The following is a 42,669-nucleotide window of genomic DNA, read 5'->3' as shown; positions in this document are numbered from 1 at the left end:
ACGCCCAAAGCGAATCGATCCCCGCCTGAAGCGCGCCGGGGCACATCTCCAACGGCTGCCGGCCAGCGGCCGGCACTACCATGCCCGTCCGGTGGGGGGCTGAAGCTCCTCCAGCAACACAGTTGCTGCTGGCGATGGCCCAGCTGATCATCGCGCTGGATTCCACGATCATCTTCGTCGCCCTGCACGAGATGGGCACGCAGCTGCAGATCAATGCCCAGCAGCTGCAGTGGATCGTCAGTGGCTATACGGTGGCCTTCGGCGGCTGCCTGCTGCTTGGCGGCCGTGCGGCCGATCTGCTGGGCCGACGCCGTATCTATCGGCTCGGCATGGCGCTGTTCGCGCTGGCCTCGCTGGTGGGTGGGTTCAGCAACAGTGCGTGGCTGCTGATCGCCGCCCGCGCGGTGCAGGGCATCGGCGCGGCGCTGCTGTTCCCGGCCACGCTGGCGCTGATCAACACGATCTACGCCGAAGGCGCGCCGCGCAACCGCGCGCTGGCGATCTGGTCGATGGCCAGTGCGGGCGGCCTGGCCTTGGGCACCCTGCTCGGTGGCGTGCTCACCCAGAGCTTCGGGTGGGCCTCGGTACTGCTGGTGATCGTCCCCTTCGCCGGTGGCTGCGCGCTGCTGGGCGGCTGGTGGCTGCCGCGCGATCCCGCGCCGCTGGCGGGCCGCTCGTTCGATCTGGCCGGCTGTGTCACGGTGACCCTCGGCGGCAGCCTGCTGGTCACCACGCTGGTGCAGGGCCCGGAGTGGGGCTGGCTGGCGCCGCGCACGCTGATCTGTCTGGTGGTATCGGCGGTGATGCTGGCCGCCTTCGTGCAGATCGAACGCCGCAGCCGCGACCCGCTGATGCAGTTCTCGCTGCTGCGCCTGCGCAGCCTGCGTGCGGCGATGCTGCTGACCATGCTGTTCATGAGCAGCTACGGCGTGCAGTACTACTTCCTGGCGCTGTATTACCAGGATGGCTACGGCTGGAGTGCGCTGCAGGCTGGCCTGGCGTTTCTGCCACCCACCCTGGTGTGCACCTTCGGCATCCGCATCGCCGAGCGCATGCTTGCGCAGCGTTCGCCGCGCCAGGTGCTGGCGGTGGGCATGCTGGCCGGTGCGATCGGCATCGCCGCGGTCGCCGTTGCGTTGCCGTATGGCGCGACCTACTGGGCGCTGCTGCCGGGCATCGTGGTGCTCAGCCTCGGCCAGGGCATCACCTGGACCTCGATGTGGATCGTGGCCGGGCAGGGCGTGCCGGCCGCGCAGCAGGGCGTGGCCTCGGGCATGGCCGCCACCGCGCAGCAGATCGGCGGTGCGCTGGGCCTGGCGCTGCTGGTGATGGTGGCCAACGCCGGTCGTGGCAGCGCCGGTGCCAGCAGCGACGCGGCCCTGCAGGGCATGATCCACGCGCAGTACGGTGCGGCACTGTTCGCGTTGCTGGGCGTGGGCGTGGCGCTGTGGCTGCGGCCGCAGCAGGACCGTGCAGCGCCCACGCCGGTGTGCGCGGGCGAAGGGTGAATCGATCACCAAGCCTTACCCAGGCGGCAGTGCGTCCAGTTGCGGCTGCAGGGCGGTGAAGATCCGCGCCAGGCGCTGTGCCCACGCCTGCTGGCCAGCGGCATCGGCAATCAGGTCCTGGCGGATCTCCAGCTCCACGTGCACCAGCCCGCGGCCTTCGCCATGCACCGGCACGGCGTAGTCGCTGGTGCTGCTGACGGCGTAGGGCTGGTTGTCGCCCACCACCAGGTCGCCTTCATCGCGCAGCGCCTGCAGCAGGGGAAGCGCGAATCGCGTGTCGCGGTGGTACAGCACGCCGGCATGCCAAGGCCGCGCAGCGTCATTCATCACCGGGGTGAAGCTGTGCATCATCACCAGCACCGTCGGCCGGGCCTGCGCGTGGCGGGTATCGAGCTCGGCATCGATGCGCGCATGGTAGGGCGCGTGGATCGCGTCGATGCGCTGCTGTCGCTGCGCCACTGTCAGGCGCTGATTGCCGGGAACGACGGTAAGGTCACTGACCGCCGGCATCAGCGTGGGCGAAGCCAACGGCCGGTTGCAGTCGATCACCAGCCGCGAATATGTCTGCGTGATCGCCCAGGCATCCAGCAGCCGTGCCAGTTCCACGGTGACCCCGGCGATGCCGATGTCCCAGCCGATGTGGCGGTCCAGCTCGGCCTGCGGCAGGCCGAGATCGTCCAATGCGGCCGGAACCTGCCGGCCGGCGTGGTCGGCGATCAGCATGAAGGACGAACGGCCCTGCGCCTGATGCACGGTAAACGCGGCCGGGTCGGCCGGCCCGAGCAGTGATGCGCCGGTATGTGGATGGAACAGCGAATCAGCCACGCGGGGTCCCGTCCAGGTGGTGTTCGATCATCCACAGCCCGGCCCACAGCTTGGCATCCAGCTCGTAGCCCTGGCCCATCTTTTCGACCAGCCACGCCGCGGCGCGGGCGCGGGGAATCTCGTGCACGGTGATGTCTTCGCTGGCATCGCCGCCGCCTTCACCGACCTTGCGCAGGCCGGTGGCACGCACGAAGGCGATCTTCTCGCTGCTGGCACCGGAGGAGGTCGGGCCGATCATCAGCACTTCAGCGTGGTCGGCGGTCCAGCCGGTTTCTTCCTCCAGCTCGCGCACCGCCGAGACCTCGATGGATTCACCGGCATCGATGTCGCCGACCAGGCCGGCGGGCATTTCGATGGTCCTGGCCTGCAGCGGTATGCGGAACTGCTCGACGAACAGCACGGTGTCTTCGGGGGTGACCGCAATGATGATCGCGGCCAGGCCACCGGCGTGGGTACGCTCGCTGTATTCCCACGTGCCGCGCACGACCATGCGCTGGTACTTGCCTTCAAAAACGACCTTGGGGGCTTGCGTATCGGGGCTCATGCGAACTCGCTGGCAACGGAAGAGGAATCGGACAGGCCGGCGGCGGCGAACAGGCGGCGCCGGGTCAACGGGCCGAAACGCAGCGCATCGCACAGGCCCTGCAGCATCTGTGCATCGGCCACGCCCCGGCTGAAATCGGCAGCGGCGCCCTCCAGCGGCGCATCCAGCGCGATGGTGGTCAGCTGACGCCACAGCAGCGCATGCTCGCGTTGTTCGCGCAGGCGCACGGCCATCTGCGCGGCACCGCGCAGGCGCAGGAACGGCACTTCATCCAGGCGCTCATACAGCACGTCCAGGCTGCCGAAGTGGGCCAGCAGCACGGCGGCAGACTTGGCACCCACGCCGGTCACGCCGGGGATGTTGTCGACCGCATCGCCGCACAGCGCCAGGTAGTCGGCGATCTGGTGCGCATGCACGCCGTGGCGCGCCTTGACCCCGGCCATGCCCCAGCGCTGGTTGCGTGCGTAGTCCCACTGTTCGTCATGCTCGAACAGCAGCTGCGAAAGATCCTTGTCGGCGGAGATGATCACCCCGCGCATGCCGGCGTCGCGGCGTGCGTGCAGGGCGCTGCCGATCAGGTCATCGGCCTCGTATTCGTGGTGGGCCAGCACCGCCAGGCCCAGCGCGGTGCACAGCGCCTTGCAGTGCGCGAACTGGCGGCGCAGCGCATCGGGCGCGGGATCGCGGTTGGCTTTGTAGGCAGCGTAGATCCGGTGGCGGAAACAGCTGTCCAACGCTTCATCAAAGGCGATGGCGATGTTGGCCGGGCGCTCGCGTTCGAGCAGGTCGAGCAGGAAGCGCGCGAAGCCGTGCACGGCATTGGTCGGCCAGCCCTGCTGGTCCTGGAATTCGTCGGGCATCGAATGCCACGCGCGGAACACATACAGGCTGGCATCGACCAGATACAGCGGCGCACGCAGCGGCGGCGGGGGCATGCCCGGGCCGGCGGGAAGGGCGGACATCTCAGCCCTCCCAGTCCTGCAGCAGCGCGGCCGGGTCCGGTCGCTCACGCTCGGGTACCTCGGTTTTCGGGGTGCCGATATGGATGAAGCCGGCGATCTGCTCGCCCTCGGCCAAGCCCAGGCGGGCATGCACGGCCGGGTCGAACGCCATCCACGCGGTCAGCCACTGCGCCCCGAAGCCCAGCGCCTGGGCGGCCTGCAGCAAGGCAAAGCAGACGCAGCCGGCGGTCATCAGCTGCTCTGCCTCGGGCACCTTGGGGCTCGGGCGCGGGCTGGCGATGACGGTGATGATCAGCGGGGCGTGGGAGAAACGCTGGCGATCCTTGTCCAACTGGGCCGGCGAGACCTGGGGGTCGCGCTGGACGGCGCGCTCGGCCAGGAACGCACCCAGACTGTGACGCGCATCGCCGGCGATCCGCAGGAAGCGGTAAGGCACCAGCTTGCCGTGGTCGGGCACCCGCACGGCCGAGGTCAGCATCCGCAGCAGGGTGGCCGGGTCGGGGCCGGGTTCACCCAGTTGCTTGGCGGGGACCGAACGGCGTGCATCCAGGGCGTGCAAGGCGGAGGGGACGGACATGGGTTCTCAATCAGACTTAACGATGCCCCGATTATAGTCGCGACCGTTTGTGACACGGCCTCGGACGATCTCGGTGCAATTTGCGACAAAACGTGATGAACATCACCTAATCAGCGGACTTCCTTCACGTGGCTGTACTCGCTTCCACGGCCTGCTGCGCTTACGATACAAAGCCTGCCGGGCCACCGGTGATGAGGTTTAAAGTGTCGACTGCTTCACTGTCTTTGATCGGTCGGCCGGCCTACCATCCGAGCGTGGGCGCATGGGGTGCGCCGGCGTTCGTTGTATCCATGTTGTACTCAGTGCCTGCGAGGGTGGGGAGCCTTTTCGCATGATCGCCACGCCCAATGTAGGGGGGCACCCGGGCCGTGACCCGGCGTTGTTGAAGATGGCCCGCGAGGCCGTGCTGCCAGGGCTGGTCGAGTCGTTCTCGACGGTGCTGGCGCGCTTTGACGATGTGTTGTTCGACCGTGCCGGTGACGCCGGCGCGTCGCAGTTGCTGTTCCTGGATGGCATGCGCGAGCTGCGCCGCCGCCGGGACGACATCGTGGCCGGCTTCAGCACCCACCTGGCCCAGGCCTGGGAAGCGCTGGAGCGGGGTGAACCGCTGTCGGCCGAGGCCACCCTGGCCGGGCAGGTCGAGGACGGGCTGAGCCTGGTGCCCGAGCATGTCCTGGAATCCCGCTTGGCGGTGCGCAACTTCGCCACCGTGCTGCTGCGTGACTTCAAACCGGTGCTGTCGCGGCTGGACCGCCGCCTCGGCCTGATCGCCGGCGCGCTGGAGCTGCAGGCCGATACCAATCCGATCAGTCCCGAGCATCTGGGTGTTGCCATCCACGAGGCCTTTGCCGACTGTGAACTGGCCCCGGAAGTGCGCCTGGTGTTGATCAAGCTGTGCGAGCGCGATCTGCAGCAGCCGATCGGCAAGCGTTACGAGTACCTGGATGAACAACTGGCCGCTGCGGGCGTGATGCCGCAGATGGCCGCGCGCCGGCCGGCGCCGCGTGCACCCTCGCCGCCGCCGCGCGACGAGCGCGATGGATTTGATGGCTTCCAGGCCGAGGCCGGCATGGGATCGGCGGGCGAAGAAAGCCAGGCACCGGCCTGGGCGCGTCGCTTCGCCGACCGCTGGGCCGAGAGCCGGGGCCGCCTCCAGGGCGGCGGACAGGCCGGGTACGAAGGGCCGGGCGAGGGCGGTGACAGCCTCGGCGGCAACCAGGGCATGCTGCTTGATGCCCTGCACGAACTGCTGCAGCAGACCCGCCATGTGCGCGAGGACGCCACCTCGGCGGCCAGCGTCGCGGTGGGCCAGCAGCGCCCGTTGAGCCAGCGCGAGATGATGTCGGTGCTGTCGCTGCTGCAGGCCACGCCTAGCGCGACCCTGCGTGCGGCGATCGGCGAAGACGGCGAATCGCTGGCGCAGCGCCTGAAAAGTGAAGTGCTGTCCGGTGCGACCCGGCTGGGGGTCGACCCCGCGCAGGCCCGGCTGGACCCGCAGGACGAGGACGCGATCGATCTGGTCGGCATGCTGTTCGATGTGATGCTCGACGAGCGCGACCTGGAAGGCCGCTCGCGCGAGCTGATCGGCCGGCTGGTGGTGCCCTTCGTCAAGGTCGCCATGCTCGATCGCCGCATGTTCGTGCAGAAGACCCACCCGGCGCGCAAGCTGCTCAACTCGCTGGCCGAAGCCTGCGAAGGCAATACCGGCGAGAGCCAGGCCGAGCGCGTGCTGATGGGCAAGGTCGAAGAAATCATCGAGCGGCTGGTGGCCGAGTTCAATGAGAACCTGGCGATCTTCCTGACCCTGGAAGAAGAATTCCGCGAGTTCCTGACGCAGCATCGTCGCCGGATCGAGATCGCCGAGCGCCGGGCCGCCGAGACCCAGCGCGGCCAGGAAAAGCTGGAGATGGCGCGCCAGCGCGCCACTACCGAACTGGACCGCCGTATTGGCGATACCACGTTGCCGCAGGCCATCGGCGAGTTCCTGCGCCAGCCCTGGCAGCACCACCTGACCCTGACCGTGCTGCGCGAAGGCGAAGACGGGGCGTCGGTCGGTGAGGCGCTGAGCCTGGCCGATGGCATGCTGGAGGAAGTGGCCGAGGCCCGCCGCCATATCGTCGGCAAGCCGTGGCTGCAGGCCTGGCATCCCGCGCTGCGCAAGGTGTTCGCCAGCGTGGGGGTACACGCCGATGCAGCCACCAGTGCCATCGACGCGCTGCACGACACCCTGCAGGGCATCGCCGAATCGCGCCCGGAGCTTGAGCGCGCGCTGCCCGAACTGCCGCAGGTGGCGCTGCCCTCGCCACCGGCCCAGGAATCGCCATCGGTGGAGCTGGGCAGCAAGGTGGATGTCAGCGATTTCGACAATGCCGATGCCGACCGCTTCCGCGGCCTGGAGATCGGCAGCTGGCTGGATTTCGTCGACAAGGACGGCAAGGTCCAGGCGGGCAAGCTGTCCTGGGTGAGCCCGATTTCCCAGCGCCTGCTGTTCGTCAACCGGCGCGGCGTGCGGTTCTGCGTGGCCTCGCCGGAAGAACTGGCGGTGATGGTGCGCCTGGGTCGCCTGCGCGCGCATATCGACGATGGGGCCTTCGACAGTGCCATGCAGGGCGTGATCGATCGCCTGGATACCAGGAACGCCACCGTGCATTGACCCCGGGGCCACTCTGGCCTGACGATCAGGTTACGATCAGCCCACAATCCGCTGATCGTCGGGGACAGGCATGGCTGTCGAGGTGTTGGTGGTAAAGGAACATGCGCCGGGAGAACGGCGCGTGGCGATGACGCCGGAAACGGCGCGCAAATTGATCGCGCTGGGGGCGAGCGTCGCATTCGAGTCCGGTGCCGGGGTAGCGTCGGGCTTCCCCGATGCGGTGTATCAGGACGTGGGCGCGCAGCCCGCCGATGACACCCGCCTGGCCCAGGCCGACCTGGTGCTGTGCGTGCAGCCTCCATCCAATGACCGTCTGGCCCGGCTGAAAGCCGTTTCCAGCCTGATCGGCATGCTGCATCCGCAGGCCGACGCCGAGCGTGCCGGTCTTATCCAGTCGCGCGGCCTGCAGGCCTTCCCGCTGGAGCGCTTGCCGCGCACCACGCGGGCGCAATCGATGGACGTGCTCAGTTCGCAGGCCGGCATGGCCGGTTACAAAGCCACGTTGATCGCCGCCCAGCGTGCGCCGCGCTTCTTCCCGATGCTCACCACCGCCGCCGGCACGATCCGTCCGTCCAAGGTGCTGGTGGTCGGTGCGGGTGTGGCCGGCCTGCAGGCGATTGCTACCGCCCGCCGTCTCGGCGCGCAGGTGGAAGGCTTCGATGTGCGTCCGGAAACCCGCGAGCAGATCGAGTCGCTGGGCGGCAAATTCCTTGACCTGGGCGTGAGCGCGGTCGGCGAAGGTGGTTACGCGCGGCCGCTGACCGATGAGGAACGGGCCGAGCAGCAGCGCCGCCTGGGCGAGCACCTGCGCACGGTGGACGTGGTTATCTGTACCGCCGCCGTGCCCGGCCGGCCCGCGCCGAAAATCGTCAGCACCGCGATGGCGCGTGGCATGAAACCGGGCAGCGTGATCGTCGATCTCGCCGCGGAAACCGGCGGCAACTGCGAAGCCACCCAACCGGGCGAGGTGGTGGATCTGGACGGCGTGCTCATCGACGGCCCGCTCAACCTGGCCAGCCAGGGCGCGGTGCATGCCAGCGAGATGTACGCCCGCAACGTCTACAACTTCGTCGCGCTGTTCCTGAAAGACGGCGCCGTCACCTTCGACTGGGACGACGAACTGCTCGCGAAAACCCGCTGGGTCGCCGCCTGAAAAACGGGGACGGGGGTAGTGAATAACTACCCCCGTCCCCGTTGTTGGTCGTTGCTTCAGTGCTTCAGTGCTTCGGCGCTTCAGCGCTTGGACGGCGGCGCAGCAGGGGCGGGGTTGGCCTTCAGCCACGCCTTGCGTTCGTCCGGCGTCATCCGCGCCCAGCGGTCGCGCAGCGCCTGCCGTTGCTCAGGGCTCATGCTGCGCATCTGACCGAACAGTGCGCGCGCCTGTTCGCGTTGCTCCGGCGTCATGTTCTCGAAACGGTGGCGGCCCCGCTGCGCCTGCGCGCGTTGCTCCGGGGTCATGGCCAGCCAGCGCTGGCCGTGCTGCAGCATGCGTTCGCGCTGGGGCGCCGGGGCGTCGTTCCAGCGGTCACGCACCGGCGCGATCAACGCCTCACGCTGCTGCGGGCTCAATGTGTCCCAGTCCGGCAGCGGGGCGGTCTGTGCCCAGCCGGCCGCACTCAGCGTCAGCAATACCAGCCCGAGGGACAGTCGCAGTTTCATCATCACTCCATTGCCAGGTCGGTACTGCCCAGCCACACATACAGATCGGGATTCTCGTCGAGGACATCGCTGCTGTCATCGGTGGCGCTCGCCATCACCGGTGCCGGCGGGGCACTCGATTCGCCCAGGAGGAAACTGTAGCCCAAGGCGAGGGCGACCACCGCCGAACAGGCCGTCGCCATCCACCACGACGGTGCATGCCGCTTGGGCGGTGAGGCCGCATGGCGCGCGTTGCGCAGCCGCGCCAGCGTGGTCGGCGAGAGCGTATCCAGCGCCTGCGCATGCAGCTGCCGCAGGGCGGCATCGTCAGGCATCGAAGGGGGCAGGGGGCGGTTCACAGGGCGATCTCCAGAGACTGCTGCAGCGCTTGGCGGGCGCGCGAAAGATGGGTTTTGACCGCGCCTTCGCTGCAGCCCATGGCCTTGGCCGTGGTGGCGCCATCCAGGTCCTGCAGCACGCGCAGGGTGAAGGCCTCGCGCTGGCGCGCAGGCAACTCCCGCAGCGCCTGCACCAGTTGTGCGTAATGATCGCGCTGCTCATGGGCCTGAGCCGGACCGGGGGCGCTGTCGGCCCAGTCGATATCGTGGTCGCTGCCGGCCTCGTCGCTGCTGCGCCAGAACTTCAGGCGGAAGCCACGGCGGCGCTGCAGGTCGACCACGCGGCGGCGCAGGATGCTCCAGAACAACGGCGCCCATTCGGCGGCGGGTTTGTCGCGATAGCCGAGCATCTTCAACATGCTGTCCTGCACCGCATCCAGCGCGTCCTCGCGCTGGCGCAGGCCCGCTTCGGCGAAGCGGAACGCGCGCGGGCCGATGCCGGCCAGGAAGGCGTCCAGCGACACCGGCAGCGCCACCTCGGGCGTGGCGGGCAGGTCGGCATCCGTCGACGGTAGGGGAGAGCTCACCAGCACAGGGTAGCGTTCCGGCAGGGGGATACCGTGAGAACGCCCCAGGGCGGGCGCGGTTGACCGGCCTGCCCGATTGGTTCAGCGCATGGTTATGATGCAGGGGACGGGATGACCGCCTGGGAGAGTGACTGCAATGAGCGACGGGTTCGTGGCGTTGTATATCTTCATGCTGGCCGCCATTGCCGGCCACGTGATCATTTCGCGGGTGCCGGTGATCCTGCATACCCCCCTGATGTCCGGGTCCAACTTCATCCACGGCATCGTGCTGATCGGCGCGATGGTGGTGCTGGGGCACGCGCAGACGCCGCTGGAGAAGATCATCGGGTTCATCGCGGTGGTCCTGGGCGCCGGCAACGCAGCCGGCGGCTACGTGGTGACCGAACGCATGCTGGACATGTTCAAGCCCAGCGCCAAGCGCGACGCCGGGGAGAAGGCGCCTTGAACGTGACCACCGCGCAGCTGCTGCAATGGCTGGTCCAGGTGAGCTACCTGGTCGCCGCGACCCTGTTCCTGCTTGGCCTGCAGCGCATGGCCTCGCCGATGACCGCGCGCAGCGGTATCCGCTGGGCCGGCCTGGGCATGCTGATCGCCACGGTGGCGACGTTCTTCCTGCCGGAGCTGCACAACATTCCGCTGATCCTGGCGGCGGTGGCGATCGGCACCGGCGTGGCCTGGTGGTCGGCCAAGCGCGTGGCGATCACCGACATGCCGCAGATGGTGGCGCTCTACAACGGCATGGGCGGTGGCTCGGCGGCGGCGATCGGTGCGGTCGAACTGCTGCGCTTCTCGTTCCTGACCAACCGCGATACCACCCATTGGAGCGAGCAGGCGCTGGCCGACCTCGCCGCGCGCCAGCCGTCGGCAACGGTGCTGGCGCTGGCCGTGATCGGTTCGGCGATCGGTGCGGTGTCGCTGTCCGGCTCGATCATCGCCTGGGCCAAGCTGGACGGTCGACTCGACCGGCGCGTCACCTTCCCCGGGCAGCAGGTGTTCAACCTGCTGGTCGCGCTGGCGATGGTGGTGCTGGGCATCTGGGCGGCGGTCACGCTGAGCCCGGTGGCGATCATCAGCTTCTTCGTGGTCGCACTCGCACTGGGCGTGCTGATGACGCTGCCGATCGGCGGCGCCGACATGCCGGTGGTGATCTCGCTGTACAACGCGTTTACCGGCCTGGCGGTGGCGTTCGAAGGCTATGTGCTCGGCAACGAGGCGCTGATCATCGCCGGCATGATGGTCGGCGCGGCCGGCATTCTGCTGACGCGGTTGATGGCCAAGGCGATGAACCGGCCGATCAGCGGCGTGCTGTTCTCCAATTTCGGGGGCGGCGGCGTGGCGCAGGAAATCAGCGGCGCGCAGAAGCCGATCGAGGCCAGCGATGTCGCCGCGATGCTGGCCTTCGCCGAGCGCGTGGTGATCGTGCCTGGCTACGGCATGGCCGTGGCCCAGGCCCAGCACAAGGTGTGGGAACTGGCGCAGCGCCTGATCGATCGCGGCATCAAGGTGAAGTTCGCGATCCACCCGGTCGCCGGGCGCATGCCGGGGCACATGAACGTGCTGCTGGCCGAAGCGGGCGTGCCCTACGACCTGATCGCCGACATGGACGACATCAACCCCGAGTTCCCGAACACCGACGTGGTGCTGGTGATCGGCGCCAACGACGTGGTCAACCCGGTCGCGCGCACGGATCCGGCCAGCCCGATCTACGGCATGCCGATCCTGGACGTGGTCAACGCCCGCAACGTGGTGGTGATCAAGCGCGGCAAGGGCACCGGCTTTGCCGGCATCGAGAATGCGCTGTTCTATGCCGACAACGCCCGGATGCTGTACGGCGATGGCGCCGGTGCGGCGAGCGCGTTGGTCAGCGAACTGAAGGCCCTCGACGGCGGCCATTGAACACAGCGGTAGTGCCGGCCGCTGGCCGGCTCCCGCGATGCATCAGTAACCCGGTAGTGCCGGCCGCTGGCCGGCTCCCGCGATGCATCAGCAACCCGGTAGTGCCGGCCGCTGGCCGGCTCCACGCAACGCGTGAATACCAATGCGTCTTCGCCCAAGCGTCATGAAGAGCCGGCCAGCGGCCGGCACTACCAATACCCGGGATTCAGCGACCCGAAGCATCCGTCGATACCCGGGATGCGGCGACCCGAAGCCTCCGTGGGGCGGTTACTTCGCCACCCACCAGCCGATCACCAGCGCCACGCCCAGCCACAGCCATTCCACCGCGCCGTTGGCCAGGCCGCTCAGCGTCCAGGCCAGATAGGGCCCCATGCGCAACGCTGATTCCCACGGGGTGAGCCCCATCGAGCCGCCCAGGTAGGCCGAGGCGATCCCCCAGTTGGCCGCCAGCGCAACCAGCACGGTGGCCAGCACGGTCAGCACCACCCGGGGGGCACCGGCGCGCAGGGTGCCCAGGCGCAGCATGAACGCGATCTCCAGCGCGGCCACAACCGCCATCCAGCTGGCCTGGCGGCCAGTGAGCAGGGCGATGAACAACCAGGCCAGCGTGGCCGTGACAACACCAAGCAGAAACAGCGGGGGCCAGAGCCAGTGGCGGCTCCGGACAGGCACGGACGTGGGCGACATGCAATCTTCCTGTAAGTCCCCACAGGATACCGGCTTGCGGGGTGACCGGCGCGTGGGCGGCCACTGGGCTAAAATGGTCGCCTTGCGGGAATTGGCCGCGACCCCCATATCGATCCACATGTATTCCCGTAGCAGTGAACCTGTCCACTTCGAACGCGACTGCGAGGCCGTCATGGTCCCGCAGGGCGAAACGGTCACGCTGCCCGCTGGCAGCTATGGCTATATCACCCAGGCCCTGGGTGGCAGCTATACCGTCTTTGTCGAAGGCAATCTTTTCCGCATCGCCGGCAAGGATGGCGACGCCATCGGCAAGGAAGCGCCCCCGGCGCTGGAACTGCCCGCCGATGCCTCCGACGAGGAGGTCGAAAAACTGGTGTGGCAGCAGCTGCGCACCTGCTTCGATCCGGAGATCCCCTTCAACATCGTCGATCTGGGGCTGGTCTATGAAGTGGACCTCAAGCACCTGGACGACGGCCAGCGCGAGGTCGACATCAAGATGACCCTCACTGCGCCCGGCTGCGGCATGGGCGAGATCCTCGTCGATGACGTGCGCAGCAAGCTGGAAATGATCCCGACGGTGGCCGAGGCCGACGTCGAGCTGGTGTTCGACCCGCCGTGGGGCCGTCACATGATGTCCGAGGCCGCCCGGCTCGAAACCGGCATGCTGTAACCGCCCATCGCCAGCCGGCGTCACGGCGTTCCCCGTAACCAGAACAGGAAATATCCGGTGTCCCAGTCTTCCGTGAGCTTCAACACCACCCGTTCCGCCCAGCCGCGCAGCAGCGAGGAGCGTGAGCGCATCCTGGCCGCCCCCGGTTTTGGTCTGCACTTCACCGATCACATGGTGGAAGTGCGTTGGGACAAGGACACCGGCTGGCACGATGCCGTGGTGCGCCCGTACGGTCCGCTGCAGCTGGACCCGGCCGCCGCGGTGCTGCATTACGGCCAGGAAATCTTCGAGGGCATCAAGGCCTACCGCCACGCCGACGGCTCGATCTGGACCTTCCGCCCGGAGGCCAACGGCCGCCGCCTGCAGCGTTCGGCCCAGCGCCTGGCGCTGCCGGAACTGCCGGTGGAGATCTTCGTCGAATCGCTCAAGCAGCTGATCGCCGTGGATGCGTCGTGGGTGCCCTCGGCCGACGAATCCAGCCTGTACTTCCGTCCCTTCATGATCGGCGATGAAGCCTTCCTCGGCGTGCGCGGCGCGCACAAGGCCGGCTACTACGTCATCGCCAGCCCGGCCGGCCCGTACTTCGCCAAGGGCGTGGCGCCGGTCGCGATCTGGCTGTCCACCGAGTACGCGCGCGCAGGCAAGGGCGGCACCGGCGCGGCCAAGTGCGGTGGCAACTACGCCGCCTCGCTGCTGCCGCAGCAGAAGGCGCAGGCACAGGGCTGCTCGCAGGTGCTGTTCCTGGACCCGGTCGAGGGCAAGTACCTGGAAGAACTGGGCGGCATGAACGTGTTCCTGGTCTACAAGGACGGCACCCTGGTGACCCCGGCGCTGTCGGGCAGCATCCTGGAAGGCATCACCCGTGAAAGCATCCTGCAGCTGGCCCGCGACCGCGGCATGAAGGTCGAAGAGCGCAAGGTCACCCTTGAGGAGTGGAAGGATGGCGTGACCTCCGGCGAGATCGTGGAAGCGTTCGCCTGCGGTACCGCTGCGGTGGTCACCCCGATCGGCCAGCTCAAGGGCGAAGGCTTCTCGGTGGGTGACATCAACGCCCCGGCCGGCGAAGTGACGATGTCGCTGCGCAAGGAACTGACCGACATCCAGTACGGCCGCCTGCCGGACCGTCACGGCTGGCTGGTCCGCCTGGACGCCTGAGTCCTCGGGGTCTGAGCGCAAGCATCGAAAACCCGCCTGGCGACAGGCGGGTTTTTTGTTGCCCGTTCGCCACCGCGCCGGTGGTGCTCCCCCAAGACAGGCCGCGCAGCGTTCGACATCGGTAGTGCCGGCCGCTGGCCGGCTCTGCAGCATTCCGCGGAGCCGGCCAGCGGCCGGCACTACGGGCTGGTCGGGAGCCGGCCAGCGGCCGGCACTACTGTCCTGCGGTGGCAGTGGCGTAAGTGATTGATGCGCAAGTGTTGTCCCGCATTTGTCGGTCGCGACAGCCATTTCAGACAATCCGTGGCGCAATCGGACCATCCGAAAGGCCGTGAGCGCCTTCACTTTCACAAACCCTCGACCCGGAAAGTCTCAGATCCGACATTTCATGTCACTGAAGTGCAGCTGAAACATTGTTGATCGGCCAGTCAGCCACTAGCGTCGCGATGGGCGGTTTGATTCAGGGGAACCGATCCACTCACCGGGCCGATCCGCGCCATCGATTGCAGCAGCCCCCGGATCGGACCTGGATTCTCCGCCGCGACGACGGCATTCACTGTCTGAAAGGGAAATCCGATGTCTCATGTCTCGCAACACCGTTTGCGTCAGCGTGCATTGGTTGTACTGGGCGCGTCTGTTCTGTCGACCCTGCTGCTGGCCACCCCGGCCTTCGCCGGCGATGTGCAGTTGAGCGGCCTGTCCTCGGCGCCGACCCATCAGCGCTTCATCGTGAAGTACAAGGATGGCAGCACCGAGGTCGCCACCCCGACCGCGCTGGCCAGTTCGCTCAAGGCCGCCGCGGCGGCGGTACCGGCCGCCCAAGGCCGCGCGCTGGGGCTGCAGAAGCTGCGCCAGCTGGCGATCGGCCCGACCGTGGTCAAGGCCGACCGGCCGCTGGACCGTGCCGAAGCCGAGCTGCTGATGCGCCGCCTGGCCGCCGACCCGAGCGTGGAATACGTCGAGGTCGATCAGCTGATGCAGGCCACCCTGGTGCCCAATGACACCCGGTTCTCCGAACAGTGGGGCTTTGGCACCAGCAATGCCTCGATCAACGTACGCCCGGCCTGGGACAAGGCCACCGGCGCCGGCGTGGTGGTGGCGGTGATCGACACCGGCATCACCAACCACCCCGACCTCAATGCCAACCTCCTGCCCGGCTACGACTTCATCAGCGACGCGGCGATGGCGCGCGACGGCGGTGGCCGCGACAACAACCCCAACGACGAAGGCGACTGGTACGCCGCCAACGAATGCGGCTCGGGCATTCCGGCCTCCAATTCGAGCTGGCACGGCACCCACGTGGCCGGCACCGTCGCGGCGGTGACCAACAACAGCACCGGCGTGGCTGGCACGGCCTTCAATGCCAAGGTCGTGCCGGTGCGCGTGCTCGGCAAGTGCGGCGGCTACACCTCCGACATCGCCGACGCCATCGTCTGGGCCTCTGGCGGCACCGTCAGCGGCGTCCCGGCCAACGCCAACCCGGCCGAAGTGATCAACATGTCGCTCGGTGGCGGTGGCAGCTGCTCCACCACCTACCAGACCGCGATCAACGGCGCCGTCTCGCGCGGCACCACGGTGGTCGTGGCGGCCGGCAACAGCAACACCAACGTCTCCTCCTCGGTACCGGCCAACTGCGCCAACGTCATCGCGGTGGCCGCGACCACCTCGGCCGGCGCCCGCGCCATCTTCTCCAACTACGGCACCGGCATCGACATCTCCGCGCCGGGGCAGGGCATCCTCTCCACCCTCAACAGCGGCACCACGGTACCGGGCAGTGCGTCCTACGCCTCCTACAACGGCACCTCGATGGCGGCACCGCACGTGGCCGGCGTGGTCGCGCTGATCCAGTCCGTCGCGCCCACCGCGCTGAGCCCGGCCGCCATCGAAAGCCTGCTCAAGAGCACCGCACGGCCGTTGCCGGGCGCCTGCTCCGGCGGTTGCGGCGCGGGGATCGTGGACGCCGATGCGGCGGTGACCGCCGCGCTCAACGGCACCGGCCCGGGCCCGGGTACCGGCACCGTGCTGCAGAACAATGTCCCGGTCACGGGCCTGGGCGCCGCCAGCGGTGCCTCGCTGGCCTACACCGTGGCCGTGCCCTCGGGCAGCAGCCAGTTGAAGGTCACCATCGCCGGCGGCAGTGGCGATGCCGATCTGTATGTCCGCAACGGCAGCGCGCCGACCGATACCGTCTACACCTGCCGCCCGTACCTGAGCGGCAACAACGAGACCTGCACGATCCCGTCGCCGGCGGCCGGCACCTGGCATGTGCGGGTGAAGGCCTACTCGACCTTCTCCGGGGTCACCCTGACCGCGCAGTACTGATCGCTTTCCCATCGCACCAACGCAGAACGCCCCGGCATGCCGGGGCGTTCGTTCGATCAACACGCTGCGCCAGGGATTACGCCGCTTCGAACCGGTTCGCGGCGACGTTCTTGCGCACCTGCTCCGGATTCCAGATCCGGCCGTTCATCGCGATGTACACACCGCTCGGCAGCGACTGCACCGCACCGATCGCGCAGCCGATGTTGAACTCCGCATCCGAACCGCGGAACCGTGCCGGGCTCAGCGCGCCGGTCATGACGATGGTCTTGTCGGTGATCGACTTCAGCACCTGGCCCGTCTGCACCATCGAGTCGGTGCCGTGGGTCACCAGCACATGCCGGGTCGGCTGCGCGGCGATCGTCGCCCGGATCAGCTCGCGGTCCTCGTCGGTGATGTGCAGCGAATCCTTGCGCAGGATCGGAATCACGTTGAAACGGAAGGTCACGCCCAGCTCGCGCAGGATCATCCCGATCTGCGGATCACCGATCTGATAGTCCGACTTGTCGTCGAAGTAGATCTTGTCGATCGTGCCACCGGTGGTGATGATCAGTAGTTCTTCCATTGCAAGCATCCTGGGTACCAGACAGAAGGGCACGGAACCGCCGCGCCGACCGGTAGATGATACGGCTGACGCCCGCCCGATGCAGGCTTGCGACGCTACACGGTCAGCCGGTTGTGGTCTTCCGCCCGAAGCGCCGCCGCAGCCCCGGCGCGCTCGCCACCCCGATCACCGCCAGCGCCAGCGCCAGCTCGAGCCACCCCCACAACGCGACCTCCGGGTGGCTCCAGGCGCTCATCACCCCGTGGCTGAACCAGAACAGCGCCAGCACCCCGGCCCAGAACATTGCCTTGCCCCGCCGCACCAGCACGCCCAGCGCCAGCAGCAGCGGCGGCAGGGTGAAGACCAGCTGGCTGGCCAGCCAATGCTTGTCCTGCGCGAACCAGACCGCGAACAGCACCGCCAACGCCACCAGCAGCAGGGCCAGCACGATCTCCTGCGCCCGGGTGCTCACGCCAGCCGCCGTGCGATATCGGCCACCCGCCGCCCCAGCGCCCGCGCCAGGATGCTTTCATCCTCGCTCGGCACCGGGTTGTCGTCCGCCCCGGCCACATGGCTGGCGCCATACGGCGTGCCCCCGGTCGTGGTGTGGCTCAGTGCCGGCTCGGTGAAGGGGATGCCCACGATCAGGCAGCCGTGGTGCAGCAGCGGTACCTGCATCGACAGCAGGGTCGACTCCTGCCCACCGTGCAGCGAGGCCGTGGAGGTGAACACCCCGGCTGGTTTGCCGGCCAGGGTGCCGTTGACCCATTCCGCGCCCAGCCCGTCCAGGAAGTGCTTCACCGGCGCGGCCATGTTGCCGAACCGGGTCGGGCTGCCCAGCAGCAGCCCCGTGCACTCGGCCAGATCGGCCACGCTCACATACGGCGCACCGTCTTCGGGCACCGGGGGCAGGGCCGTCTGTGTCACCGCGGCCACCGGCGGCACCGTGCGCAGCCGCGCGCTCATGCCCGGCACCTCGCCGATGCCGCGCGCAATCTGGCGGGCAAGCCGTGCCACTGAACCGCCACGGCTGTAATACAGCACCAGGATCTCCGCCATTTCGCTTTCATCTCGTTGCGTCCGATGCAGGCAGTATGGCAACGCAGCCCGCTCAGGGCGAGGTCCGTGGCGGGCCGGCCGCCGTGAGCAGGCGTGCATGCCGCACACCCGTCATCGGGTACCCTTGCGCCGATGGAACCTCTCGATACGATCAACCTGTGGATCGAACGCGTCCGGGACCGCGCGCGAACGATCAGCTTCGGCCGCTTCCTGTGGCGCCGTTTCCTTGATGACCGTCTGTTCCAGGCGGCCGCCTCGCTGGCCTACACCACGGTGTTCGCGCTGGTGCCGCTGGCCATCGTGGTGTTCGGGGTGCTCTCCGCGTTCCCGGTGTTCGACCGCTGGAGCGACACCCTCAGCGACTACGTGTTCTCCAACTTCGTGCCCAACGCCGCGCGCGCCGCCGAAGGCTACCTGCGCCAGTTCTCGGCCAGCGCCGGGCAGCTCACTGCCGCCGGCTTCATCGCGCTGGTGGTGTCGCTGCTGATCACCCTCAACAGCGTGGAGGAAACCTTCAACCAGATCTGGCGGGTGAGCTCGACCCGACCGAAGCTGACCCGCTTCCTGGTCTACTGGACCGTGCTCACCCTCGGCGCCATGCTGGCGGCGGCGTCGCTGGCGGTCTCGGCGCGGGTGTTCGCGTTGCCCCTGTTCGGCACCAGCGAAGGCCGCTGGCTGGCCAACGTGTCACTGACCGTCGCCCCGATCCTGATCGAATTCCTCTGCATCATGCTGGTCTACCGCGTGGTGCCGCACCACACGGTCAAATGGCGGCATGCCATTCCCGGCGCGATCCTGGCCGCGATCATGCTCGAGCTGGTGAAGTGGGGCATGGGCGCCTACCTGGGCAGCTTCCAGTCCTACCAGAAGCTCTACGGCACGGTCGCCTTCGTGCCGATCCTGCTGCTGTGGATCTACCTGTGCTGGGTCTCGGTGCTGCTCGGCGCCTCGCTGGCCTCCTCGATCGCCGCGTTCCGCTACCAGCCGGCCGACCTGCGCCTGCCGGTGGGCTACGAGATCTACGGCCTGCTGCGGCTGATCGGCCGCTTCCACCAGGCGCGCGCCGATGGCCGCAGCCTGGATGACGACGAGATCCTGCGGCTGGAGCCGATGCTGACCGATTCGCTGCTGCATACCCTGCTGTGCGATCTGGAAGCGATCCGCGTGGTCCGCCGCGACGAGCAGGGCGAGTGGCTGCTGGCGCGCGACCTGGACAAGCTCACCCTGGCCGACCTGTACGAGACCACGCAGATGCGGATCCCGATCAAGGAAGCCTACCTGCCGTATCGCGACGACAGCCTGGGCACGGCCTCGGTGGCCGCACTGGACACGCTGCGCCTGCCGCTGCGCGAACTGCTCAAACGCCGCGTCAGCGATATCTATTCGACCCCCGGAGACAAACCATGACCGCCAAGCCCCTGCTGCTGGCCCTGGGCCTGCTGACGCTGGCCGCCTGCAACAAGCCCGCTGCACAGAGCGAGGCCACTGCGCCCGCCGCCCCGGCCCCGATCGATGAACCGGCTGTGCCGCCGACCGACGCGGTCCCGGCCACCGAGCGCAGGACCGTCGAACAGCCGACGCTGAAAGCCAAGGCGCTGGACGGCACCGACTACGATCTGGCCGCTCACCGCGGCAAGTGGGTGGTGGTGAACTTCTGGGCGACCTGGTGCGCCCCATGCCGCAAGGAAATGCCCGAGCTCTCCGCGCTGCACGCGATGCGCAATGAAATCGAGGTGGTCGGGCTGGCCTTCGAGGACATCGAACCGGCCGAGATGAAGGCCTTCCTGGAGAAGCGTCCGGTCACCTATCCGATCGTGATCGTGGATACGTACAACCCGCCGGAAGACTTCGCGATCCCGCGCGGCCTGCCGATGACCTACCTGATCGCGCCGGATGGCAAGGTCGCCAAGGAATTCCTCGGCCCGGTCACCGCGCATGACATTGAAGCGCGGATCAAGGAAGGCTGATCCTCACGGGCATGCCGGCGGATACCCGGCATGCCTGTGCCTCGCAGCGCCGGTAGATCCACGCCATGCGTGGATACGGAATGCATGAAAGCATCCACGCATGGCGTGGATCTACCCGACGACGAAGGGTTCAATCGGCTTCAAGACCCCGAAGTGCTCCTTGTGCAGCTTGCCCTTCAACGGCGGCAGCGCCAGCACCGGTTCGTCCACGCGGGTATCGGGCAGGCGATCGAGCAGGTTGCGGATCAGGCCCAGCCGCCCGCGTTTCTGGTCGTTGAAGTCCACCAGTGTCCACGGGGCATCATCGTTATGCGTCCCGCGCAGCATCGCTTCGCGGCTCTCGGTATAGGCGCTGTACTTGCTGCGTGATTCCAGGTCCACCGGCGAGAGCTTCCAGCCCTTGAGCGGATCGAGGTGGCGTTCGGCGAAACGCTTTTCCTGCTGCGCCTGGTCCACGCTGAGCCAGTATTTGAACAGCACGATGCCGTCGTCGATCAGCAGCTTTTCGAACACCGGCGCCTGCGCCAGGAAGCTGCGGTACTGCGCCTCGGTGCAATAGCCCATCACGTGCTCGACCCCGGCACGGTTGTACCAGCTGCGGTCCATCAGCACGATCTCACCGGCCGCCGGCAGGTGCGAGACATAGCGTTGGAAATACCATTGCGTGCTCTCGCGGTCGGTCGGCTTGGGCAGCGCGACCACCTTGCACTGGCGCGGATTGAGATGCTCGGCGATCGCCTGGATCGCACCGCCCTTGCCCGCGGTGTCGCGGCCTTCGAACAGCACCAGCACCCGCTGTCCGGTGTGCTGCACCCAGCGCGCCATCGCCGCCAGTTCCAGTTGCATCGGTTCCAGCAGGGCCTGGTAGTCCTTGCGCTTGAGCTTGCCCATCGGCGTGCCTCGGTGATTCACAGGGAAGCCCGAGCCTAGCGCAGCCGATGCTCAGGCGATGTGTGGGCCCTGCCAGCCGCGTTCGCGTGCGAGCGTTTCGATCACCTCGGTGAGGTCGCGCGCGAAACCGGCCATGTCGAACAGGCCGCTGTCCTCGCGGCGTTGCGCCAGCGTGGCGCGCGCGGCCTGCATTGCAGCCGGGTCGTTGCCGAGCTGGATGGCGGTAGCCACGAACGCCGCGTCGTCGGCCACGTTGAACGCGTGCATGCCCAGGTGGTGGTTGAGGCTGCCGGCCACGCGTGAGGCGAACGTCGCGCCGGGGCTGGTCAGCACCGGGCAGCCGGCCCACAGCGCATCGGAGGCGGTGGTGTGGGCGTTGTACGGGTGCGTGTCCAGGAACAGGTCGGCGTGCTGGTAACGCGCCAGGTACTGCGGGTGGGGCAGGCGCGGCATGAACACCAGCCGCGCCGGATCCAGCTGCGCCTGGCGTGCCGCGCTGCGCAGCCGCGCGTCGGCATTGCCCGGGCCGGAGAGCAGCCACAGCACGCTGCCCGGTATGCCCTGCAGCACCGCCAACAGCCGCTGCATGCTGCGCGGGTTGAGCTTGTAGCTGTTGTTGAAGCAGCACAGCACCATGCCCTGCGCCGGCAGGCCGCAGTCCTCGCGCGACGGTGCCGGTTCCAGCACACGGGTGTTGTCCGAGGGCTGGAACGCGCGCGGCAGGCGCCGCACGTTCTCACTGAAGGCCGGCACCAGCGCGTCGGGCAGCACGAAGGCATCGGCCAGCACATGATCGATCCACGGCGCGCCGGAGGTGCCCGGGTACGCGAGCCAGTTGACCTGCACGGGCGCCGGCCGCATCGCCAGCACCTGCGGCGTTCCGCCACCGCCCCAGCCGCGCAGATCGAACAGCACATCGATGCCCGCCTCGCGGATGCGTCGGGCGATGTGCTGATGCGGTTGCGCGCTGACATCGTGCAACGTGTTTGCCGCCTGCTGCAGGCGCTGGCGGATGGGGCTGCCGTCGTCCCCGGTGAGCGCGAACAGATGCAGCTCGAGCATGCCCTGCGCGCGCAGCTGTTCGAACAGCGCCACGGTCAACAGGCCGGTGGGATGTGCGCCGAAGCCGTTGGAGAGGAAGCCGACCCGCAGCGTGCCGTGCGGGCGCACCGTGGCCGGCGGCAACCGCGGGATGCCCTCGGCCAGCGCCGCCGCGCGCTGACGGGCGCAGGCCAGCTGCTCGGCGGCGCTGCCGTCTTCGCTGAGGAAGGCGAACGGCTCGACCACCGCCTGGCCCTGCGCGACGGCCTGGCGCACGAGCGACGACAATCGCTCCAGATCCCGCCAATCGCACAGCCGGCGCTGCCAGTTGAGCAGCTGCGCAGTGATGTAGGGCTCGCCCGGCAGCAGACGGTGCGCATGGCGATACGCATCCGCCGCCGCCTCCGGTTGCCCCGCGTCTTCCAGTGCGTGGCCGAGCCACAGGGTGATGCCGGGGTGCTGGGGCGCGCGATCCGCCGCCTGCCTCAGCAGTGTGGCGGCCTCGCCATGGCGGCCTTGCATCCAGCGTGCGCGGCCCAGCCGGGCCAGGGCCTCGGGATGGTCGCCGCGCAGCTGCAGCGCACGGGTGGCGGCCTGTTCGCCGGCGCGCACGTCGCCGGCCTCCAGCTCGGCGTCGGCCAGCATCACCCACGCAATGAAATCCGTCGGTTTGCGCTGGACGGCCTGACGCAGCTGCAGACGCTGCGGATCGGCACTCATCGTGGCCGCTCCGCGGCGGGCATGCTCAGCTGCCTTCCGCGAGCCGGGCCAGCTCGTCGGCCTGGTGTTCGTGGGTCAGGCGGCTGACCAGCGCATCCAGATCGCCGGTCAGGATGTTGGGCAGGTCGTACAGGGTCAGCCCTTCCACGCGGTGGTCGGTGATCCGGCCCTGCGGGAAGCTGTAGGTCCGGATGCGCTGGCTGCGGTCGCCACTGCCGACCTGCAGCCGGCGGCTTTCGGCCTGGGCGGCGGCCTGCTTGCTGCGTTCGGTGTCCAGCAGCTGCGCTTTCAGGCGCTTCATCGCCTTGTCGCGGTTGGCGTGCTGGCTGCGCTCGGTCTGGCATTCCACCACCACGCCGGTCGGCAGGTGGGTGATGCGGATCGCCGATTCGGTCTTGTTGACGTGCTGGCCGCCGGCGCCGGAGGAGCGGTAGGTGTCCACGCGCAGGTCGGCCGGGTTGATCACCACGTCCTCCACGTCGTCTGCCTCGGGGATGATCGCCACGGTCGCCGCGGAGGTATGGATGCGCCCCTGCGACTCGGTCGCCGGCACGCGCTGCACGCGGTGCGTGCCCGATTCGAACTTCAGCCGCGAGAACGCCCCCCGGCCGACCACGCGCGCCACGACTTCCTTGTAGCCGCCATGTTCGCCGGGGTTGTCCGATTCGATCTCGACCTTCCAGCCCTGGCGCTCGGCGTAGCGGGCGTACATGCGGAACAGATCGCCGGCGAAGATCGCCGCCTCGTCACCGCCGGTGCCCGCGCGGACTTCCAGGAACAGGTTGCCGTCGTCGCGCGGATCGCGCGGGACCAGCAGCAGGGCCAGTTCCTCGTCCAGCTGCTGCAGGCGCTGCTGGGCGGCCGTGATTTCCTCGTCGGCCAGCTCGCGCAGGTCCGGGTCTTCGCGCATCGCTTCGGCGGCGGCGAGATCGGCCTTGGCACGGGCTTCGTCGGCCAGCGCGTTGGCGACCGGCTCCAGCTGCGAAAACTCGCGCGAGAGCGTGCGGAAGCGGTCGTTGTCGCCGACCACGGCCGGGTCGGACAACAGGCGTTCCAGTTCTTCGCGGCGCTCGGCCAGCGCTTCCAGCTTACGGCGCAGGGTCGGCGTCATCATTCCTCGCTACATCGGTACGCACGGCAGGGTGCTGGTAACCCGGCTTGGCCGGGAACAGGCGCTCGGCGGCGCGGGTGAGTTCAGTATCGCCGCTGAGCGCGGCCGCGCGCAGGGCGGCGGTCGGCGGGTGCAGCAGGCGGTTGGTCAGGCCGTGCGCGAGCAGTTCGAGCACTTCCTCGGGTGATTTGCCATGAGCCAGCTGCTGGCGGGCTTTCTCCAGCATCTCCACGCGGGTCGCTTCGCCGTAGGCGCGCAGCTGCCGCAGCGGGGCCTGGTGCACGCTGGCCTGCAGGGTTTCCACGAACCGGGCGACCTGCAGCTCGATGATCGCTTCGGCCTCGGCCGCGGCTTCCCGGCGGCTGCGGCGGTTGTCTTCGACCGCCCGCTCCAGATCGTCCACGGTGTACAGGAAGGCATCGGCCAGTTCACCCACGCCGGCCTCGATATCGCGGGGCACGGCCAGATCGAACAGCAGCATCGGCTTGTGCTTGCGCGTCTTCAACGCGGCAGCGACGTGCGCACGGGTGATCACCGGCTCGCGCGCGGCGGTGGCCGAGAACACCACGTCGGCCTCGCCCAGGTGGCGGTCCAGTTCGCTCAATGGCAGGGCGACGCCGCCATGCCGGCTGGCCAGCTCCTGCGCATGGGCGAGGGTACGGTTGGCGATCAGCAGCCGGCGTACGCGCCCTTCGCTGAGATGGCGTGCGGCCAGTTCGATGGTCTCGCCGGCGCCGACCAGCAGCACGGTGGAATCTTCCAGCCGTGCGAACGAGTTCTGCGCCAGCCGCACCGCGGTGGAGGCCACCGAGACCGGGTTGGCACCGACGCGGGTATCGGTGCGGGCGCGCTTGGCCACCGAGAAGGTCTGCTGGAACAACCGGTCCAGGCGCTGGCCGAGCAGGCCGTGGTCGCGGGCGAGCGCCCAGGCGTCCTTCACCTGGCCCAGGATCTGCGGCTCGCCCAGCACCATCGAATCCAGCCCGGTGGCCACCCGGAACAGGTGGCGCACCGCATCGGCGTCGGCGTGCTGGTAGAGATACCCATGCAAGGTGCCGGCGTGCGACTCCAGCCACTGCGCCAGTGCATCACCGGACTCGGCCACCGCATACAGCTCGGTGCGGTTGCAGGTGGAGAGCAGGACCGCCTCGGCCACCTGCGGGGTATCGCGCAGCGACGCCAATGCCTGGGGCAGGGCGTCGCCGCCAAAGGACGCGCGTTCGCGCAGTTCCACCGGCGCGGTCTGGTGATTCAGTCCGAGCACCCACAGGGTCATTGTTCAGTTGCTTGCGATAAGCTGCTGGCCATTCAAGTCGTCATTTTAAGGCTCAGATGCCCCCGATGCCCGCATTGATTCGCATCTCCAGCGTTCTGCTGCTGTCTTTGTTCACCGCCAACGCCCTGGCCGCCCCCCCGGCAGCCCCGGCCAAAGGCAGGAACAGCACGGCCGAGGCGGTCCCCCTGGCCCCGGTCATGGCGGGCGAATTCGCCCTGCAGGCAGGCAAACTGGGCGACGCCGCGCGCTGGTACCTGGAGGCGGCCGAGGCCAGTGAAGGCGATGCCGGCCTGGCCGAGCGCGCCTCCCGGATCGCCATGCTGGCCAACGATGACAAGCGCGCCGCCCGCGCGCTGGCCCTGTGGGAGCAGCGTGCGCCGCGCTCACTGGCCATGCGCAGCAGCACCGCCGCGCTGGACATGCGCCAGAACAAGGTGAAGGCCGCCCGCACCGAACTGCAAGCGCTGCTCAAGGACCCGGACCCCACCGCCTGGAAGTTCGCGATCGGCGCCCTGATCAGCGGCGGCAGCGATCCCAAGGTGCCGGCCCAGGTGCTGGGCGAGCTGGTCGATGCCAACGCGATCCCCGACCGCCTGGAGGTCTGGCAGGAGTTCGGCCGGCTGGCGATGCGCATGGAGCAGCCCGAGCTGGCCCGGCGCATGGTCGACGAGGTGGTCAAGCGCTTCCCCGATGAACCACGCGTGGCCCTGCTGCATGCCAGCCAGCTCAACCAGGCCGGCAAGACCGATGAGGCCCTGGCCCTGCTGAAGGGCGTGGAGCCCAGGACCACCCAGGACCCGGAGCTGCGCAATGCGGTCGCGATCTCCTACGACCTGATGGGCCAGCCCGCCGCCGCCGAGCGCGTGCTGGCGGTCGGTCCGCAGGATGTGCAGACCTACGGCATGCGTGCGTCGCTGCTGGCCAAGCAGAAGGACGACCCGGGCCTGCTGGCCCTGTATACCGACATCTCCCGGCAGGCGACCAAGCCGGACCCGGCCCAGCGCCTGCTGCTGGGCAAGATCGCCGAGTACCTCAAGCGCTACGAGGAAGCGGTCAACTGGTACCACAGCGTGCCCGGTGGCCCGGAGCGCGATGAGTCGCGGCTGCGGGCGGCCAATGCGCAGAACGAGCTGGGCCGCACCGACAAGGCGCTGGCCGAAGTGCACGCCATCCAGTCCGATGCCACCGTCGATGACGATGCCCGCCGCGATGCCTATCTGCTCGAGGCCGAGCTGCGCCAGCGCGGCAACGACGATGCCGGTGAACTGGACGCGCTGGCCCGTGGCCTGGCGGCGTATCCGGATGAGAACGCGCTGTTGTATGCCCGCGCCCTGGCCTGGGAGCGCCGCGATGACATCCCGCGCGCCGAGGCCGACCTGCGCAAGGTGCTGGTCACCGACCCGGAAAACATCGCCGCGCTCAACGCGCTCGGCTATACCTTGGCCGACCGCACGCAGCGTTATCAGGAAGCCTTGGAACTGATCGACCGTGCGCGCGTGGCCGAGCCGGACAACGCCGCCATCGTCGACAGTTACGGCTGGGTGCTGTATCGCCTGGGCCGCAACGAAGAAGCACTGGTGCAGCTGCGCCGCGCCTGGACGCTGGCCAAGGATGCGGAGATCGCCGCGCATGTGGGCGAGGTGCTGTGGGTGTTGAACAAGAAGGACGAGGCGCGCCATTTCTTTGAAGAGGCGCGCAAGCTGGACCCGGACAACCGCGCCCTGCAGCGCGTGATCGAGAAATACGGCGTATGAATCTGCTCTCCCTGAAGGCCGCGTTTGCCGCGGCCGTGGCGTTGTCGCTCTCCGCCTGTGTATCCCTGGATGAGCGCAAGGCGCCCTCCGCCCCGACCGTGGTCACCGCTGTTTCGCCCGCTGCGCAGCAGGCCGAGGCCGAGCGCGTCGCCGCCGTGCGCGCCTCGCCGGCCTGGTCGTTCCAGGGCCGGGTGGCGATCAGCAAGGGCAAGAACGGTGGCAACGGCCGCATCGACTGGCAGCAGCAGGCCCAGGAGTACGTGGTCGAACTCAGTGCCCCGGTCACCCGGCAGAGCTGGAAGCTGACCGGCGACAGCCAGCACCAGGGCGGGCGGTTGGAAGGCCTGGAGGGCGGCACGCGCGAAGGCGAAGACGCCCAGCAGGTTCTGCTGGAGGCCACCGGCTGGGATATCCCGGTCAACCAGCTGCCCGAGTGGGTACGCGGCCTGGTGGCCGACGCCGCGCCGGCGGGGCTTATCGAGCGCGACGGCGAAGGTCGTCCGCGCCGTGTGCGGCAGCTCGGGTGGGAGATCCAGTATCTGGACTGGTACCCGGCCGAAGCGGGTCGTCCGGTGCTGCCGCGGCGCATCGAAGCGGTCAATGGCGACGCCAAGGTCCGTCTGGTGGTCGACAGCTGGGTGCTGGCCAGCCCATGAGTACGTTGGATGCGCGCGAGGGTTGGTCGAACTGGCCAGCCCCGGCCAAGCTGAACCTGTTCCTGCACATCACCGGCCGCCGCCCGGACGGTTACCACGCGCTGCAGACCGTGTTCCGTCTGCTCGACTGGGGTGACCGGATCCGGCTGCGGGTCCGCGAAGACGGCAGGATCCGCCGCGAAGGCACCTCGGTGGCGGGGGTGGCCGAAGCCGATGATCTCGCCGTGCGCGCGGCGCTGTTGTTGCAACGTGTCGCGAACGTCGCCCAAGGTGCTGATATAGGCATCGAAAAAAATGTTCCTGCCGGCGGTGGTTTCGGGGGAGGGTCGTCCGATGCCGCCACCGTCCTCGTCGCCTTGAACCGTCTCTGGAACGCCGGCCTGGACGTGGATGCGCTGGCCGCGCTGGGGCTGCAGCTGGGCGCGGACGTGCCGGTCTTCGTGCGCGGGCACAACGCCTGGGCCGAAGGCGTGGGCGAACTGCTCACCCCGATCGCGCTGCCGCCGGCCTGGTTCGTGCTGGTCCACCCGGGCGTTCACGTGCCGACTCCCGCACTTTTCGCATCACCGGATTTGACGCGGGATGCCCCAGTGGCGAAAATAGCGGACTTCGCTTCCGGGTCTTTGCTCGGGAATGCGTTCGAGCCGGTCCTGCGCCGCCGCGAACCTGCCGTAGAGGCAGCGCTCGCAGCGTTGAGCAGTATCGGCCGGGCACGACTCACCGGGTCGGGAAGCGGTTGTTTCGTCGAATTCGCCACGCGCGCTGCTGCAGAGCAGGGCCTGGCGCAATTGCCGAAGGAACTGCAGGCATGGGTGGCTGCGGGCATGAAGCGCTCGCCACTGCTTGATGTACTCGAGCGTTACTGATTTTGATGCAGGGGCGTCGCCAAGAGGCCCAAGGCACCAGGTTTTGATCCTGGCATTCGGAGGTTCGAATCCTCCCGCCCCTGCCACTAGCGGATATCTGCCGCGACTCCATGCGCATGTCTGCGCGGGCGCGGTGCATACGCCGCGGTGTTGTCACCGCAGACACCTCCGGGTGCCAGCGGCCCAGTTCTCCGCCAATCGCTCCCGCCCGAGACCGTCATGATGCAAGAACACCCCAACCTGCTGGTATTTTCCGGCAACGCCAACAAGCGCCTTGCGCAGAGCATCTGCAAGGAACTGGGGGTGCGGCCTGGCAAGGCGTTGGTGTCGCGCTTCTCCGATGGTGAAGTGCAGGTCGAGATCGAGGAAAACGTCCGCAAGCAGGACGTGTTCGTGATCCAGCCGACCTGCGCGCCCAGCGCAGAGAACCTGATGGAACTGCTGGTCCTGATCGATGCGCTCAAGCGCGCCTCGGTCAACAGTGTCACCGCCGTGGTGCCGTATTTCGGCTACTCGCGCCAGGATCGCCGCATGCGTTCCTCGCGCGTGCCGATCACCGCCAAGGTGGCGGCAAAGATGTTCAGCGCTGTCGGGGCTGACCGGGTACTGACGGTGGATCTGCATGCCGACCAGATCCAGGGCTTCTTCGACATGCCGGTGGACAATGTGTACGCCTCGCCGCTGCTGCTCGCCGATATCTGGCGCGCCTACGGCACGGAGAACCTGATCGTGGTGTCCCCGGACGTGGGTGGTGTGGTGCGCGCGCGCGCCGTCGCCAAGCGCCTGGATGATGCCGATCTGGCGATCATCGATAAGCGCCGGCCGCGCGCCAACGTCTCCACCGTGATGAACATCATCGGTGACGTCGAAGGCAAGACCTGCGTGATGGTCGATGACATCGTCGATACCGCCGGCACCCTGTGTGCGGCCGCTGCAGCCCTGAAGGCGCGTGGCGCCCTCAAGGTCGCCGCGTACTGCACCCACGCCGTGCTCTCGGGCCCGGCGGTGGACAACATCAACAACTCCCAGCTCGATGAGCTGGTGGTGACCGACACCATCCCGCTGCGTGAAGAGGCGCGGGTGTGCAGCAAGATCCGCCAGCTCAGCGTGGCGGAAATGCTGGCCGAGACGATGCGCCGCATCGCCTTCGGCGAGTCGGTCAGCTCGCTGTACGTGGATTGATTTTTTCCGCCCGCCGGCAACGGTGGGTGGTTTCCCGGGGGCATCTGGTCGCGGATGTCCCCTCATCGCTTCGCCATCACGGCGTGGCAAACAACGAAGGTAGTAAACCAGCATGGCCAAGAATCATGAAATCAAGGTCGTCCAGCGCGAACTGCAAGGCAAGGGTGCGAGCCGCCGCCTGCGTGGCGCTGGCCAGATCCCGGCGATCATCTACGGCGGCGACGTCGAGCCGAGCGTCATCCAGCTCAACCACAACGAAATCTGGCTGGCCCAGCAGAACGAGTGGTTCTACTCGTCCATCCTGGACCTGAACCTGGACGGCAAGGTCACCAAGGTGCTGCTGCGTGACATGCAGCGCCACCCGTTCAAGCAGCTGATCCTGCATCTGGATTTCCTGCGCGTGAACGAGAACGAAGCGCTGACCGCCAACGTCCCGCTGCACTTCATCAACGAAGACACCTCGCCGGCCGGCAAGGCTGCCGACGTCGTGGTCACCCACGAACTGAAGGAAGTGAGCATCACCTGCCTGCCGAAGGACCTGCCGGAATCGATCGACGTCGACCTGGCCGACCTGAAGGCTGGTGACGTGATCTACCTGTCGGACATCAAGCTGCCGAAGGGCGTCGAGATCCCGGCCCTGGCCCAGGGCAAGGACCATGACGACGCGATCGTCACCGCCAAGCTCGGCAAGGAAGAAGCTGCCGACGAAGCGCCGGCTGCAGAGTAAGTGATTGCGGCGCCTGTCCTTCGGGGCAGGCGCCGTTTCTGTATGTACCGGCACAGGGCGGGTACCGACGAAGAAGAGTGATGACAGGATTGCGATTGATCGTTGGTCTGGGCAACCCCGGACCCGAGCACGCCCAGACCCGGCACAATGCCGGGTTTCGTTTCATTGACGCCCTGGTCGAACAGGCCGGCGCGCGCTGGAGCGTGGACAGCAAGTTGTTCGGCGAGACCGCCAAGGTCGATATCGCCGGCCAGCCGGTATGGCTGCTCAAGCCCGCCACCTTCATGAACCTCAGTGGCAAATCGGTCACCGCCGCGCAGCGCTTCTGGAAGATCGAACCGGAAGAAACGCTGCTGGCGCACGACGAGCTGGACCTGCCGCCCGGCGTGGCACGGCTCAAGTTCGACGGTGGCCACGGCGGCCAGAATGGCCTGCGCGACACCATCCGCCTGCTCGGCCATGGCAGATTCCACCGCCTGCGCATCGGCATCGGCCATCCCGGCCACAAGGACCGCGTGGTCCCGTGGGTGCTGGGGCGCGCCAGCAAAGACGATGATGTGCTGATTGGTCATGCCATCGAAGATGCGATCGACGTGCTGCCGCTGGCGGTATCCGGCGATTACAGTGAGGCGATGAAGCGCCTCCACACCCCGAAATAACCACGGTGTACCGACCAACGGTCGGTACCTACCACCCCCAGAGGTTGTCAAAGATGGGTATCAAATGCGGCATCGTCGGTCTGCCCAATGTCGGCAAATCGACCCTGTTCAATGCGCTGACCAAGGCGGGCATCGCGGCGGCCAACTTCCCGTTCTGCACGATCGAACCGAACGTCGGCATCGTGCCGGTGCCCGATCCCCGTCTGAACGAGCTGGCCGCGATCATCAACCCGCAGAAGGTCATCCCGACCGCAGTGGAGTTCGTGGACATCGCCGGCCTCGTCGCCGGCGCGGCCAGCGGTGAAGGCCTGGGCAACAAGTTCCTGGCCCACATCCGTGAAGTGGATGCGATCACCCACGTGGTGCGCTGCTTCGAGAATGCCGACGTCATCCACGTCAACAACAAGGTCGACCCGCTCTCGGATATCGACACCATCGATACCGAACTGGCCCTGGCCGATCTGGACAGCGTCGAGAAGGCGCTGAACCGCGCCGAGCGCGCTGCCAAGGGGGGCGACAAGGAAGCCGCGGCCCGCAAGCCGGTGCTGGCCAAGCTGCAGGCTGCGCTGGCCGACGGCAAGGCCGGTCGTACCGCTGGCCTGGACGAGGAAGAGAAGGCGCTGGTCCGTGACCTGTTCCTGCTCACCCTCAAGCCGGTGATGTACATCGCCAACGTGCTGGAAGACGGCTTCGAGAACAACCCGCATCTGGATGCCGTGCGCGCCCGTGCCGCCGAGGAAGGCGCGCAGGTGGTGCCGGTGTCGGCCGCGATCGAAGAAGAGCTGTCCCAGCTCGACGACGAAGACCGCGACACCTTCCTGGCCGACCTGGGCCTGTCCGAGCCGGGCTTGAACCGCGTGATCTACGCCGCGTACCAGCTGCTGGGTCTGCAGACCTACTTCACCGCAGGCGTGAAGGAAGTCCGCGCATGGACCGTGCGCAAGGGCGCCACCGCTCCGCAGGCCGCCGCCGTGATCCATACCGACTTCGAGAAGGGCTTCATCCGCGCCGAAACCATCGCGTATGACGACTTCATCAAGTACAAGGGCGAGGCCGGTGCCAAGGAAGCGGGTCGTCTGCGCCTGGAAGGCAAGGAATACCGCGTCCAGGAAGGCGACATCCTGCACTTCCGCTTCAACGTCTGAGTTCCTCGCACGTTGATGCCCGCAACGCCCCGCCCTGAGCGGGGCGTTTGCGTTTTTGGGAGCGCATTCCACACCCGACATGGACTGGATAAAAAATGACCAGGCACCGAAACCCTTGCCTGGTATGCCTCCGCCTCACTTGTCCACAACAAACCCCCACGCCTCTCCACGCACCATGTGGAAAACCCGCGCGCGGTAGTGCCGGCCGCTGGCCGGCAACCCATCTGACCCGCCCGCCAGCGACGTGGACAATTTCTGACCACCACTGAAAACCGTTGCAGTGCATCGCTCACCCGGGGTTGTCCACAGCAAACCCCCATCGCTTTCCACGGTGTGTGTGGAAAACCGCGATCCGCGGCTGGACAAAAAATAGCCACGCCCTGAAAGCATTGTGCCGCATGGCTTGCATGCACTTGTCCACACCAAACCCCCATGGCTTTCCACGTGGCGTGTGGAAAACACGGTGGCCGCGCCGCATCGCGGGCAACGCGCAAAAAAAAGACGGAGGCAATGCCTCCGTCCTTGATCCCCTATCGGCAGTGAAACGGCGCTTACAACGCCGTACCGCCAAACTTGTGGGTGTACTGCAGGTTGATCGTCCGGCCCACGGTGTCGAACCAGGAGACGTCGTAGTACGGATACGGCGTGTACGTCACATCCTTCGGCGGCAGCTTGTTGGCGATGTTGACCACCGACAGCGACAGGCGCGAATGATCATCGAAGCGGTACTGCAGCGACACGTTGTAACGGTACGTGGCGCCGATCCACGGGCTGTCGCCGCTGTCCGGATCGAAGCTCTGGTCGTAGCTGTCGTAAGTCGGCAGCCTGCCCAGGCGCGAGCCGTACAGCGTGGCCGACCACGCCGCGTTCTCCCAGGTCACGCTCGCACTGGTCTTGGTGCGCGGGATATCGAAACCGCTGTTGACCGCGAATTGGTCTTCGACCACATCGCCCGCGAACTGCTGGAAATCGTGCGTCTTCACCCAGGTGTGGTTGCCGCTGAAGATGAAGTCGCCGATCCCGGTGCCCAGGCGGTAGCGCAGGCCCACATCGATGCCGCGCGTGGTTTCGCGCGCGATGTTGATCGGGCTCACATGCACGCCGTAGAGGCGGCCATCGCTGGTGCGGGTGACCCGGCTGATCGCATCCACGCAGGTCGGCGAGGCCGCATCGGCGCCGCCCAGGCGGCACGCCGCCTCATCGCGCAGGATCGTGCTCACGTCCATGTCCTGCACCTGGTCGCGCATGTCGATGTCGAACCAGTCCACCGACAGGTCCAGCCCCACCGCCGGCGACCACACGAAGCCAGCGCTCCACGAGGTGCTGGTTTCCGGATCCAGCTTGCGGTTGCCCTCGCGCGTGCGGATCAGGTTCTCTTCGTAATCCGAGCAGTCATCGCCGCCGTCCACCGCGCAGGTGTAGTAGTCGTTGGCACTGGTTTCATCGTTGCCCGGGCCGGCATACACGTAGTGCAGGTCCGGCGCGCGGAACGCGGTGCCGTAGGAGCCGCGCACCAGCAGCGTGTCGATCGGGCGCCACTCCAGGCCGCCGCTCCAGGTCGCCTTGCCGATGGTGTTGCCGGAATAGCGGTACTGGTCGAAACGACCGGCCACGCTCACGTTGAATGTGTCATGCAACGGCAGGCGCAGCTCGGCCGCGGTCGCCCAGCGGTTGCGGCTGCCGTGACCGTCCGAATCCTTCCAGCTGTAGTAGTAGTACTGCGTCGCCAGCGGGTCGGGATTGAGCGCGTAGGACTGATTGCCGAACTCGGCCGTCGCCGCGAAGCCGGCCTTGCCGCCTGGCAGCTCGAACAGCTCGCCGTTGGTCAGGGTCAGCGCGGCGGTATCGGTACGCGACTTCGGGGTATAGGTAGTACGCGCGGCGATCGCGTCGTACTCGCCGCGGCTCAGTGGCCGGTACAGGCGCGCCGGGTCGGCGTTGAACACCGGGAACACGTTGTCGTCGTCATCGGTGTACTCGCCCAGCTGCTCGCCCAGGAACAGGGCGTTGGCCTTGGCGGCGATGATCTGCGGCCAGCGGATGCTGGACTGGTACTGTGAATGGCTCAGCGAGGCCTCGTATTCCCAGTCTGCACCGAGGGCGCCCTTGAAGCCGGTGGTCACGCTGAAGGTCTTCTGCGTGCTGCGTACCATGCCGTTGTTCAGCCCGCCCATTTCCTCGGGCGAGAACTGGCGCTGCCAGAACTCCACCTGGTCGGTGGCCTGGTTGTAGAAGTAGCCGTCCTCGTTGCCGTCGGCGGCCATGCGGCCCCACTGGGTGACGTCGCGCATCAGCGCCAGGTCGTGGTAGCCCATCTGCACGTCAGCAAACCATTCCGCGCCATTGTCGAAGGCGTAGCGCAGCGAGGCATAGCCGTTGGCACCGCGGCGCTTGCTCAGGATCGTGCCGTAGCCGATCGAGCGGTCGCTGCCGCAATAGAAGCCATAGCGCGCCCGTTCGGCGTACTGGGTGCTGCCGTTGTTCTGGCCGGCCAGCGCATCGCAGGTGGCCTGGCCCGGATCGAGGTAGTCGTCGTTGTAGTCGGTGCGCAGGTAGGCGCGACGCGCGGCGCGGGCGCTCTCGGTCGGCGCGTCCAGGGTGGAATCCTGCTGGCTGCGTTCATATGCCCACAACGGCGTCTGCGACTGCAGTTCCAGGCTGTAGACCGCGCTGAAACGGCCCGCATCGAAACCGCTGGCGATGCTCATGTCGAAGGACTCACCGCCGCCTTCGCTGGTGGTGCCCATGCGCATGTCCACCGTGGTGCCATCCACCTGCTTCTTCAGGATGAAGTTGACCACCCCGGCGATCGCGTCCGAGCCGTAGATCGCCGAGGCGCTGCCGGTCAGCACTTCGATGCGCTCGATCATCCCGATCGGGATGTTGGAGACATCGGTGAAGTTGCTGCGGCCCTGGAACGGCATCGGGAAATCGGCGATGCGGCGGCCGTTGACCAGCACCAGCGTGTGGTTGGGGCCGAGGCCGCGCAGGTCGACCTGCTGCGCACCGGGCGAGAAATCAGCGCCGCTGGAGGACTGCTGGCTCTGGGTCTCACCGCCGTTCTGGGTCATCGACCGCAGCACGTCGGGCACGCTGGTGAAGCCGCTGGCCTGGATCTGCTCGGCGGTGATGACGGTCACGGGCGCCGGCCCTTCTACCTGCGCGCGTGGAATGCGCGAGCCGGTGACCTGCACCGTATCCAGTTGCTGCACCCCGGGGGCGGGCGTCTGGGCACCCGCGGTCGCGGCCACACCCATCAACGCCAGCTGGATCGACCACGCCATCGCCTGTTTACGCATGAGAATTCTCGAGAAGAAAGTGTCGGCCTCGAGGGAGGCCTGTCCCCCATTCACATTTCGCGAATGGACGGCGCGCATTTAACGCCTTTTTTACGGGGTTGACCACTGCCAGTTTCTCTGGCAAAGAGTGGAAGCGCTTACACCCTCGTTTCATTCAGGGAGGTCAACGTGCACAAGGTTTTCCGGCCGCTCCACGCCTTCCTGTCGCTACTGCTGGCAGCGCTCTCGATGCCCGGCCACGCGCAAGGGATGCGCAGCCTGCAGGACCCGGGCTATCGCTATTACGAGATAGGTGCGGTGGGCGCGCCCCGGGCAGCGCGCACCGAGCCGGCGATGATGCTGATGGGCGGCGGCGAGTGGGTGCCCGCTGCCTTCCAATGGTGGCTGGGGCGCGCCGGCCATGGCCGGGTGGTGATCCTGCGCGCTTCCGGCGCCGATGAGTTGCAGAACCGCCTGTACCGGGACGTCGGCGGGGCGGTCTCGGTCCAGACCCTGGTGTTCAACAGCCGGCGTGCAGCCGATGACCCCGCGGTGCTGGGCGTGATCGCCGCCGCCGATGCGATCTTCATCGCCGGCGGCGACCAGTCGCGCTATATCCGTTTCTGGAAAGGCACGGCGGTGAACGAGGCACTCAACGCACATGTACGTGCTGGCCGGCCGATCGCCGGCACCAGCGCCGGGCTCGCCATACTGGGCGGCTACAGCTATGGCGCGCTGGATGGTGGCAGCGTCACCTCCCGTCGTGCCCTGCGCGACCCCATGGGCAGCGCGGTGACCCTGGACAGTGATTTCCTGGCCATGCCGTACCTGGGCAACGTGGTCACCGATACCCATTTCGGCAAGCGCGACCGGCTCGGGCGCCTGATCGTGTTCGTGGCCCGGGCGGCACAGCGCAGCGGGCAGCAGGACATGGTCGGCCTGGGCGTGGACGAGGACACCGCGCTGTGCGTGGAGGCGGACGGCACCGGCCAGGTGTTCAGTCGGGACGGCGGTTACGCCTGGCTGGTGATGCCGCAGCGCGCCGCCGATCGCCTGCGCGGCGGCAGCCCGCTGGAGTTCCGCGCCATTCCGGTGACCGGGGTGGGCGAGGGCAGCCGCCTGCATCTGGATGGCTTCCGGGTGGACGATGCTGCCTTCCGGATGACGGCCGATATCCGGGAAGGCCGCCTGCAGTTGCACCCGTAGACCCACGCACGCCAGGGGCTGTGCGGGCGCTGTGGCGTGCGGGTCACGCGCGCGGGTGATCCGTGGCGCATGCCATGATGCGGGCACCTCCGATCCGAGTGCGTTGCCCATGTCCCGTCCACGCGCATTGCTGCTGTCCCTGTGTCTGCTGAGCCCGCTTGTCCATGCGGCCGAACCGGTGCTGGTCATCCATGGCGGCGCCGGCGTGGAGCGCAGGGATCTCTCGCCGGCCGAGGAAAAGGCGGCGCGCGCGGCCCTGCAGCAGGCCCTGGTGAAGGGGCATGCCGCCCTGGGAGCCGGGAAGCCGGCGCTGGAGGCCGTGACCGCGGCGATCACCGTGCTCGAGGACGATCCCACCTTCAATGCAGGCAGGGGCGCGGTGTTCACCCACGATGGCCGCAACGAACTGGATGCCTCGCTGATGGATGGCGCCACCCTCAAGGCCGGCGCGGTGGCCGGCGTGCAGCGCGTGCGCAACCCGATCCTGCTGGCCGAGGCCGTGATGCAGCATTCCCCGCACGTGATGATGGTCGGGCAGGGCGCCGAAGCCTTCGCCACGGACCAGGGCATCACCCTGGTGAACCCGTCGTACTTCCGCACCGACAAGCGCTGGCAGCAGCTGCAGAAGGCCCTCAAGGAAGAAGCCAGCGGCCAGGCCCATGCGGATCTGGAAACGGCGCGCCACTTCGGCACGGTGGGTGCGGTCGCACTCGACAAGGACGGCAGGCTCGCTGCAGGAACCTCCACCGGTGGCATGACGAACAAGCGCTACGGACGTGTCGGCGATTCGCCGATCATCGGTGCCGGCACCTATGCCGATGCCGGTTGTGCGGTATCGGGCACGGGCTGGGGCGAGTACTACATCCGCACCGCGGCCGCGCACGATATCTGCGCGCGCATGCGCTACCTCAAGCAGGGCCCGGAGGAGGCGGGACGCGCGGTGATCAACGAGCGCATTCCCGCGCTCGGGGGCGATGGCGGTGCGATCGTGCTCGCGGCCGACGGCCGCGTGGCGACACCGTTCAACACGCAGGGCATGTATCGCGGCTGGATCGGCGCCGATGGCGTGCCGCATGTGGCGATCTTCGCCAGCGAAACCCTGCCGCTGCCGGGCCAATAGCCTGTCCCGGCAAGGCAATTCGAAATTCGTGTGAAAAAATTCAAAAAGGTTGTTGACAGAACCCCCGTTTATCCCCAAAATTCACGGCTCTTCCACCCCACACCGAAAACGCTTCGGCGCCACGGGACAGGGTGGTAAGGAGGGATACCCAAGCGGCCAACGGGGGCAGACTGTAAATCTGCTGGCTTACGCCTTCGGTGGTTCGAATCCACCTCCCTCCACCAGTTTCATGTTGTGGCAAGAGCTTCCGATGCGGGAGTAGTTCAATGGTAGAACCTCAGCCTTCCAAGCTGATGGTGCGGGTTCGATCCCCGTCTCCCGCTCCATTGAATGAATTTGAATATATTCAAATTCGTGCCATAATACAAAACTCGCTCACGTAGCTCAGTCGGTAGAGCACCTCCTTGGTAAGGAGGAGGTCGAAGGTTCGATTCCTTTCGTGAGCACCATCTAAGTGCTACCAATTCAGACGATTTCGAGATAAGCAGCCATGGCCAAGGGTAAGTTCGAGCGCACCAAGCCGCACGTCAATGTCGGCACCATCGGTCACGTTGACCACGGCAAGACCACGCTGACCGCCGCACTGACCAAGATCGGTGCCGAGCGCTTTGGCGGTGAGTTCAAGGACTACTCCGCGATCGACGCCGCGCCGGAAGAAAAGGCACGTGGCATCACGATCTCGACCGCGCACGTCGAATACGAATCCACCGTTCGTCACTACGCCCACGTCGATTGCCCGGGCCATGCTGACTACGTCAAGAACATGATCACCGGTGCTGCCCAGATGGACGGCGCGATCCTGGTCTGCTCCGCTGCTGACGGCCCGATGCCGCAGACCCGCGAGCACATCCTGCTGTCGCGTCAGGTCGGCGTGCCGTACATCGTCGTCTTCCTGAACAAGGCAGACATGGTCGATGACGCCGAGCTGCTGGAACTGGTCGAAATGGAAGTCCGCGAGCTGCTGAGCAAGTACGACTTCCCGGGCGACGACACCCCGATCATCTCGGGTTCGGCCCGCCTGGCGCTGGAAGGCGACCAGAGCGAGATCGGCGTGCCGGCCGTGATCAAGCTGGTCGAAGCTCTCGACAGCTGGATCCCGACCCCGGAGCGTGACGTCGACAAGCCCTTCCTGATGCCGGTGGAAGACGTGTTCTCGATCTCGGGCCGCGGCACCGTGGTGACCGGTCGTATCGAGCGCGGCGTGATCAAGGTCGGCGAAGAAATCGAAATCGTCGGTATCCGTCCGGTCCAGAAGACCACCGTGACCGGCGTGGAAATGTTCCGCAAGCTGCTGGACCAGGGTCAGGCAGGTGACAACGCCGGTCTGCTGCTGCGCGGCACCAAGCGTGACGACGTCGAGCGTGGCCAGGTCCTGGCCAAGCCGGGTTCGATCAAGCCGCACACCAAGTTCGACGCCGAAGTCTACGTCCTGTCCAAGGATGAAGGCGGCCGCCACACCCCGTTCTTCAAGGGCTACCGTCCGCAGTTCTACTTCCGTACCACCGACATCACCGGCGCTTGCGAACTGCCGGAAGGTGTGGAAATGGTGATGCCGGGCGACAACGTGAAGATGGTTGTCACCCTGATCAACCCGGTGGCAATGGACGAAGGTCTGCGCTTCGCCATCCGTGAAGGCGGTCGTACCGTCGGCGCCGGCGTGGTCTCCAAGATCCTCGAGTAACAGCGTTATACCGGCGGTTGCATTGCGCTGCCGGTCTCGCGAGTGGCGGGCCGGGAACCTCGGTCCGCCTTCGCCGTCTTAGGGAAGGCAAGTTTTTTCAGTACGCCAGTAGCTCAATTGGCAGAGCAGCGGTCTCCAAAACCGCAGGTTGGGGGTTCGAGTCCCTCCTGGCGTGCCACTTCTCCCTTCCAGCGGCTATGCCGCCACAGCAGCCAGAGCCGGATGAACAGCAAGATCGAGCATTCCAAAGACAACGCCTCCACTGGAGGTGACATCGTCAAGTACGCCGCCGCAGCGATCCTCGTGCTGGCGGGTCTTTTTGCTTGGTATTGGTTCGGTGCTCCTGAGCACGCCTCACAGAGTGCATGGGCCGGTCCGCTTCGCGGTCTGGCCGTTGTCGTTGGCCTGGTGGCCGGCCTCGGCGTGTTCCTGCTGACCGGCAAGGGTCGCGACACGCGGGAATTCCTTTCCGAATCGCGTTTCGAACTGCGCAAGGTGGTCTGGCCGACGCGCCAGGAAGCCATTCGCATGACCTGGGTGGTGATCGTCGTGGTGATCATCCTCAGCCTGCTGCTGGGCGGATTTGACTTCGTGATTCAGAAATTGACCCAGTGGTTCCTGGGTCGATAAGGAGAAACCAGTGAAGCGTTGGTACGTCGTTCACGCCTATTCGGGCTTCGAAAAGTCGGTGGCGCAGGCTCTGCGCGATCGCATCGTGCGTGACGAGATGCAGGAGCGCTTCGGTGACGTCCTGGTCCCGACCGAGGAAGTGGTTGAAATGCGCGCCGGCCAGAAGCGCCGTTCCGAGCGCAAGTTCTTCCCGGGTTACGTGCTGGTCCAGATCGAGACCCACGAAGAAAACGGCATTCCGCGCATCGACAACGAAAGCTGGCACCTTGTGAAGGATACGTCCAAGGTGATGGGCTTCATCGGCGGCACCGCCGACCGTCCGTTGCCGATCCGTGACGAGGAAGCGGCCGCCATCCTGGACCGCGTTCAGGAAGGTGTCGAAAAGCCGCGTCCGAAGGTGTTGTTCGAGCCGGGCCAGATGGTCCGCGTCACCGAAGGCCCGTTCAACGATTTCAACGGCGTGGTCGAGGAAGTCAACTACGAGAAGAGCCGTCTGCGCGTCTCGGTGCTGATCTTCGGTCGTGCCACCCCGGTCGAGCTCGAGTTCGGCCAGGTCGAAAAGGCCGTCTGAGCCTGAGGGCAGTGGGTTCCGGGCGGCCGCCCGGAACCTGAACAGCCCGGTACCCTCTGCCATGCGGCAGGGGAAGAAAAAACCTGATATAGTGCGCGGCTTCCTGCCAGGAAGCTGGCAGAAAGCAAGGGCCGCCGCAAGGTGGCCTTCTGCGTGAATTCAAAACGCGATGCCGGGACGCGTGATTCCCGGTCCGATGGGGAGCCTGTTGTCGCAAGGCGCTAGCACCCGGAGAGCATACTCATGGCAAAGAAAGTTGTCGGTTATATCAAGCTGCAGGTGAAGGCCGGTCAGGCCAACCCCTCGCCGCCGGTTGGTCCTGCGCTGGGTCAGCGTGGCCTGAACATCATGGAATTCTGCAAGGCCTTCAATGCCGCCACGCAGAAGCTGGAGCCGGGTCTGCCGGTGCCGGTCATCATCACGGCCTACTCGGACCGTACCTTCACCTTCATCACCAAGAGCACCCCGGCTGCCGTGCTGCTCAAGAAGGCTGCAGGCATCTCGTCGGGCTCCAAGCGTCCGAACACCGAGAAGGTGGGCAAGGTGACCCGCAAGCAGCTCGAAGAGATCGCCAAGACCAAGGAAGCAGACCTGACGGCTGCCGATCTGGATGCCGCGGTGCGCACCATCGCCGGTTCTGCCCGTTCCATGGGCCTCGTGGTAGAGGGTTAAGAAGATGGCACAGACCAAGCGTGAGAAGGCCATCAAGGCCGCCGTCGTCCCGGGCAAGGCATATGCCTTCGAGGACGCCATCAAGATCCTGAAGACCGCTACCAAGGCCAAGTTCGTCGAGTCCTTCGACGTTGCTGTGCGCCTGGGCGTGGACGCCAAGAAGTCCGACCAGCAGGTGCGCGGTTCCACCGTGCTGCCGGCCGGTACCGGCAAGAGCGTGCGCGTTGCCGTCTTCGCCCCGGCCGGTGCCAAGGCTGACGAAGCCCTGGCCGCTGGCGCCGAAGCCGTTGGTATGGACGATCTGGCCGAGAAGATGCAGGCCGGCGATCTGAACTACGACGTCGTCATCGCGACCCCGGATGCCATGCGCGTCGTGGGTAAGCTGGGCACCGTGCTCGGCCCGCGCGGCCTGATGCCGAACCCGAAGGTCGGCACCGTCTCGGCCAACCCGGGCGAAGCCGTCAAGAATGCCAAGTCGGGTCAGGTGCGTTACCGCACCGACAAGGCCGGCATCATCCATTGCACCATCGGCAAGGCCGACTTCGCCGAAGACGCGCTGAAGTCGAACCTGCAGGCGCTGCTGATGGACCTGATCAAGGCCAAGCCGGCCACCTCGAAGGGCACCTACCTGCAGAAGGTTTCGGTCAGCTCGACGATGGGCCCGGGCGTCACCGTCGACCAGTCCTCGCTGTCGCTGAAGTAATCGTTTCAAGCGGGTGCCGGGCCTCGGTCCGGCACCCGCGATATTTGAAGGCAATCCGAGTGGGGTCCGCCCTGCAGAGATAGCCGTCAAAGACCGCAGGCGCGGTCAGTACATACCGGCGACGGGCAGGGATGCTCGCATTGGCAGGGAGTCGCCGCCGGCGCAGTACCGAACGCTTAATCGATTCTTTCGGGAATCACCCTGCGTAGATGGTGCCCTTCTGGAGTTTTTCTGGTTTACGCACGTCTGGGTTCTCCCAGGTTGGCCATCCAGGTCTAGAACGGCCCACCCTTGGAACATCACCTGATGTTCCCGGCGTCCAGGACGGATGCCGCCCAGGACCGCACACGGCAGGAGCCGTAAGCGGAGTTCAATTGGAGGAGTGCAATGGCTCTCAATCTGTCCCAGAAGCAAGAAGTAGTCGCCGAGCTGGCAGACGTCGCCGCCAAGGCTCACTCCTTGATCGCAGCCGAATACGCTGGCACCACGGTCTCCCAGATGACCGCGATGCGCAAGCAGGCACGCGAAACCGGCGTTTTCTTGAAAGTTGTCAAGAACACGCTGGCGGCACGTGCAGTGGAAGGTACCGAATACGAATGCGCCAAAGACGCACTCGTCGGTCCGCTGCTGTACGCGTTCTCGCTCGAGGAGCCCGGCGCAGCCGGTCGCCTGATCAAGGATTTTGCCAAGACCAACGACAAGCTGCAGGCAAAAGTCGTGGCCATCGGCGGGGAACTGTTCCCGGCCGGTCATGTCGACGTGCTGGCCTCGCTGCCGACCCGTGATCAGGCCCTGGCCATGCTGGCCCGCGTCCTGTCCGAGCCGGCTGCCATGTTCGCCCGCGCCGTCAA

The 42,669-nt window shown here is 67.0% G+C and carries 41 protein-coding genes and 5 tRNA genes (1 of these 46 running past the window's edge); 30 read left to right on the top strand and 16 right to left on the bottom strand.

What is annotated here, in order from left to right:
* The first annotated feature begins 80 nt into the window (after positions 1-80).
* Positions 81-1,508 carry an MFS transporter gene (locus tag NJD74_RS05525; RefSeq protein WP_319623807.1) on the top strand — a complete coding sequence of 476 codons (1,428 nt, stop codon included), beginning with the start codon at positions 81-83 and terminating at the stop codon, positions 1,506-1,508.
* A gap of 15 nt (positions 1,509-1,523) precedes the next feature.
* On the opposite strand, the gene NJD74_RS05520 is transcribed toward NJD74_RS05525, so the two are convergent.
* The 4 genes from NJD74_RS05520 to NJD74_RS05505 are packed head-to-tail and all read right to left on the bottom strand — an operon-like array spanning position 1,524 to position 4,416.
* On the bottom strand, positions 1,524-2,333 hold the full coding sequence (locus NJD74_RS05520) for an N-formylglutamate amidohydrolase (protein WP_319623806.1): 810 nt from the start codon (positions 2,331-2,333) through the stop codon (positions 1,524-1,526).
* Positions 2,326-2,877, bottom strand: coding sequence for an NUDIX hydrolase (locus NJD74_RS05515; RefSeq protein ID WP_019182404.1), 552 nt, complete (start codon positions 2,875-2,877; stop codon positions 2,326-2,328). Before NJD74_RS05515 ends, NJD74_RS05520 begins: the two co-directional genes overlap by 8 nt.
* Positions 2,874-3,839 carry a 5'-3' exonuclease H3TH domain-containing protein gene (locus NJD74_RS05510; protein ID WP_237393507.1) on the bottom strand — a complete coding sequence of 322 codons (966 nt, stop codon included), beginning with the start codon at positions 3,837-3,839 and terminating at the stop codon, positions 2,874-2,876. The genes NJD74_RS05515 and NJD74_RS05510 overlap by 4 nt, the downstream gene beginning before the upstream one ends.
* Before the next feature lies 1 nt (position 3,840).
* Entirely contained in the window at positions 3,841-4,416 is a 576-nt protein-coding gene (locus NJD74_RS05505) for a nitroreductase (protein ID WP_070426669.1), read from the bottom strand.
* Positions 4,417-4,747: 331 nt separating this feature from the next.
* Here NJD74_RS05505 and NJD74_RS05500 point away from each other — a divergent pair, with 331 nt between their 5' ends.
* Both NJD74_RS05500 and NJD74_RS05495 read left to right on the top strand, forming a co-directional pair.
* Positions 4,748-7,069, top strand: coding sequence for a DUF1631 domain-containing protein (locus NJD74_RS05500; protein WP_319623805.1), 2,322 nt, complete (start codon positions 4,748-4,750; stop codon positions 7,067-7,069).
* Positions 7,070-7,139: 70 nt separating this feature from the next.
* Positions 7,140-8,222, top strand: a complete 1,083-nt coding sequence (locus NJD74_RS05495) for an NAD(P) transhydrogenase subunit alpha (RefSeq protein ID WP_319623804.1) — start codon at positions 7,140-7,142, stop codon at positions 8,220-8,222.
* Positions 8,223-8,302: 80 nt separating this feature from the next.
* On the opposite strand, the gene NJD74_RS05490 is transcribed toward NJD74_RS05495, so the two are convergent.
* The 3 genes from NJD74_RS05490 to NJD74_RS05480 are packed head-to-tail and all read right to left on the bottom strand — an operon-like array spanning position 8,303 to position 9,638.
* Complete coding sequence (locus NJD74_RS05490) at positions 8,303-8,731, bottom strand: DUF3106 domain-containing protein (RefSeq protein ID WP_102789565.1); 429 nt, start codon at positions 8,729-8,731, stop codon at positions 8,303-8,305.
* Positions 8,731-9,042 carry a hypothetical protein gene (locus NJD74_RS05485; protein WP_102789566.1) on the bottom strand — a complete coding sequence of 104 codons (312 nt, stop codon included), beginning with the start codon at positions 9,040-9,042 and terminating at the stop codon, positions 8,731-8,733. The genes NJD74_RS05490 and NJD74_RS05485 overlap by 1 nt, the downstream gene beginning before the upstream one ends.
* A gap of 20 nt (positions 9,043-9,062) precedes the next feature.
* A complete protein-coding gene (locus tag NJD74_RS05480) occupies positions 9,063-9,638 on the bottom strand; it encodes an RNA polymerase sigma factor (protein WP_070471492.1) in 576 nt (191 codons plus the stop codon).
* Positions 9,639-9,768: 130 nt separating this feature from the next.
* Between NJD74_RS05480 and NJD74_RS05475 the strand changes: the two genes are divergently transcribed.
* Together NJD74_RS05475 and NJD74_RS05470 are read left to right on the top strand one after the other, a co-directional pair.
* On the top strand, positions 9,769-10,077 hold the full coding sequence (locus NJD74_RS05475) for an NAD(P) transhydrogenase subunit alpha (protein WP_019182396.1): 309 nt from the start codon (positions 9,769-9,771) through the stop codon (positions 10,075-10,077).
* Positions 10,074-11,528, top strand: coding sequence for an NAD(P)(+) transhydrogenase (Re/Si-specific) subunit beta (locus NJD74_RS05470; protein WP_282262583.1), 1,455 nt, complete (start codon positions 10,074-10,076; stop codon positions 11,526-11,528). Before NJD74_RS05475 ends, NJD74_RS05470 begins: the two co-directional genes overlap by 4 nt.
* Positions 11,529-11,795: 267 nt before the next feature.
* Here NJD74_RS05470 and NJD74_RS05465 read toward each other — a convergent pair whose 3' ends face one another.
* Positions 11,796-12,215 (bottom strand): hypothetical protein, encoded by a 420-nt coding sequence (locus NJD74_RS05465; RefSeq protein WP_019182394.1) that lies wholly within the window; start codon positions 12,213-12,215, stop codon positions 11,796-11,798.
* Positions 12,216-12,333: 118 nt separating this feature from the next.
* Between NJD74_RS05465 and sufT the strand changes: the two genes are divergently transcribed.
* From sufT to NJD74_RS05450, 3 genes are all read left to right on the top strand, one after another.
* Complete coding sequence (sufT, locus tag NJD74_RS05460) at positions 12,334-12,885, top strand: putative Fe-S cluster assembly protein SufT (RefSeq protein ID WP_019182393.1); 552 nt, start codon at positions 12,334-12,336, stop codon at positions 12,883-12,885.
* A gap of 57 nt (positions 12,886-12,942) precedes the next feature.
* On the top strand, positions 12,943-14,040 hold the full coding sequence (locus NJD74_RS05455; protein WP_019182392.1) for a branched-chain amino acid aminotransferase: 1,098 nt from the start codon (positions 12,943-12,945) through the stop codon (positions 14,038-14,040).
* A gap of 576 nt (positions 14,041-14,616) precedes the next feature.
* Positions 14,617-16,362, top strand: a complete 1,746-nt coding sequence (locus NJD74_RS05450; protein ID WP_319623803.1) for a S8 family peptidase — start codon at positions 14,617-14,619, stop codon at positions 16,360-16,362.
* 76 nt (positions 16,363-16,438) lie between these two features.
* Here the strand turns inward: NJD74_RS05450 and NJD74_RS05445 are convergent, their stop codons facing one another.
* The 3 genes from NJD74_RS05445 to wrbA all read right to left on the bottom strand — a co-directional run bounded on the left by NJD74_RS05445 (position 16,439) and on the right by wrbA (position 17,962).
* On the bottom strand, positions 16,439-16,924 hold the full coding sequence (locus NJD74_RS05445) for an asparaginase domain-containing protein (RefSeq protein WP_026070231.1): 486 nt from the start codon (positions 16,922-16,924) through the stop codon (positions 16,439-16,441).
* A gap of 103 nt (positions 16,925-17,027) precedes the next feature.
* Positions 17,028-17,375 carry a DUF2069 domain-containing protein gene (locus NJD74_RS05440; RefSeq protein ID WP_070471497.1) on the bottom strand — a complete coding sequence of 116 codons (348 nt, stop codon included), beginning with the start codon at positions 17,373-17,375 and terminating at the stop codon, positions 17,028-17,030.
* A complete protein-coding gene (gene wrbA, locus NJD74_RS05435; RefSeq protein WP_019186096.1) occupies positions 17,372-17,962 on the bottom strand; it encodes an NAD(P)H:quinone oxidoreductase in 591 nt (196 codons plus the stop codon). The genes NJD74_RS05440 and wrbA overlap by 4 nt, the downstream gene beginning before the upstream one ends.
* A 132-nt stretch (positions 17,963-18,094) precedes the next feature.
* On the opposite strand from wrbA, the gene NJD74_RS05430 reads away from it, so the two are divergent.
* Positions 18,095-19,369, top strand: a complete 1,275-nt coding sequence (locus tag NJD74_RS05430) for a YihY family inner membrane protein (protein ID WP_019186097.1) — start codon at positions 18,095-18,097, stop codon at positions 19,367-19,369.
* A complete protein-coding gene (locus NJD74_RS05425; protein ID WP_019186098.1) occupies positions 19,366-19,929 on the top strand; it encodes a TlpA disulfide reductase family protein in 564 nt (187 codons plus the stop codon). Before NJD74_RS05430 ends, NJD74_RS05425 begins: the two co-directional genes overlap by 4 nt.
* Before the next feature lie 111 nt (positions 19,930-20,040).
* On the opposite strand, the gene ppk2 is transcribed toward NJD74_RS05425, so the two are convergent.
* The 4 genes from ppk2 to hemA are packed head-to-tail and all read right to left on the bottom strand — an operon-like array spanning position 20,041 to position 24,968.
* Entirely contained in the window at positions 20,041-20,820 is a 780-nt protein-coding gene (gene ppk2 / locus NJD74_RS05420; RefSeq protein ID WP_319623802.1) for a polyphosphate kinase 2, read from the bottom strand.
* 51 nt (positions 20,821-20,871) lie between these two features.
* Positions 20,872-22,581: a tetratricopeptide repeat protein gene (locus NJD74_RS05415; RefSeq protein ID WP_102789569.1), complete on the bottom strand. Its 1,710-nt coding sequence runs from the start codon at positions 22,579-22,581 to the stop codon at positions 20,872-20,874.
* Between the two features lie 25 nt (positions 22,582-22,606).
* The gene (gene prfA / locus NJD74_RS05410; RefSeq protein ID WP_019186101.1) at positions 22,607-23,692 is read right to left on the bottom strand and encodes a peptide chain release factor 1; all 1,086 of its coding nucleotides are present in this window, start codon (positions 23,690-23,692) and stop codon (positions 22,607-22,609) included.
* Positions 23,670-24,968 (bottom strand): glutamyl-tRNA reductase, encoded by a 1,299-nt coding sequence (gene hemA / locus NJD74_RS05405; protein WP_019186102.1) that lies wholly within the window; start codon positions 24,966-24,968, stop codon positions 23,670-23,672. The genes prfA and hemA overlap by 23 nt, the downstream gene beginning before the upstream one ends.
* 65 nt (positions 24,969-25,033) lie before the next feature.
* Here hemA and NJD74_RS05400 point away from each other — a divergent pair, with 65 nt between their 5' ends.
* The 8 genes from NJD74_RS05400 (at position 25,034) to ychF (ending at position 31,957) form a co-directional block, all read left to right on the top strand.
* A complete protein-coding gene (locus NJD74_RS05400) occupies positions 25,034-26,722 on the top strand; it encodes a tetratricopeptide repeat protein (protein WP_174704368.1) in 1,689 nt (562 codons plus the stop codon).
* Positions 26,719-27,378, top strand: coding sequence for a lipoprotein insertase outer membrane protein LolB (gene lolB / locus NJD74_RS05395; RefSeq protein ID WP_070471503.1), 660 nt, complete (start codon positions 26,719-26,721; stop codon positions 27,376-27,378). Before NJD74_RS05400 ends, lolB begins: the two co-directional genes overlap by 4 nt.
* Positions 27,375-28,244, top strand: a complete 870-nt coding sequence (ispE, locus tag NJD74_RS05390; protein WP_319623801.1) for a 4-(cytidine 5'-diphospho)-2-C-methyl-D-erythritol kinase — start codon at positions 27,375-27,377, stop codon at positions 28,242-28,244. Before lolB ends, ispE begins: the two co-directional genes overlap by 4 nt.
* A 9-nt stretch (positions 28,245-28,253) precedes the next feature.
* A tRNA-Gln gene (locus tag NJD74_RS05385) sits at positions 28,254-28,330 on the top strand.
* A gap of 136 nt (positions 28,331-28,466) precedes the next feature.
* Entirely contained in the window at positions 28,467-29,426 is a 960-nt protein-coding gene (locus NJD74_RS05380; RefSeq protein WP_026070235.1) for a ribose-phosphate diphosphokinase, read from the top strand.
* Between the two features lie 112 nt (positions 29,427-29,538).
* A complete protein-coding gene (locus tag NJD74_RS05375; RefSeq protein ID WP_102789571.1) occupies positions 29,539-30,153 on the top strand; it encodes a 50S ribosomal protein L25/general stress protein Ctc in 615 nt (204 codons plus the stop codon).
* Between the two features lie 80 nt (positions 30,154-30,233).
* Positions 30,234-30,812, top strand: a complete 579-nt coding sequence (gene pth, locus NJD74_RS05370) for an aminoacyl-tRNA hydrolase (protein WP_102789572.1) — start codon at positions 30,234-30,236, stop codon at positions 30,810-30,812.
* Positions 30,813-30,865: 53 nt separating this feature from the next.
* Positions 30,866-31,957, top strand: a complete 1,092-nt coding sequence (ychF, locus tag NJD74_RS05365) for a redox-regulated ATPase YchF (protein ID WP_088434937.1) — start codon at positions 30,866-30,868, stop codon at positions 31,955-31,957.
* A gap of 551 nt (positions 31,958-32,508) precedes the next feature.
* Here the strand turns inward: ychF and NJD74_RS05360 are convergent.
* On the bottom strand, positions 32,509-35,256 hold the full coding sequence (locus tag NJD74_RS05360; protein WP_319623800.1) for a TonB-dependent receptor: 2,748 nt from the start codon (positions 35,254-35,256) through the stop codon (positions 32,509-32,511).
* 228 nt (positions 35,257-35,484) lie between these two features.
* Between NJD74_RS05360 and NJD74_RS05355 the strand changes: the two genes are divergently transcribed.
* The 12 genes from NJD74_RS05355 to rplJ all read left to right on the top strand — a co-directional run.
* Positions 35,485-36,441, top strand: coding sequence for a cyanophycinase (locus NJD74_RS05355; protein ID WP_319623814.1), 957 nt, complete (start codon positions 35,485-35,487; stop codon positions 36,439-36,441).
* A 109-nt stretch (positions 36,442-36,550) separates the two neighbouring features.
* Positions 36,551-37,561, top strand: a complete 1,011-nt coding sequence (locus NJD74_RS05350) for an isoaspartyl peptidase/L-asparaginase (protein WP_102789574.1) — start codon at positions 36,551-36,553, stop codon at positions 37,559-37,561.
* Positions 37,562-37,699: 138 nt separating this feature from the next.
* Positions 37,700-37,785 (top strand) — tRNA-Tyr (locus NJD74_RS05345).
* 28 nt (positions 37,786-37,813) lie between these two features.
* A tRNA-Gly gene (locus NJD74_RS05340) sits at positions 37,814-37,887 on the top strand.
* 47 nt (positions 37,888-37,934) lie between these two features.
* Positions 37,935-38,010 (top strand) — tRNA-Thr (locus NJD74_RS05335).
* A gap of 41 nt (positions 38,011-38,051) precedes the next feature.
* Positions 38,052-39,242 carry an elongation factor Tu gene (gene tuf / locus NJD74_RS05330; RefSeq protein ID WP_019186113.1) on the top strand — a complete coding sequence of 397 codons (1,191 nt, stop codon included), beginning with the start codon at positions 38,052-38,054 and terminating at the stop codon, positions 39,240-39,242.
* Positions 39,243-39,344: 102 nt separating this feature from the next.
* Positions 39,345-39,420 (top strand) — tRNA-Trp (locus NJD74_RS05325).
* Between the two features lie 44 nt (positions 39,421-39,464).
* A complete protein-coding gene (secE, locus tag NJD74_RS05320) occupies positions 39,465-39,872 on the top strand; it encodes a preprotein translocase subunit SecE (protein WP_019186114.1) in 408 nt (135 codons plus the stop codon).
* A 10-nt stretch (positions 39,873-39,882) separates the two neighbouring features.
* Positions 39,883-40,443 carry a transcription termination/antitermination protein NusG gene (gene nusG / locus NJD74_RS05315; RefSeq protein WP_019186115.1) on the top strand — a complete coding sequence of 187 codons (561 nt, stop codon included), beginning with the start codon at positions 39,883-39,885 and terminating at the stop codon, positions 40,441-40,443.
* A gap of 243 nt (positions 40,444-40,686) precedes the next feature.
* A complete protein-coding gene (gene rplK, locus NJD74_RS05310) occupies positions 40,687-41,115 on the top strand; it encodes a 50S ribosomal protein L11 (RefSeq protein ID WP_019186116.1) in 429 nt (142 codons plus the stop codon).
* Between the two features lie 4 nt (positions 41,116-41,119).
* A complete protein-coding gene (rplA, locus tag NJD74_RS05305; protein ID WP_019186117.1) occupies positions 41,120-41,818 on the top strand; it encodes a 50S ribosomal protein L1 in 699 nt (232 codons plus the stop codon).
* Positions 41,819-42,205: 387 nt separating this feature from the next.
* On the top strand, positions 42,206-42,669 hold the 5' portion of the coding sequence (rplJ, locus tag NJD74_RS05300) for a 50S ribosomal protein L10 (RefSeq protein ID WP_019186118.1). Its footprint extends 70 nt past the window's final position; 464 of the gene's 534 nt are visible here — the first part of the coding sequence; it begins with the start codon at positions 42,206-42,208; the stop codon falls past the right edge of the window.

The sequence above is a fragment of the Stenotrophomonas sp. RG-453 genome (assembly GCF_033843685.1).
GTDB classification, from domain to species: domain Bacteria; phylum Pseudomonadota; class Gammaproteobacteria; order Xanthomonadales; family Xanthomonadaceae; genus Stenotrophomonas; species Stenotrophomonas bentonitica_A.
The sequence above is the reverse complement of the archived record's forward strand: the minus strand, read 5'-3'. Positions and strand labels throughout refer to the sequence as shown.

What these genes read in the sequence shown, in the direction of transcription:
- NJD74_RS05525 (WP_319623807.1), top strand. Translation starts at nt 81, where the DNA reads ATGCCCGTCCGGTGGGGGGCTGAAGCTCCTCCAGCAACACAGTTGCTG.
- NJD74_RS05515 (WP_019182404.1), bottom strand. Translation starts at nt 2,877, where the DNA reads ATGAGCCCCGATACGCAAGCCCCCAAGGTCGTTTTTGAAGGCAAGTAC.
- NJD74_RS05510 (WP_237393507.1), bottom strand. Translation starts at nt 3,839, where the DNA reads ATGTCCGCCCTTCCCGCCGGCCCGGGCATGCCCCCGCCGCCGCTGCGT.
- NJD74_RS05505 (WP_070426669.1), bottom strand. Translation starts at nt 4,416, where the DNA reads ATGTCCGTCCCCTCCGCCTTGCACGCCCTGGATGCACGCCGTTCGGTC.
- NJD74_RS05500 (WP_319623805.1), top strand. Translation starts at nt 4,748, where the DNA reads ATGATCGCCACGCCCAATGTAGGGGGGCACCCGGGCCGTGACCCGGCG.
- NJD74_RS05495 (WP_319623804.1), top strand. Translation starts at nt 7,140, where the DNA reads ATGGCTGTCGAGGTGTTGGTGGTAAAGGAACATGCGCCGGGAGAACGG.
- NJD74_RS05490 (WP_102789565.1), bottom strand. Translation starts at nt 8,731, where the DNA reads ATGATGAAACTGCGACTGTCCCTCGGGCTGGTATTGCTGACGCTGAGT.
- NJD74_RS05485 (WP_102789566.1), bottom strand. Translation starts at nt 9,042, where the DNA reads ATGCCTGACGATGCCGCCCTGCGGCAGCTGCATGCGCAGGCGCTGGAT.
- NJD74_RS05475 (WP_019182396.1), top strand. Translation starts at nt 9,769, where the DNA reads ATGAGCGACGGGTTCGTGGCGTTGTATATCTTCATGCTGGCCGCCATT.
- NJD74_RS05465 (WP_019182394.1), bottom strand. Translation starts at nt 12,215, where the DNA reads ATGTCGCCCACGTCCGTGCCTGTCCGGAGCCGCCACTGGCTCTGGCCC.
- sufT (WP_019182393.1), top strand. Translation starts at nt 12,334, where the DNA reads ATGTATTCCCGTAGCAGTGAACCTGTCCACTTCGAACGCGACTGCGAG.
- NJD74_RS05450 (WP_319623803.1), top strand. Translation starts at nt 14,617, where the DNA reads ATGTCTCATGTCTCGCAACACCGTTTGCGTCAGCGTGCATTGGTTGTA.
- NJD74_RS05445 (WP_026070231.1), bottom strand. Translation starts at nt 16,924, where the DNA reads ATGGAAGAACTACTGATCATCACCACCGGTGGCACGATCGACAAGATC.
- wrbA (WP_019186096.1), bottom strand. Translation starts at nt 17,962, where the DNA reads ATGGCGGAGATCCTGGTGCTGTATTACAGCCGTGGCGGTTCAGTGGCA.
- NJD74_RS05430 (WP_019186097.1), top strand. Translation starts at nt 18,095, where the DNA reads ATGGAACCTCTCGATACGATCAACCTGTGGATCGAACGCGTCCGGGAC.
- NJD74_RS05425 (WP_019186098.1), top strand. Translation starts at nt 19,366, where the DNA reads ATGACCGCCAAGCCCCTGCTGCTGGCCCTGGGCCTGCTGACGCTGGCC.
- ppk2 (WP_319623802.1), bottom strand. Translation starts at nt 20,820, where the DNA reads ATGGGCAAGCTCAAGCGCAAGGACTACCAGGCCCTGCTGGAACCGATG.
- NJD74_RS05415 (WP_102789569.1), bottom strand. Translation starts at nt 22,581, where the DNA reads ATGAGTGCCGATCCGCAGCGTCTGCAGCTGCGTCAGGCCGTCCAGCGC.
- prfA (WP_019186101.1), bottom strand. Translation starts at nt 23,692, where the DNA reads ATGACGCCGACCCTGCGCCGTAAGCTGGAAGCGCTGGCCGAGCGCCGC.
- hemA (WP_019186102.1), bottom strand. Translation starts at nt 24,968, where the DNA reads ATGACCCTGTGGGTGCTCGGACTGAATCACCAGACCGCGCCGGTGGAA.
- NJD74_RS05400 (WP_174704368.1), top strand. Translation starts at nt 25,034, where the DNA reads ATGCCCGCATTGATTCGCATCTCCAGCGTTCTGCTGCTGTCTTTGTTC.
- lolB (WP_070471503.1), top strand. Translation starts at nt 26,719, where the DNA reads ATGAATCTGCTCTCCCTGAAGGCCGCGTTTGCCGCGGCCGTGGCGTTG.
- ispE (WP_319623801.1), top strand. Translation starts at nt 27,375, where the DNA reads ATGAGTACGTTGGATGCGCGCGAGGGTTGGTCGAACTGGCCAGCCCCG.
- NJD74_RS05380 (WP_026070235.1), top strand. Translation starts at nt 28,467, where the DNA reads ATGCAAGAACACCCCAACCTGCTGGTATTTTCCGGCAACGCCAACAAG.
- NJD74_RS05375 (WP_102789571.1), top strand. Translation starts at nt 29,539, where the DNA reads ATGGCCAAGAATCATGAAATCAAGGTCGTCCAGCGCGAACTGCAAGGC.
- pth (WP_102789572.1), top strand. Translation starts at nt 30,234, where the DNA reads ATGACAGGATTGCGATTGATCGTTGGTCTGGGCAACCCCGGACCCGAG.
- ychF (WP_088434937.1), top strand. Translation starts at nt 30,866, where the DNA reads ATGGGTATCAAATGCGGCATCGTCGGTCTGCCCAATGTCGGCAAATCG.
- NJD74_RS05360 (WP_319623800.1), bottom strand. Translation starts at nt 35,256, where the DNA reads ATGCGTAAACAGGCGATGGCGTGGTCGATCCAGCTGGCGTTGATGGGT.
- NJD74_RS05355 (WP_319623814.1), top strand. Translation starts at nt 35,485, where the DNA reads ATGCCCGGCCACGCGCAAGGGATGCGCAGCCTGCAGGACCCGGGCTAT.
- NJD74_RS05350 (WP_102789574.1), top strand. Translation starts at nt 36,551, where the DNA reads ATGTCCCGTCCACGCGCATTGCTGCTGTCCCTGTGTCTGCTGAGCCCG.
- tuf (WP_019186113.1), top strand. Translation starts at nt 38,052, where the DNA reads ATGGCCAAGGGTAAGTTCGAGCGCACCAAGCCGCACGTCAATGTCGGC.
- secE (WP_019186114.1), top strand. Translation starts at nt 39,465, where the DNA reads ATGAACAGCAAGATCGAGCATTCCAAAGACAACGCCTCCACTGGAGGT.
- rplK (WP_019186116.1), top strand. Translation starts at nt 40,687, where the DNA reads ATGGCAAAGAAAGTTGTCGGTTATATCAAGCTGCAGGTGAAGGCCGGT.
- rplA (WP_019186117.1), top strand. Translation starts at nt 41,120, where the DNA reads ATGGCACAGACCAAGCGTGAGAAGGCCATCAAGGCCGCCGTCGTCCCG.